This is a genomic window from Kitasatospora sp. NRRL B-11411 (genome assembly GCF_000721345.1).
Classification (GTDB): domain Bacteria; phylum Actinomycetota; class Actinomycetes; order Streptomycetales; family Streptomycetaceae; genus Kitasatospora; species Kitasatospora cineracea.
This window is the reverse complement of the sequence record NZ_JOGH01000056.1, coordinates 1-56,065: the sequence shown is the minus strand read 5'-3', so window position 1 is coordinate 56,065 and position 56,065 is coordinate 1. Positions and strand designations below refer to the sequence as shown.

Annotated in this window: 51 protein-coding genes and 3 pseudogenes (1 of these 54 cut by a window edge); 15 read left to right on the top strand and 39 right to left on the bottom strand. The window is 74.0% G+C overall.

The window, feature by feature from the left end; all coding sequences use genetic code 11:
* The 3 genes from IH44_RS0123595 to IH44_RS0123585 all read right to left on the bottom strand — a co-directional run.
* Window positions 1-194, bottom strand: the 5' portion of a protein-coding gene (locus tag IH44_RS0123595) for a hypothetical protein (protein WP_030461696.1). The gene continues 703 nt to the left of window position 1, outside the view; only the first 194 of its 897 coding nucleotides appear in the window; the start codon lies at window positions 192-194; the stop codon falls past the left edge of the window.
* An 11-nt stretch (window positions 195-205) separates the two neighbouring features.
* The gene (locus IH44_RS0123590; RefSeq protein ID WP_030461695.1) at window positions 206-2,032 is read right to left on the bottom strand and encodes a hypothetical protein; all 1,827 of its coding nucleotides are present in this window, start codon (window positions 2,030-2,032) and stop codon (window positions 206-208) included.
* Window positions 2,033-2,392: 360 nt separating this feature from the next.
* A complete protein-coding gene (locus IH44_RS0123585) occupies window positions 2,393-3,304 on the bottom strand; it encodes a metallophosphoesterase (RefSeq protein WP_051817237.1) in 912 nt (303 codons plus the stop codon).
* Window positions 3,305-3,582: 278 nt separating this feature from the next.
* Here IH44_RS0123585 and IH44_RS0123580 point away from each other — a divergent pair, with 278 nt between their 5' ends.
* A complete protein-coding gene (locus IH44_RS0123580) occupies window positions 3,583-4,434 on the top strand; it encodes a lysozyme (protein ID WP_030461693.1) in 852 nt (283 codons plus the stop codon).
* Between the two features lie 103 nt (window positions 4,435-4,537).
* Here the strand turns inward: IH44_RS0123580 and IH44_RS0123575 are convergent, their stop codons facing one another.
* From IH44_RS0123575 to IH44_RS43015, 8 genes are all read right to left on the bottom strand, one after another.
* On the bottom strand, window positions 4,538-5,212 hold the full coding sequence (locus IH44_RS0123575) for a class I SAM-dependent methyltransferase (RefSeq protein WP_035956178.1): 675 nt from the start codon (window positions 5,210-5,212) through the stop codon (window positions 4,538-4,540).
* A 135-nt stretch (window positions 5,213-5,347) separates the two neighbouring features.
* Complete coding sequence (locus IH44_RS0123570) at window positions 5,348-6,568, bottom strand: hypothetical protein (protein WP_051817235.1); 1,221 nt, start codon at window positions 6,566-6,568, stop codon at window positions 5,348-5,350.
* Entirely contained in the window at window positions 6,565-6,810 is a 246-nt protein-coding gene (locus IH44_RS0123565) for a hypothetical protein (protein ID WP_030461690.1), read from the bottom strand. The genes IH44_RS0123570 and IH44_RS0123565 overlap by 4 nt, the downstream gene beginning before the upstream one ends.
* Window positions 6,811-6,838: 28 nt before the next feature.
* Window positions 6,839-7,315, bottom strand: a complete 477-nt coding sequence (locus IH44_RS0123560) for a holo-ACP synthase (RefSeq protein ID WP_157852443.1) — start codon at window positions 7,313-7,315, stop codon at window positions 6,839-6,841.
* 20 nt (window positions 7,316-7,335) lie between these two features.
* Window positions 7,336-8,385: a nitronate monooxygenase family protein gene (locus tag IH44_RS0123555; RefSeq protein ID WP_051817233.1), complete on the bottom strand. Its 1,050-nt coding sequence runs from the start codon at window positions 8,383-8,385 to the stop codon at window positions 7,336-7,338.
* Window positions 8,372-9,223 carry a hypothetical protein gene (locus IH44_RS0123550; RefSeq protein WP_030461687.1) on the bottom strand — a complete coding sequence of 284 codons (852 nt, stop codon included), beginning with the start codon at window positions 9,221-9,223 and terminating at the stop codon, window positions 8,372-8,374. The genes IH44_RS0123555 and IH44_RS0123550 overlap by 14 nt, the downstream gene beginning before the upstream one ends.
* A 63-nt stretch (window positions 9,224-9,286) precedes the next feature.
* Entirely contained in the window at window positions 9,287-10,177 is an 891-nt protein-coding gene (locus IH44_RS0123545) for a diiron oxygenase (protein ID WP_035956175.1), read from the bottom strand.
* An 81-nt stretch (window positions 10,178-10,258) separates the two neighbouring features.
* The gene (locus tag IH44_RS43015; RefSeq protein WP_051817232.1) at window positions 10,259-11,602 is read right to left on the bottom strand and encodes a condensation domain-containing protein; all 1,344 of its coding nucleotides are present in this window, start codon (window positions 11,600-11,602) and stop codon (window positions 10,259-10,261) included.
* A gap of 587 nt (window positions 11,603-12,189) precedes the next feature.
* On the opposite strand from IH44_RS43015, the gene IH44_RS0123535 reads away from it, so the two are divergent.
* A complete protein-coding gene (locus IH44_RS0123535) occupies window positions 12,190-14,283 on the top strand; it encodes an ATP-binding cassette domain-containing protein (RefSeq protein WP_063759670.1) in 2,094 nt (697 codons plus the stop codon).
* Entirely contained in the window at window positions 14,280-16,064 is a 1,785-nt protein-coding gene (locus IH44_RS0123530; protein WP_030461683.1) for an ATP-binding cassette domain-containing protein, read from the top strand. Before IH44_RS0123535 ends, IH44_RS0123530 begins: the two co-directional genes overlap by 4 nt.
* 24 nt (window positions 16,065-16,088) lie before the next feature.
* Here the strand turns inward: IH44_RS0123530 and IH44_RS0123525 are convergent, their stop codons facing one another.
* Complete coding sequence (locus IH44_RS0123525) at window positions 16,089-17,036, bottom strand: GNAT family N-acetyltransferase (RefSeq protein WP_030461682.1); 948 nt, start codon at window positions 17,034-17,036, stop codon at window positions 16,089-16,091.
* Window positions 17,037-17,293: 257 nt separating this feature from the next.
* Here IH44_RS0123525 and IH44_RS0123520 point away from each other — a divergent pair, with 257 nt between their 5' ends.
* A complete protein-coding gene (locus IH44_RS0123520) occupies window positions 17,294-17,809 on the top strand; it encodes a DinB family protein (protein ID WP_030461681.1) in 516 nt (171 codons plus the stop codon).
* A gap of 197 nt (window positions 17,810-18,006) precedes the next feature.
* On the opposite strand, the gene IH44_RS0123510 is transcribed toward IH44_RS0123520, so the two are convergent.
* The 4 genes from IH44_RS0123510 to IH44_RS49165 are packed head-to-tail and all read right to left on the bottom strand — an operon-like array spanning window position 18,007 to window position 19,083.
* Window positions 18,007-18,195: a hypothetical protein gene (locus tag IH44_RS0123510; protein ID WP_157852442.1), complete on the bottom strand. Its 189-nt coding sequence runs from the start codon at window positions 18,193-18,195 to the stop codon at window positions 18,007-18,009.
* Between the two features lie 58 nt (window positions 18,196-18,253).
* A complete protein-coding gene (locus IH44_RS0123505; RefSeq protein WP_157852441.1) occupies window positions 18,254-18,442 on the bottom strand; it encodes a hypothetical protein in 189 nt (62 codons plus the stop codon).
* 13 nt (window positions 18,443-18,455) lie between these two features.
* Window positions 18,456-18,932 carry a S26 family signal peptidase gene (locus IH44_RS0123500; protein WP_157852439.1) on the bottom strand — a complete coding sequence of 159 codons (477 nt, stop codon included), beginning with the start codon at window positions 18,930-18,932 and terminating at the stop codon, window positions 18,456-18,458.
* A 25-nt stretch (window positions 18,933-18,957) separates the two neighbouring features.
* Complete coding sequence (locus IH44_RS49165; protein WP_255358110.1) at window positions 18,958-19,083, bottom strand: hypothetical protein; 126 nt, start codon at window positions 19,081-19,083, stop codon at window positions 18,958-18,960.
* A 283-nt stretch (window positions 19,084-19,366) separates the two neighbouring features.
* On the opposite strand from IH44_RS49165, the gene IH44_RS0123490 reads away from it, so the two are divergent.
* Genes IH44_RS0123490 through IH44_RS0123480 form a run of 3 tightly spaced genes read left to right on the top strand, consistent with a single transcriptional unit; the run spans window position 19,367 to window position 22,265 of the window.
* Window positions 19,367-19,915, top strand: coding sequence for a hypothetical protein (locus IH44_RS0123490; protein ID WP_030461677.1), 549 nt, complete (start codon window positions 19,367-19,369; stop codon window positions 19,913-19,915).
* Entirely contained in the window at window positions 19,912-21,744 is a 1,833-nt protein-coding gene (locus tag IH44_RS0123485; RefSeq protein WP_051817230.1) for an ABC transporter ATP-binding protein, read from the top strand. The genes IH44_RS0123490 and IH44_RS0123485 overlap by 4 nt, the downstream gene beginning before the upstream one ends.
* Window positions 21,741-22,265 carry a MauE/DoxX family redox-associated membrane protein gene (locus IH44_RS0123480; protein WP_051817229.1) on the top strand — a complete coding sequence of 175 codons (525 nt, stop codon included), beginning with the start codon at window positions 21,741-21,743 and terminating at the stop codon, window positions 22,263-22,265. The genes IH44_RS0123485 and IH44_RS0123480 overlap by 4 nt, the downstream gene beginning before the upstream one ends.
* Here IH44_RS0123480 and IH44_RS0123475 read toward each other — a convergent pair.
* Both IH44_RS0123475 and IH44_RS0123470 read right to left on the bottom strand, forming a co-directional pair.
* Window positions 22,246-24,993 (bottom strand): BTAD domain-containing putative transcriptional regulator, encoded by a 2,748-nt coding sequence (locus IH44_RS0123475; RefSeq protein WP_081967066.1) that lies wholly within the window; start codon window positions 24,991-24,993, stop codon window positions 22,246-22,248. The two genes, IH44_RS0123480 and IH44_RS0123475, sit on opposite strands and share 20 nt — an antisense overlap.
* 189 nt (window positions 24,994-25,182) lie before the next feature.
* Window positions 25,183-26,346: a damage-control phosphatase ARMT1 family protein gene (locus IH44_RS0123470; protein WP_030461673.1), complete on the bottom strand. Its 1,164-nt coding sequence runs from the start codon at window positions 26,344-26,346 to the stop codon at window positions 25,183-25,185.
* A gap of 182 nt (window positions 26,347-26,528) precedes the next feature.
* Here IH44_RS0123470 and IH44_RS0123465 point away from each other — a divergent pair, with 182 nt between their 5' ends.
* Complete coding sequence (locus IH44_RS0123465) at window positions 26,529-27,617, top strand: hypothetical protein (protein WP_030461672.1); 1,089 nt, start codon at window positions 26,529-26,531, stop codon at window positions 27,615-27,617.
* 127 nt (window positions 27,618-27,744) lie between these two features.
* Window positions 27,745-28,680, top strand: coding sequence for a hypothetical protein (locus IH44_RS0123460; RefSeq protein ID WP_051817248.1), 936 nt, complete (start codon window positions 27,745-27,747; stop codon window positions 28,678-28,680).
* Between the two features lie 40 nt (window positions 28,681-28,720).
* Here the strand turns inward: IH44_RS0123460 and IH44_RS0123455 are convergent, their stop codons facing one another.
* The 3 genes from IH44_RS0123455 to IH44_RS0123445 form a co-directional block, all read right to left on the bottom strand.
* Entirely contained in the window at window positions 28,721-29,611 is an 891-nt protein-coding gene (locus IH44_RS0123455) for a Gfo/Idh/MocA family protein (protein WP_030461670.1), read from the bottom strand.
* Between the two features lie 5 nt (window positions 29,612-29,616).
* Window positions 29,617-30,309, bottom strand: a complete 693-nt coding sequence (locus tag IH44_RS0123450; RefSeq protein WP_030461669.1) for an O-methyltransferase — start codon at window positions 30,307-30,309, stop codon at window positions 29,617-29,619.
* Between the two features lie 166 nt (window positions 30,310-30,475).
* On the bottom strand, window positions 30,476-31,150 hold the full coding sequence (locus IH44_RS0123445) for a DedA family protein (protein WP_035956173.1): 675 nt from the start codon (window positions 31,148-31,150) through the stop codon (window positions 30,476-30,478).
* Between the two features lie 397 nt (window positions 31,151-31,547).
* Between IH44_RS0123445 and IH44_RS0123440 the strand changes: the two genes are divergently transcribed.
* On the top strand, window positions 31,548-32,453 hold the full coding sequence (locus IH44_RS0123440; RefSeq protein ID WP_030461667.1) for an aldo/keto reductase: 906 nt from the start codon (window positions 31,548-31,550) through the stop codon (window positions 32,451-32,453).
* A 67-nt stretch (window positions 32,454-32,520) separates the two neighbouring features.
* On the opposite strand, the gene IH44_RS0123435 is transcribed toward IH44_RS0123440, so the two are convergent.
* From IH44_RS0123435 to IH44_RS43010, 6 genes are all read right to left on the bottom strand, one after another.
* Complete coding sequence (locus IH44_RS0123435) at window positions 32,521-33,459, bottom strand: ADP-ribosylglycohydrolase family protein (RefSeq protein WP_030461666.1); 939 nt, start codon at window positions 33,457-33,459, stop codon at window positions 32,521-32,523.
* A 129-nt stretch (window positions 33,460-33,588) separates the two neighbouring features.
* Complete coding sequence (locus IH44_RS0123430) at window positions 33,589-34,416, bottom strand: alpha/beta fold hydrolase (RefSeq protein WP_030461665.1); 828 nt, start codon at window positions 34,414-34,416, stop codon at window positions 33,589-33,591.
* 214 nt (window positions 34,417-34,630) lie between these two features.
* On the bottom strand, window positions 34,631-37,042 hold the full coding sequence (locus IH44_RS0123425; RefSeq protein ID WP_030461664.1) for a glycoside hydrolase family 2 protein: 2,412 nt from the start codon (window positions 37,040-37,042) through the stop codon (window positions 34,631-34,633).
* Between the two features lie 247 nt (window positions 37,043-37,289).
* Window positions 37,290-38,603, bottom strand: coding sequence for an ABC transporter substrate-binding protein (locus tag IH44_RS0123420; RefSeq protein WP_030461663.1), 1,314 nt, complete (start codon window positions 38,601-38,603; stop codon window positions 37,290-37,292).
* A 69-nt stretch (window positions 38,604-38,672) separates the two neighbouring features.
* Window positions 38,673-39,557, bottom strand: coding sequence for a carbohydrate-binding domain-containing protein (locus IH44_RS47370; RefSeq protein WP_030461662.1), 885 nt, complete (start codon window positions 39,555-39,557; stop codon window positions 38,673-38,675).
* Between the two features lie 100 nt (window positions 39,558-39,657).
* Window positions 39,658-41,340, bottom strand: coding sequence for a cellulose binding domain-containing protein (locus tag IH44_RS43010; protein WP_051817227.1), 1,683 nt, complete (start codon window positions 41,338-41,340; stop codon window positions 39,658-39,660).
* Window positions 41,341-41,758: 418 nt separating this feature from the next.
* Here IH44_RS43010 and IH44_RS44435 point away from each other — a divergent pair.
* Window positions 41,759-42,763 (top strand): annotated as a pseudogene (locus IH44_RS44435) (LacI family DNA-binding transcriptional regulator); the annotation flags it as partial.
* 135 nt (window positions 42,764-42,898) lie between these two features.
* Here IH44_RS44435 and IH44_RS0123400 read toward each other — a convergent pair.
* The 3 genes and pseudogenes from IH44_RS0123400 to IH44_RS41330 all read right to left on the bottom strand — a co-directional run bounded on the left by IH44_RS0123400 (window position 42,899) and on the right by IH44_RS41330 (window position 45,156).
* Window positions 42,899-43,333, bottom strand: a complete 435-nt coding sequence (locus IH44_RS0123400; RefSeq protein ID WP_157852435.1) for a hypothetical protein — start codon at window positions 43,331-43,333, stop codon at window positions 42,899-42,901.
* A gap of 69 nt (window positions 43,334-43,402) precedes the next feature.
* The gene (locus IH44_RS0123395; protein ID WP_030461658.1) at window positions 43,403-43,792 is read right to left on the bottom strand and encodes a hypothetical protein; all 390 of its coding nucleotides are present in this window, start codon (window positions 43,790-43,792) and stop codon (window positions 43,403-43,405) included.
* A gap of 150 nt (window positions 43,793-43,942) precedes the next feature.
* Window positions 43,943-45,156, bottom strand: a pseudogene (locus IH44_RS41330) (amidohydrolase family protein).
* Window positions 45,157-45,268: 112 nt separating this feature from the next.
* Between IH44_RS41330 and IH44_RS0123385 the strand changes: the two are divergent.
* Entirely contained in the window at window positions 45,269-45,745 is a 477-nt protein-coding gene (locus IH44_RS0123385) for a MarR family winged helix-turn-helix transcriptional regulator (protein ID WP_030461657.1), read from the top strand.
* A gap of 19 nt (window positions 45,746-45,764) precedes the next feature.
* Here IH44_RS0123385 and IH44_RS46650 read toward each other — a convergent pair whose 3' ends face one another.
* Window positions 45,765-46,394, bottom strand: a complete 630-nt coding sequence (locus IH44_RS46650) for a hypothetical protein (protein ID WP_157852433.1) — start codon at window positions 46,392-46,394, stop codon at window positions 45,765-45,767.
* An 89-nt stretch (window positions 46,395-46,483) separates the two neighbouring features.
* Between IH44_RS46650 and IH44_RS0123375 the strand changes: the two genes are divergently transcribed.
* A complete protein-coding gene (locus IH44_RS0123375; protein ID WP_030461655.1) occupies window positions 46,484-46,906 on the top strand; it encodes a hypothetical protein in 423 nt (140 codons plus the stop codon).
* A 9-nt stretch (window positions 46,907-46,915) separates the two neighbouring features.
* Here the strand turns inward: IH44_RS0123375 and IH44_RS0123370 are convergent, their stop codons facing one another.
* A complete protein-coding gene (locus IH44_RS0123370; RefSeq protein ID WP_030461654.1) occupies window positions 46,916-47,938 on the bottom strand; it encodes a LacI family DNA-binding transcriptional regulator in 1,023 nt (340 codons plus the stop codon).
* Window positions 47,939-48,112: 174 nt separating this feature from the next.
* Between IH44_RS0123370 and IH44_RS0123365 the strand changes: the two genes are divergently transcribed.
* Both IH44_RS0123365 and IH44_RS0123360 read left to right on the top strand, forming a co-directional pair.
* The gene (locus tag IH44_RS0123365) at window positions 48,113-48,772 is read left to right on the top strand and encodes a hypothetical protein (RefSeq protein ID WP_051817225.1); all 660 of its coding nucleotides are present in this window, start codon (window positions 48,113-48,115) and stop codon (window positions 48,770-48,772) included.
* A 108-nt stretch (window positions 48,773-48,880) separates the two neighbouring features.
* On the top strand, window positions 48,881-49,399 hold the full coding sequence (locus tag IH44_RS0123360; RefSeq protein ID WP_030461652.1) for a hypothetical protein: 519 nt from the start codon (window positions 48,881-48,883) through the stop codon (window positions 49,397-49,399).
* 77 nt (window positions 49,400-49,476) lie between these two features.
* Here IH44_RS0123360 and IH44_RS0123355 read toward each other — a convergent pair whose 3' ends face one another.
* The 7 genes and pseudogenes from IH44_RS0123355 to IH44_RS0123325 all read right to left on the bottom strand — a co-directional run.
* Window positions 49,477-50,505: a LacI family DNA-binding transcriptional regulator gene (locus IH44_RS0123355; protein WP_030461651.1), complete on the bottom strand. Its 1,029-nt coding sequence runs from the start codon at window positions 50,503-50,505 to the stop codon at window positions 49,477-49,479.
* 75 nt (window positions 50,506-50,580) lie between these two features.
* Window positions 50,581-51,243 (bottom strand): SGNH/GDSL hydrolase family protein, encoded by a 663-nt coding sequence (locus IH44_RS0123350; protein ID WP_063759669.1) that lies wholly within the window; start codon window positions 51,241-51,243, stop codon window positions 50,581-50,583.
* 127 nt (window positions 51,244-51,370) lie between these two features.
* Window positions 51,371-52,576, bottom strand: a complete 1,206-nt coding sequence (gene manA, locus IH44_RS0123345) for a mannose-6-phosphate isomerase, class I (RefSeq protein WP_030461649.1) — start codon at window positions 52,574-52,576, stop codon at window positions 51,371-51,373.
* Window positions 52,577-52,722: 146 nt separating this feature from the next.
* Entirely contained in the window at window positions 52,723-53,754 is a 1,032-nt protein-coding gene (locus IH44_RS0123340) for a LacI family DNA-binding transcriptional regulator (protein WP_030461648.1), read from the bottom strand.
* 88 nt (window positions 53,755-53,842) lie between these two features.
* Window positions 53,843-54,694 (bottom strand): carbohydrate ABC transporter permease, encoded by an 852-nt coding sequence (locus IH44_RS0123335; protein WP_051817246.1) that lies wholly within the window; start codon window positions 54,692-54,694, stop codon window positions 53,843-53,845.
* Between the two features lie 8 nt (window positions 54,695-54,702).
* On the bottom strand, window positions 54,703-55,680 hold the full coding sequence (locus IH44_RS0123330) for a carbohydrate ABC transporter permease (RefSeq protein ID WP_081967063.1): 978 nt from the start codon (window positions 55,678-55,680) through the stop codon (window positions 54,703-54,705).
* 126 nt (window positions 55,681-55,806) lie between these two features.
* Window positions 55,807-56,065, bottom strand: a pseudogene (locus tag IH44_RS0123325) (carbohydrate ABC transporter substrate-binding protein); the annotation flags it as partial.

The window sequence follows — 56,065 nt, the reverse complement described above, 5'->3', positions numbered from 1 at the left end:
CCCGGCTGGAAGGCGGTGAGCGGCTGGATGCCGGAGCACAGGTACCAGCAGACCGCCGGCGGCACCGGCCGGGTGCCGTTGTCGACCGGGTAGGAGCCGGCCGGCAGGACCGGCGGCGGGTAGCTGTGGACGAACAGGTACGGCCGGTCGTCGGTGGTGCCTTCCGGGTCGCGGCCGTCGTTGCGCGCGGGCATGACCGCCCTCCTCACGTCTCGCCGTAGCCGAGGACCCGCACGTCCACCGGGTCGTCGTCGATCGAGCCGCCGGCCGCCCAGCAGTCGTAGCGGCGGAACCGGTCGGCGTCCAGGTCCGGGTTGGCCTCGCCGGACGCGCCCCGGGCGATCCCGGTCCACAGGGCGGTCACCGCGGCGGTGGACTCCCGCAGCAGCCAGCCGGGGTCGGTGCCGACCGGCAGCCCGCCGCCGCCGTCGGACGGCTCCTCCAGCGGGGTCAGCGGGTAGCGGTAGAACACCGCGACCGGATCGGCCTCGGGGCGGCGCGGCGTGATGTTGTCGCCGCTGGACGGGACCTTGAGGAACTGCCGGTACAGCGGGTGGTGCAGCCGCCCGTCCGGCGCCGCCACCCCGCACCCGGCCAGGTAGCCGCCGGCCTTCCGCAGGGCCTCCCAGAGCCGGGCCTGGAAGTCGAACAACAGGCCCACCAGCTCGGTGAGTTGGGGCAGGTCGGCGCCCCGGGCGAACTCCGCCGAGGTGAGCGGCTGGTTCTGCGCGGCGAGGGCGGCCTGCTCCTCGGGGGTGAGGCTGGTCTCGAACGCGTGCTTGAAGTTGTCCGACACGTACTTGTCCCAGAAGGGGCACGAGTGGCCGCTCCCCCACGGCACCCAGCACGGACCGCCCAGCATCCCGGCCCAGGCGAGGAACCCCAGCACGCCCAGCCAGAAGCTGCCGCACTGGTTGTCGCTGCCCCGGGTGCTGTCCGTCGCGGTCGGCGGGCGCTGGTACGGGGGCACCGCGGGTCCCGAGTACGAGGCCGGCCCGAGCCCGGAGTCGGCGACGGCGGGCGGGGTGGCCGTCTCGGTGGTGATCACCGAGGCCGGCGGGTGCGCCGGGTCGGCCCACAGCTTCCGGACGAACCCGGGGGCGGGCAGCGTCGGCCGGGGCGGCTGCCGGAAGGTGCCGAGCAGCTCCAACTGCCGCACCAGGCGCCGGTACCCGAGCTGGAGGTCCGGCAGCGGCGCCGTCACGCCGAGGTCGTAGGTCTTCCCCAGCACCTCGGCCAGGAACGCCGCCGCGTCGTCCGGGAGCCGGGCCTCGGGGGCCGCGTCGTACCGGAGCGCGGCCGCGAGCCGGCCGAAGTCCCCTGCCTCAGGCCGCAGTTGGGCCAGGTAGCAGCCGACGGTGTTGCGGGCGATCCGGTCCCGGAACCGGTGGCTGCGCCGGGGTCCGCCGACCACCTTGCCCAGGTAGGCCGAGCCGGCCGCGTTCGCCGCGTGGCCGGACAGGATGCCGAAGGCCGTCGCCCGGGTGGCGGGGGTGTCCGCCGCCGCGAAGGCCGTGCGGACGAAGGCGTCGGTGCGCCGGGCCAGGAAGACGTCGCCCCAGCCCCAGGCGTCCAGCGGGGCGCCGGCCTGCCGCGGGTGCTCCGGGACGTGCCGCATCTCGCCGAGCCGGCGGCCCAGGTCCTGGATCTCCAGGTGCTTGCCGTCCACCCCCTCGCCCAGCTTCCGCAGGCGCACCGTGGCCGCGCAGTACTTCGCCGCCGCGTCCGGCTGCGCCGGGTCGGCGAGGGCGGTCTCGATGTCGGCGCGCACCGAGCCGATCGCCGTGTAGAGGTCGAATCCCTCGGTCCACATCGCGGCGGCCTCGGCGAGCAGGTCGAGTTCCAGGCCGTCCGACTGGGCGTGCTGGAGCAGGTGGTCCAGCAGGCTGCCGAGGGCGGCGTCCGCGGGGTGGTCGGCTACCTCGGCGAGCAGGCCGTCCAGGGCGGGGCGCAGCGCGGGGTCGACCGGCGCGGCGGCCAGGCCCTCCCGGTGCTCGGCCAGTGCGGCGGCATGGGTTCTGGCATCGATCATGGGGGAGTCACCCACATCCCACTGTCGGGCGTCCTGCAGCTGACCGGCGGCGCGGCGCGGAACGCGGACCCGCGGCCGGACGGACGGACGCACTCGCGTCTTCGGGCCGCCTCCAGCCTCACGCCGCCCACCGGCCCCGGCAACTCCCCACGGCCGCGGGCCGGGCGGACCCGGCCGCCGGGGGCGGGCGCGCGGCGGAGCGCGCCCTGCCGGGCGGGCGGTTTCAACAGCGTTCCCCGGACCGGGCGCGGCCGTCCGGCCGGCTCCGCGGACCGCGCGCACGCCTCCGGGCCGGCTCCCGGAGCGCGCGGGCCCGGGGCCCGGAGTCCGGAGCCCGGGCCCGCCACCGTCGACGGGCCGTCAGGTCACGGGCGGTTCGGTGGGGAGAGGCTGCTCGGCGGGGATGGGCTGCTCGGCGGGGATGGGCTGCTCGGGCAGGCCTGGGTAGGGGAGGATCTGGCGGAGCAGGCCGCGCGGGTGGCCGCGGCGGCGCCACTCGCGGGGGTAGCCGAGCGAGACCTCTTCGAAGCGGACGCCGTCGTACCAGGTGGTGCGGGGGATGTGCAGGTGGCCGTAGACCACGGCGGCGACGTTGAAGCGGCGGTGCCAGTCGGCGGTGAGGTCGGTGCCGCACCACTGGGCGAAGTCGGGGTGGCGCAGGATGTCGGTGGGGCGGCGGTCGAGCGGCCAGTGGCCGGCCAGGACGAGCGGGAGGGCGGGGTCGTGCGCGGCGAGCGCCTGCTCGGTGGCCGCGACCCGTTCGCGGCACCAGTCCTCGAGGCCGGGGTAGGGGGCGGGGTCGATCCGGTATTCGTCGGTGCAGACCACGCCGTTGTCGCGGGCGCGGGCCAGCGACTGCTGCTTGTCGGTGACGCCGGGGACCCGCCAGCTGTAGTCGTAGAGGGTGAAGACGGGGGCGACGGCGCAGGGGCCGTCGGGGCCCTGCCAGGTCGGGTACGGGTCCTCGGGGGTGGTGACGCCGAGGGCGCGGCAGCGTTCGACCAGGAGCCGGTAGCGGGCGGGGGCGGGGAGGTCGACCTGGTCCTGGGTGGTGGTCCACAGTTCGTGGTTGCCGGGGGTCCAGAGGACCTTGGCGAAGCGGCCGGCGAGGAAGCCCAGGGTGGCCTCGACGTCGCGGACCCGTTCGGCGACGTCGCCCGCGACGATCAGCCAGTCGTCGGGGCCGGTGGGTCGAAGCGCTTCGAGGGTGCCGCGGTTCTCGGCGACGCCGACGTGCAGGTCGCTGACCGCGAGCAGGCGTCCGTCCGGCACCGCTCCCCCGTTCCCGTCCCGTTCCGGCGTCCCGGCAGCGGGACGCGCGTTGACACGCTACCGCCGGGGTGGCCGGGCGCGCCAGCAGGCGCTTTGTCCGACGGGTCGTCAACATCGAGCGGAACGACTGGTGTTCAGTTGTCACACCTATGGCTGTTCGCTCTACATACATTCATTCGATATGTGGTTTCAACACTCTGTTGACTGACGGGGCCATGACTATATCTTCTCCGCATGCAGCCGACCCGGCCGCACGCCCACCGGATTGAGGAGTCGTCATGCCCGCTTCCGGCACCACCCGGATGCTCCGCCGCGCCGCCACCGCGGCCGCCTCCGCCGCCCTGCTCGTCGGCGTCGTCGCCGCCGTCCCCGCCCAGGCCGCCAAGCCGGGCGAGCCCGCGAACTTCCACCCCGAGCGGGACTTCGCCGGCTCGACCGTCGCCGCCCACGAGGGCCGCGGCGACACAGCCCGCACCGCGAGCACCCTCGCAGCACTGGCCGTCACCCAGACCAAGGGCATGGACGTGTCCAGCTACCAGGGCAACGTCGCCTGGAGCACCGCGTACGCCAACGGCGGCCGGTTCGCCTACGTCAAGGCCACCGAGGGCACCAGCTACACCAACGCGTACTTCGCCCAGCAGTACAACGGCTCCTACAACGCCGGGATGATCCGCGGCGCCTACCACTTCGCGCTGCCGAACGTCTCCAGCGGCGCCACCCAGGCCGCCTACTTCGTCGCGCACGGCGGCGGCTGGTCCAAGGACGGCAAGACCCTGCCGCCCGCCCTGGACATCGAGTACAACCCGTACGGCGCCACCTGCTACGGCCTGAGCCAGGCCGGGATGGTCAGCTGGATCCGCGACTTCTCCAACACCGTGCACACCAAGACCGGCCGCTACCCGACGATCTACACCACCACCGACTGGTGGACCACCTGCACCGGCAACAACTCCTCCTTCGGCGCCACCAACCCGCTCTGGATAGCCCGCTACTCCTCCAGCGTCGGCACCCTCCCGGCCGGCTGGTCCTACCAGACCATCTGGCAGTACGCCGACGCCGGCACCCTGCCGGGCGACCAGAACTACTTCAACGGCGCGCTCGACCGGGTCCAGGCCCTCGCCAACGGCTGACCCCCTCCCCTGCCCGCCCCGCCTCCGCCCGCGGCCGGATCCGCCCCGCACCGGCCGCGGGCGGACGGGTCGCGGGCGGGGCGGGTCGCGGGCGGACGGGTCGTCAACTCCGGTGCAGCACCAGCAGGTCCATCCAGCTGACGGCCGGCTCGGTCGGCCGTTCGGCGGCGGCCCGGTGGAGGCGGGCCAGGCCGGCCTGCCAGGCGTCGTCGGGGAGAGCGCGCAGTTTGCTGTCGGCGTCGCGGCGCAGGCCGGCGGCGAAGGCGGCCAGGGTGGGGGCTGAGCGCTGCGGCAGGGAGCGCAGGGCGGTGCGGGTGAAGCCGGCCGCGGCGAAGGCGGTGGTGACCCGCTCCACGCTCGGGTAGTCGGCGATCCCGGCGGCGGTCTCCGGGAAGTACCGCACCCGCAGGTCGCGGTCGCAGCGCCCGGGGAAGGCGTTGCGGATCAGCACCGGCGCGCCGGGGCGCAGCGCGCGGTGCAGTTCCCGGGCGGCGGTGGCGAGGTCGCCGATGTGGTGGACCACCGAGCCCAGCCAGGCGGCGTCGGCGGCGGCGTCCGGCACGGGCAGCCGTTCGGCCCGGCCGTCCAGCACCGTGATGCCCTCGCCCGCGGGGATCAACTCCCGCATGGCGGGGGCGGGTTCGACGGCGATGACGTGGGCGCCGTACCAGTCGCGGAACGCGGTGGCGAAGGCGCCGGTGCCCGCGCCGACGTCGAGGACGGTGGCGCCGGGACGCAGCGGGGCGTGCTCGGCGATCGCCTCCCGCCAGGCGGTCAGGCCCTCGCGGGGAATCTCCCGGGCCGCCCGGTAGTCGGCGGTTCCAGGACAGGGGTGAGCGGGGCGGGGTCGGCGTCCCCGAGGACGGCGAGGAACAGCCAGCCGCGCGGGGCGGCGAGCGTACCGGCGGTCTCCTCAGGTGAGTCGTTCCAGGACAGGGGTGAGCGGGGCGGGGTCGGCGTCCCCGAGGACGGCGAGGAACAGCCAGCCGCGCGGGGCGGCGAGCGTACCGGCGGCCAGCGGGAGCAGGCCGGGGCGGCCGGCGGTGGCCAGCAGCCGGGCCCGGTCGAGGGCGTCGACCAGCCGGTCGAACCAGTCGTCGCCGTCGACCGGGACGAGCCGCAACTCGAGCCGGGCGTCCAGTCGTTGGGCGATCGTGCCGGGCGAGAGCCGGGCATTGACCTCCAGCACCGGGACGAGCGTGCCGTCGGCGGTGGTCATCGAGTCCACCGCCAGCGGGCCCCGGTAGCCGGCCGCGGCGGCCGCGGCGGCCACCGATTCGGCAGTCTCCCGGTAGCCCGCGCGTTCCAGCCGGGCCAGCAGGTCGGCACTCGGGCGGTCCGAACCCCGGTACGCGTGGCCGTCGTTGAGCACCTGCCGGATGCCGCGCCAGTGGACCCGGCCGTCCGGGCCGACGGTGAGGTGGGCGGCGAAGTCCTCGGCGGGGCGGTGCAGTTGCTGGACGATCAGTTCGATCCGGGTGCCGCGCCGCTCGACCTCGCGGGTCAGGTGCCGTTCCAGGAAGGCGAGCCGTTCGGGCGACTCCAGCACCAGGTTGCCCTGCCCGGAGACCCCGTACGGGTCCTTGACCACGCACGGGCCGGTCTCCTCGACGGCGGCCCGCAGGTCGGCGAGGCCGGTGACGACCCGGCCGGAGCCGGGGTGTCCGAGCCGGGTCGTCCAGGTCTTGGAGTTGACCAGCCGGACCGCCTCCAGCGGCGGGGCCGTCCCGGCCAGCCCCTGCCGGACCAGTGCCTCGGCCGTCCCGTCCAGCACCGCGTACGGCGCGGCCGCCATCCCGGCCAGGCCGGGGACGGGGTGCGCGGCGAGCCGCCGCTCGACCGGCTCCGCCGGGTCGCCGGGGACGGCGAGGTGGCGGGCGCCGAAACCGGCGCTACGCATCAACTCGGTTAAGGCGGACGGTGGTTGACGGTTCGTCAGCAGGGTGTCGCCGGGGGCGCAGAGCACTGCCTGGAGCTGGTCCATCTCTCGGGTCAGCCGCTCGCTGTGCGGGTTGCGCAGCGCGGGCAGGGTGGCCAGGTCGGCGGGCCGCCAGCGGGCCTCGGCGTCGCAGCTGCCGAACCGGACGGTGCCGGTGACCGCGGCGGTGCCGGTGACCGCGGCGGTACCGCTCACGCGGCGCCGCCGGGTGCGGCCGGGGCGAGAAAGCGCTCCTCGATCCGCTCCAGCGTCCGGAAGTCGTCGACGGTGACCTCGGCGAGGTCGATCGGGCGGCCGGAGACGCTCTCCAGCAGGTAGATGAACTCCAGGAAGTCCAGCGAGTCGATCAGCCGCCCCTCGATGAGGTCCTCGGCGGGCGCGACCTCCCGTCCGAGCGCGGGGTTCTTGCCCTGGATCCAGTCGGCGATCTGCTGCATGGGGGTGGCTCCTTGGAGAGGGGGGTGTTCAGGGGGTGGGGGAGGTCAGGGCCGCAGTGACGGCGACGGCCCAGTCGCCCTCGTGGGTGATGCTGAGGGTCCAGTGGGTGAGGTGCTGGGCGCGCAGCCGGTGCAGGGCGGCGGCGCGCGGGTGGACGGTGGGGGCGCCGCCGGGGGCGCGGAGCACTTCGATGTCCCGCAGCGGGATCAACTCCCGTTCGGGGGTGAGGAGTTTGAGGAACGCCTCCTTGGCGGCGAGGCGTCCGGCGAGGGTGGCCGCAGGGGTGCCGGTGGCGGCGGCGAGCTGTTCACGCTCGCGGGGGGTGAACTGGTCGGCGAGCCAGCGTTCGCCGTGCCGCCGGGCCAGGTCGGCGGCCCGGGGGACGTGCACCAGGTCGACGCCGACCCGCACCCGGGGGTCGGCCCCGGCGGGGGCGTCGCCGAGCATCCGGTGCAGGGCCGCCCGCAGGGTGTCCGCGCCGCCCTCCGGCCCGCGCCCGCTCACCGGCCCGCCCTCCGGCCCGGTCACCGGGCTCCGGCCGGCGTCCGGACGTCCTCCGGCAGCCGGGCGTCGGCCAGCGCCCGGGCGTACTGCTCGCGCAGCCGGGCGAGGACCGCGGCCACCGGTTCGACGCCGGTGATCGCGCCGACGCCGAGCCCGGCGTAGCGGGCCATCTCGCCGACCCGGCCCTCGGCCTCCACGGTGGGGGCGGCGGCGGAGCCGCGCGGGACGGGGCGCCGGGTGCCCATCACGGTGGTCCAGGCGATCAGTGCGGAGGGCAGCGGCGCGGGCGCGTCGGTGACGGCGCTGCGCAGCACCCGGTGGGTGCGGCCGGGCCAGCCGATCGAGAAGCGGTCGGTGACGACGGTGTCGGCGGGGTCGGCGGCGACCAGGTCGCGCCGGTAGTCGGGGTGGGCGGCGGATTCGGCGGTGGCGACGAACAGCGTGCCGCACATCGCCCCGTGCGCCCCGGCGGCCAGCACCCGCAGCAGGTCGGCGCCGGTGCCGACGGCCCCGGCGGCGAACACCGGCAGGTCGAAGTCGGGGTCGGCGCGCAGTTCGGCGAGCAGTTCGGCGAGCGGCTGCCCGCCGAGGTGGTGGCCGCCGGCCTCGGTGCCCTGGACGGTGACGGCGTGCGCGCCGAGCGCGGCGGCGGTGCGGGCGTCGCGGTGGCTGCCGGTCTGGATCAGCAGCCGGTGCCCGGCGGCCCGGACCCGTGCGGCGAAGGGCTGCGGCGGCAGGCCGTAGCTGTTGACGGTGAGCTGCCGGTCGGCCCGGTCGAGGACGGCGTCGAGCTGCTGGTCGAGCAGCCGGTCGGCGACCTCGGGGATGACGTTGACGCCGAAGGTGCGGGTGGTGCGGGCGGCGGTCTGCTCGACCAGGGCGGCGGCCAGGGCCCGGTCGCTCTTGTAGAGGGCGACGGTGCCGAGCGCCCCGGCGTCGCTGACGGCGGCGGCCAGGGCGGGCCCGGCGATGCCGCCCATCCCGGCCTGGACCAGCGGGAGTTCGACGCCGAGCGCGGCCGCGCCCACCACGGCGGCCGCAGCACCCGCAGCGGCGTCAGCGGCGCGCATCGCGCACCTCGCGGACCCGGTCGAGCGCGGCCCCGGCGCTGCCGTGGGTGAGGATCGCGGCGTGCACCCAGCGTTCGGCGCCGAACGCGGTGCAGCCGCTGTGCGCGGCCTGGCCGTCGGAGGTGATGCCGAGGCGGTCGCCGAAGAAGTTGCGGTGCCGGTTGACGGAGGCGATGGCGGTGCCGTCGGCGGCCAGGAACTCGTACTTGACCGGGTCGAGGGCCATCAGCTTGGCGCGCGAGCCGGTGCGGTCGTAGAACGGGTCGTTGGCGGGCTGGTAGTCGAGGGCGATGCCGAGGGCGGCGGCCAGGTCGAGGACGAACTCCTTGGAGCGGGCGAGGTGGTCGCGCACGCCGTCGGGGGTGCCGAGGTAGAGGACCTCGCGCATGTGGAAGCCCCACAGGCGGCGCAGCCCGTCGTAGTGGTCCTCGTTGCGGAAGCAGCGGCCGATGGCGGTGACCCGCTGCCCGTCGCCGACCTCGGCGCCGGCCAGCGAGAGCAGCAGGCCGTAGCAGGTGGCGGAGGGCAGCAGGTAGCCGGTGGGGTGGACGTCCTGCTCGGCGGGGTCCTGGCCGGCGGCGAGGGCGTCCAGGGTGTCGCCCCGGTACCGGGCGGCGGCGACGCCCAGGTGCGGGAAGTTGCGGAAGTAGTCGAGCTTGGCGAGTCCTTCGGCGGGCAGCAGCGGCGGGCCGATCACGGCGGGGGCGTGCAGCTGCTCGGCGAGGCCGGTGAACAGGGTGTCGAGTTCGGTCAGCAGCGCGGCGCGGGTCGGGTCGAGGACGACCAGGCCGGGGCCGGGTTCGCGCAGCGGGGGCAGGTCGGCGGTCCGGGTGCTCATGCGGTTCCCCTCAATGGGTCAATGGGCTTGCTGGACTTACCGGGCAATGGAGTTGACGTGCCGTCAGGCGGCGTCGAGCACGCCGATGCGGCGGTAGAACGCGGTGGTGCGGGCGGTGATGGCGGCGTGCGCGGCCTGCCGGGCGGGGTCGGCGATGACGCGGGCGCGGAAGGCCAGCGGGTCGGGGATGCCGGCGTCGCGGTAGGCGTCGACGCTGTAGAGCTGCTGGATGGACGACTGGAGGTACTTCTCGACGTACTGGCGGCCGTGCGCGGTCTCCCGCTCGTCGCCGGCCTCGACCAGGCGCTGCCACAGGGCGCGCACCAGTTGGGCGCCGAACGCGATGTGCCGGGACTCGTCCTGGTGGTGGACCCGGTTGATGGCGCGGATGGTGTCGGGCAGCGCGGGGTCGGCGGCCATCTTGCTGTTGAAGTGGTCGACGATCTGCTCGAAGATCAGGATCCGGCTGAACACCACGAAGTTGTCGAGCCGCGCGGAGTGCTTCTCGCCGGGGAAGGCCATCGACCGGTCGGGGAACAGCCGGCCGCCGTAGCGCAGGCAGAACTCGGCGAAGAACCACATGTGTTCGTTCTCCTCGCCGAGGAAGTGGTGGAAGAACGGGGTGGGGATCTCGTAGCCGGGGGCGTGGATGCGCCGGACGACCTCCTGCATCAGTTCGCGGATGCCGTGCACGTTGAGGCTGTAGAAGTTGATGCTCTCCCACTTGGACAGCGCCAGGTACTGCTCGCGGCTCAACTCGGCCGCGGCGGCGGTGCCGTGGACGGTGAGCAGGTCCTCGCTCATCCACAGCGCGCCCTCGGGGATGCGCTCGGGCCACTCGAAGGTCTGGTACGGGTTGTAGTACTCGTTCTCGGCGGCGGCGGTCAGCCGGGTGACGGCGGCGGCGACCTCCTCGTCCCAGACGGGCGCGTCGGCGGCGGTGGCGGTGCTCATGCGGGGTCCTCCTCGTGCGGGGGGAAGCGGTTCAGCGGTTCGTGCAGGGGGACGGTTCAGCGGTTGGTGCAGGAGGTCGGCTCAGCGGTCGAAGGTGACGGCGGCGAGCTCGACGGGCTCGGCGGCGCCGGCCACCAGCAGGGTCTCGAAGGCGCGCAGCACCCGTTCGACGTCCTGGCGGGGGACGAGTTCGGTGTCGGCCATCAGGTACAGCAGGGCGGTGTCGGGCGCGTAGGTGGTGTGGACGAAGAACAGCGCGTCCTGCCGTTCCCAGGAGCCGACGTGGAAGATCCGGGTCTTCTCGGTGAGCGGCGCCAGGCCCTCGGGGGTGGCGGGGACGTCCGGCAGGTTCTCCCAACGGTCGTGCATCCGCTTGTCGTTGAAGAAGTGGCCGAGTTGCAGCACGCCGCCGTTGCGCTCCTTGGCGGCGTCCAGCACCTCGTCGACGGCGATCGGGTCGTAGTGGGCGTGCCGGTAGGCGTTCATGCCGGCCAGGAAGGCGCGCTTGACGGCCTGGTCGAAGGTGCCGGTGCCGACGTCGAGCGAGAACAGGGCGTTCTCGGCCATCGCGGCGACCAGCCGGCGGGTCCGCTCGTCGTGCCGGTTGACGGCGATCAGCTGCAGCGGGACGACGGGGTGGCCGGTCCAGGCGCCGAGCACCGCGGCGGTGGCGGCGAGCAGCACGGTGCCGGTGGAGACCTGGCAGCGTTCGGCGATCGCGGTGGCGGCGACGGCGGCGGCCGGGGAGTCCATGCCGAGGCGGACGAAGCGCTCGGGGCGGCCCCGGTCGTCGACCGGCGGGAACAGCGCGGGCGGGGTCTTCTCCAGGGTGCGCCGCCAGTGCTCGACGGCGGCGGCGCCGCGCCGGGCGCCCTCCCCCTCGCTCTCGTACCCGGCCTGGTCGAGCGGCTGCCAGTCGGGGGCGGGTCCCGGCTCTCCGGCAAGCAACTCCCGTAGGTCCTGCTCCAGTTGGCGCACCGCCCAGAAGTCCACGCCGAGGTGGGAGAAGACCAGCACCAGGTGGGCGGGCCGGCCGCCGTCGCGCACCAGGGCGCAGCGGAACGGGATCTCCTCGGTGTGCCGGAAGGTGCGGGCGACCAGTTCGTCGCCGATCCGGGCGGCGGTGTCGGCGGCGGTGCCGGGCGGGGCGTCGACCACGGCGTAGCGCAGGGTGCCGGTGTCGGTGACGTGCTGGCGCCAGCCGTCGGCGCCCTCGTGGAAGGTGGTGCGCAGCGCCTCGTGCCGTTCCAGCAGCGCGGCGAGCGCCGCGTCCACCTGCAACTCGTCGGTGCCGTCCGGTAGTTGGGCGTTCCGGCGGATGTTGAAGTAGTGGGCGCCGTCGTCCAGCCAGCGGATGGACTTCCAGATCGCGCGCTGGCCCCAGGTCATGGGCGCGGTGCCGGTCCGGGCACCGCGGTAGGTCACCGTACGGGTGTCAACGCTCTCCACAGCAGCGGGTTCCTCTCCGGTACGCGCCGGTGGGACGGCGCGCGGACGAGGGCCGTCGGCGGGGAAGGAGGCGACGGCCGGGCGGAAACGGGGCGTGCGACCGGGGGAACGCGTCCCGGCCCGCCGGCCTGATGGGCACGGCGGCGCAACGGAACAGCTCTCCCCGGCAGCGGGCCTGCCGCAGCCCGGGAACGTGCGCCAACCCCCGTCGAGCGCACTGCGAACGAGCAACCGGCGGTGTCCGGCCGGACTCGATCCGGACAGGACGCTAGCCGGGAAGTCGATCAAATGTCTAGACCAAGTGGAAGAGTTCCGAACGCTTCCACCCCGCACCGCAACCAACGGTGAATGGCCGTCAGGTGAATTCTTGACGGATTTGACGGCCCTGCAGCAGACTCTGGGGCTCGTGCCTCCCGGCGACATCGACGTCCCGGCTGCCGGGCACCCTCCCACATTCCCGCCCCTCCCGCGTTCCCGACGCCGCGCCGCCCGTCCGCCCCGCGGCGCGCCGGGCGCACCACGTCCGTTCGACGAGACCCACCGAAACCCGGAGGCACCCGCCCGTGCCCTCTTCCGCTCCCCCACCCACGCCCGCCGCCACGCCGCCCGGCCTGCCGGAACGGCTGCGCCGGCGCGTCCGGCACCGGCTGGCCGCCGCCCGGCTGCTGCACCTGCTGCACCCGGCCCTGCTGGCCGGGGCGAGCGCGCTGCACCTGGCCGTCGGCCTGCTGCCGATCGGCTTCATCGCCGCCACCAGCCACCTGATCGCCGCGCTGCCCGCCGCCCGCACCGGCGGCGGCGGGCCGACCGCCGCGCTGCTGATCGCCGCCGCCGCGTTCGTCCTCCAGCAGGCGCTCGCCCCGTTCCAGGCGCTGGCCGGCGAGCTGGTGGCCCGCCGGGTCGACGGCGCCCGGATCGCCGACCTGATGGCCTGCGCGCTGGACGGCCTGGACAGCGCCGACCTGGAGGAGCAGGACGTCCTCGACCTGCTCGCCGAGGCCCGCGGCGGCTTCGACCGCCTCTCGCCCACCCCCGGCGAGGCCGCCGCCGGCACCCTGGCCCTGCTCGCCCGCTACGCCCAACTACTGGGCGCGGCAACCGTGGTGGGCATCGCCCTGGGCTGGCTCCCGGCCCTGCTGGTGACCGCCGCCGCGCTGGTCATCCGGGCCGGGCAGCGCGGCGCGCTGAGCCGCTTCGGCGCGGCCCGCGCCACCATGACCGGCCGCCGCCGACGCCTGGCCTACCTGCGCAAGGCCGCCACCGGCACCGGCATCGCCAAGGAGGCCCGGATGCTCGGCCTGGTCCCCTGGCTGCGCGAACGGCACACCGCCGAGGCCCGCCGCTACCTCGAACCGCTCTGGGCCACCCGCCGCCGCCTGCTGTTCCGCCCCTTCCTCGGCCTGGCCGCGGTCGGCCTGCTCGGCGGCGGCGCCGCCCTCACCCTGCTCGCCCGCGGCGGCGCCGCCCACACCCTGACGCTGCTCCAGCTCTCCGCCGCCCTGCAGGCCGTGCTGGTGCCGATGCGGTTCGGCGTGTTCTTCCCCGAGAGCGACATGCAGACCCTGTACGGGCTCACCGCCGAGGACGCCCTGCGCACCCTCGAACAGCGGCCCGCCGCTGAGGCCCTTCCGGCGGACGCGGCACCCGCCGACGCGGCGCCCGCGGAAGCGGCGCCCGCCGGTGGAGCACCCGTCGACGCGGCGCCCGCCGAAACGGTGCCCGCCGACGCAGCGCCCGCCGATGGAGCACCCGCCGACGCGGCACCCGCCGCCGGGACGATCCGGCTGGAGGACGTCTCCTTCCGCTACCGCCCCGACGGCCCCGACGTGCTGCACCACCTCGACCTCGAACTGCCGCCCGGCCGCTCCACCGCCGTGGTCGGCCTGAACGGCGCGGGCAAGACCACCGTGGTGCGGCTGCTCGCCCGGCTGCGCGAACCCACCGCCGGACGGATCACCGTCGGCGGCACCGACCTGGCCCGCCGGCCGGTCGCCGACTGGCACCGGCGGATCGCGGTGATCTTCCAGGACTTCGCCCGCTACGAGCTCACCGCCGCCGAGAACATCGCCCTCGGCCGCCCCGCCCTGCTCACCGACCGGCCCGCGCTGCGGTCCGCCGCCGACCGGGCCGGCGTCCTCGACGTGCTCGACGCGCTGCCGAACGGCCTGGACACCGTGCTCAGTTCGCACTACCGGGGCGGCAGCGACCTGTCCGGCGGGCAGTGGCAGCGGGTTGCCCTGGCCCGCGCCATGCTGGCCCTCGCCGACGGCGCCTCGCTGCTCGTCCTGGACGAGCCCACCGCCCAGCTCGACGTCCGCGCCGAGGCCGCGTTCTTCGACCGCTTCCTCGAAATCACCCGCGGCGTCACCAGCGTCATCATCGCGCACCGCTTCTCCAGCGTCCGGCGCGCCGACCACATCGTCGTCCTCGCCGACGGCCGGGTCGCCGAGTCCGGCACCCACGACGAACTGCTGGCCCTGGACGGCGAGTACGCCCGCCTGTTCCGCGCCCAGGCCGAACGCTTCACCGCCGACGCCACGCCCCACCACGCCACGCCCGACGCCTCGACCAACCACACCGCGCCTGACGCCACGCCCGACCACGCCGCCGACCCCGCTGCCCTGGACGCCCCGCCCGCCGAGGAGGCCCTGCGGTGACCGACCTGATCCCGGCCCTGCGCCACCTGCTGACCCTCGCCTGGCGGTGCGACCCGCGCCGGCTGCTGCGGGCCGCCGCCATGGTCGCGGCCGGCTGCCTGGCCACCCCGCTGATCGCCCTGTGCCTGAAGGGCCTGACCACCGAGACGCTGGCCGGGCACGGTGGCGGCGCGGTGCTGCTCGGCCTGGCCGCCGCCGCCCTGCTGGTGCTCGAACTGATGATGGGCCACTTCGCGCACCTGGCCTACTTCGAGCTCGGCGACCTCGGCGAGGTCGAACTGCAGAACCGGCTGGTCGCCCTCGCCCACGGTCGGCCCGGCCTGGAGGACCTGGACACCCCCCGGTTCGCCGACACCCTCGCGCTGGTCCGCGACGACCTGCCGCGGACCCGGGCCTCCCTCGAAGCGGCTCTGCAACTCGGCGGCCTGGCCGTCCAGTTGGGGCTGACGGCGGTCCTGCTCGGCCTGCTCGACCCGTGGCTGCTGCTGCTCCCGCTGCTGGGCGCGGTCCCGGTGCTGGCCGGCAACCGGGCCCAGCGGCTGCTGGACACCGCCAAGGAGTCCGCCGCCCCGCACCAGCGCCTGGGCCGCCACCTGCTGGACGTCGCCACCGGCCACGCCACCGCCAAGGAGGCCCGGCTGGCCGGCGCCGCACCCTTCCTGCTGGCCCGCCACCGCCGCGAGTGGCAGGCCGGCACCCGCCTGCTCGGCCGCGCCCACACCCGCGCCGCCGCCCTGCGCGCGGGCGGGCAGCTCTGCTTCGCGCTCGGCTACGCCGCCGCGATCTGGCTGGTGGTCCGGCAGGCCCAGCACGGCGTCTCCCCGCTCGGCGACGTCATCCTGGTGATCACCCTGGCCGCCCAGCTCTCGCTCCAGGTCGGCACCGCGATCCAGCTGCTCACCGTCCTCCAGGACGCCGGCCGCACCGCCCACCGCCTGGACGCCCTGAAACCCCCAACCACTCTCCACTCCAACAATTCTGACGCTGCGTCAACTCTGCTCCTCCTGACCCGCGGCATCCGGCTCGAACACGTCAGCTTCCAGTACCCGGGCAGCACCCGCCGCGTCCTGGACGACGTCACGCTCGACATCCCGGCCGGCACCGCGCTCGCCGTGGTCGGCGAGAACGGCGCCGGCAAGAGCACCCTGGTCAAACTGCTCTGCGGCCTCTACCGGCCGACCGGCGGGCGGATCCTGGTCGACGGCGTCGACCTGGCCGCCGCCGATCCGGCCGACTGGCAGCGCCGGACCGCCACCCTGTTCCAGGACTTCGCCCGCCTCGAACTGCGCCTGCGCGACAACACCGGCATCGGCGACCTCGACCGGATCGACGACGACGCGGCCCTGTCCGCCGCCCTGGACGCCGCCGAGGCCGCCCCGGTGGCCGCCGCCGTCCCCGGCGGGCTGGACGGCCTGATCGGGCGCAGCTACGGCGACGGCGTCGACCTGTCCGGCGGGCAGTGGCAGAAGCTCGGCCTGGCCCGGGCGCTGCTGCGCCGCGACCCGCTGCTGCTGGTCCTGGACGAGCCGGCCTCGGCGCTGGACGCGGCGGCCGAGCAGACCCTGTTCGAGCGGTTCGCCCGGCTGGTCGCCGACTCCCGGGCCCGGACCGGCGCGGTCAGCGTGCTGGTCTCGCACCGCTTCTCCACCGTCCGGATGGCCGATCTGATCCTGGTCCTGGAGCACGGCCGCCTGGTCCAGGCCGGCGGCCACCGGGAACTGCTCGACGCCGGCGGCCTGTACGCGGAGCTGTACCGCCTCCAGGCCCGGGTGTACGCCTGACCCCCTCCCCCGGGGCCGGGCGGGTCAGGCGGTGGGCAGCACCAGCGCCCAGGTGTCGACGGAGAAGTCGACCTCCATGCCGTGCTTGCGGTACAGCTCCGGGGCGCCGGTCGCGTTCTCGGTGTCGACGCCCAGGCCGACGGCCGCCCGGCCGTCGGCGGCGTGCACCGCGAAGAAGTGCCGCAGCAGGTAGCCGCCGAGGCCGCGGCCGCGTGCCTCGGGCAGCACGCCGATGTTGAACGCCCAGGCCAGGGTGGGCAGTCGGACGCCGGTGCGCAGCACGGCGACGTCGCCGTGGCCGTCGAGTTCGGCGACCCACACCCTGGTCCAGTCGACCGTGTCGGCGTTGATGTCGGCCAGCCACTGCTCGTAGCTGCGGGGCTTGAAGTCGTAGTGCTCGGCGAAGGTCTGCTGGTGCAGCCGGTGGGCGGTCCGGCGGTCCGCCTCCTGCGTGCAGTCGCGCAGCCGCACCCCGGCGGGGGGCTCGGGCAGCGGGTCGGTCTCCGGGGAGACGTCGCGCCGCAGGGCGTGGTGGCGGCGGGCCAGCCGCCAGCCGCGGTCCCGCATCGCCCCGGTGTCGGTGGTGGGCTCGGCGTTGAGCAGCAGGTGCAGCACGGCGCGGTCGGCGCCGTTGCGGCGGGCGAGCTCGACGGCCCGGGCCTCCATCAGGTCGAACAGGTGCAGTCCGCCCGCGAGTTGGTCCGGCAGCAGGTACTGGTCGAGGTCGATCCGCTCCCCGCCGGAGCGGTCCCGGACCAGACCGTAGCCGACCAGTCTCCCGTCCGCGTCGTGCAGCAGCCAGGAGTCCTGCGCCAAGTCGACGCCCTCGCCGCGCAGTTCGGACTCCACCTCGTCGAGTTCGGTCTCCGCCCGCCCGATCTCGATCTCGTCCACCTGGTTCAGCAGCGCACAGACCGCCGCCGCGTCCTCGGCCACCGCGGGCCGCACCGCCATACCGTCCGGGAGTGCCATCGCCGCTCCCCCTCCTCCGTCGTCGATTCCTCCGGCAAACCCACCCTTTCTACCCGGCCGACCGGCCCTCCTTCACCGCTTTTTCGTTTCCTTTCCATGATCGGCCATCCTCCTTCCCGTCAATCCACCAGCCCGGCGTGGCCGTTGCCGATGTTTTCCAGGGTCCACCGGTCGCGGGCGGCCCGGCCCGCCCGATCGCCGCCCGACCGGGGAAAATCCGTCGACGCCCCGTCAGGAGTCAGGGCACAATGCCCGCGATGACTGAGCGAACCGACACGCCTCCCTCCTGGGACGAGCGCACCCAGCTGACCACCTTCCTCGACTACGCCCGGGCCACCGCGCGGGCCAAGTGCGAGGGCCTCTCCCCCGAGGACGCCCGCCGTTCCCCCCTGCCCGGCTCCCCCCTGATGACCGCCTGCGGGCTGATCAGCCACCTGCGCTGGGTCGAGCACTTCTGGCTCCAGGTGGTCTTCCTCGGCGCCGAGGAAGACGGCCCCCTGGTCCACGCCACCGACGAGGACCCCGACCCGGAGATGCGCACCGCGGTCGACTTCCCGCTCCCCCAGCTCCTCGACGAGTACGAACAGCAGAACGCCGTCCACCGCCGGCTCGTCGCCGACCACCCCCTGGACACCCCCGCCAAGCAGTCCATCCGCGACGGCCGCCACCCCGACCTCCGCTGGATCCTCCTCCACCTCATCGAGGAGACCTCCCGCCACAACGGCCACCTCGACATCCTCCGCGAACTCCTCGACGGCCGCACCGGCTCCTGACCCCGTCCGGAAACGCACGGGCGAGCCACGACGACCGCCCCCGTGGAGGGCCGCATCCGGGGCGCTCCCGGACGGTCGTTCCGCCGCCTGCCCGGGTACCGAGGAGATCCCGCCCGGTCACGCGGATCGGACGGGATCTCCTCAAACGTTCCCGAACCGCCTCAAGAGCGTTCGGGCCACCGGCCGGCGGGAGGGCCTCAGCAGGGGCCGACGAGCTTCAGCGAACCCCAGGTGATGCTGCAGTTCGCGTTGAGCGTCCAGACCTGGCAGTAGTACGCGGGGCCGTAGTCGCCCGCGAGGCAGCCACAGCTGGTGCCCATGTCGGGGGCGCACCCCGCTGCCGCCGGCTCCTGCTTCAGCAGGAACCCGAGAAGCCGGTCGGACATCGAGCGCTTCATCGTCGGTGTCTCACTTTCCTCTGGTCGTCGTCCGTTCGCGGAAGGGTCAGCTGTAGCAGCGCGTGGTGCAGGCCTGCGTGAAGCAGCACATGCGCTGGTAGTACTGGCCACCGCTGCCGGCGTCGCCCGCCGCAGGCTCGAGCCAGCAGTCGGGGGTGCAGCCGGCAGCGGCGGTCCGCTGCCGGAGCAGGGAGTCCAGGAGGCGGGTGCCGAAGGCGCGGGACATTGCGCGCATCAATTTTCTCCTTTCACTGGTCCGGGATTTCCGGACCGTCATGACCTGGGCGGGGATTCGCCCGGTCGAGCTTTCGGGGGCGGATGACCCGGCCCTGGATATCGGCGGCGGGGACGAACCCCCACTGCTTCGAGTCCTCGCTGGCGACATGCCTGCCGAGGACGAGAAAATTCCCCTCGGGAATGGTTTCCCCTGCGGACATGCCGGTGGCCGGGGTGAACAGGTCGGCAACCGGGTCCCCGGGTCCGGCGGCGACGTTCTTGAGGAACAGCCGCTCGCGGCGGGCGTCAGCAGAGGTGCACGCCGGACGGCGGACGATGACGACGTCGCCCGTCCTGGGGCTCCGCCGACCTGTGCGGACGGCGAGAACCCGATCGCCGGGGAAGTACTGCGGCTCCATGCTGTGCCCTTGGACGGTGACCAGGAACAGAGCACGTCGGACGGTCAGCAGCACGCCGGCGGCGATGGCCGACAGGACGGAGAGAAGCATCACGCGAGGGCCGCCCTACCGCCGGTCAGCCGATCGGGCAGGTGGGGCAGTTCTTCATCGCCACTGTGGTTTCGGCCGCCGGAGCGGTGCCGGCCACGGCGATCGCCGCGAGCGCGGCGGCGGCGGCGAGGATGAGCCCGAGCTTCTTCACGGTTCGTCCTTTCGGAATTTCAGGGTTTCGGGGTCCCGGGATTCCGGGAGGTTGTTCACTCCCGGCCCCGGAAATCGGATTTCCGATTTCCCGGCGGGTTGACCGCCCTGCCGGTGGTGGTCCGAACCGTACAGCCAATGGCGTCGCGGATGGCAAGGAATTCCGAGTGTGATGCACGCCACTCCCGCCCGGATTACGCGAGTAGGGCATGGGTAGTGAATGAGTAGTCGAGAGCATTAGGGTCCCCATGAATTCCGCTTCCGAGCACTTCCTAGGGGATTTGATGACTGTCGCCCTGTGCATTCTCGCGGCCGCGTTGGGGATCGCCACCGCGCTGAACCTCTCGTTGACCTTCGCCGTCATCCGCCGGCTCCGTGAGATCGAGTCGCGGCCGATCGGCCCGGGCATGGACCGGCTGCCCGCCGTCGGCACCGCGATCGGCGGGTTCGACGCCGGCACCACCGCCGGTGGCCGCCTCGGCCGCGCCGACCTCGCGGCCGGCGAATTCCTGGCCGGGTTCGTCATGACCGGCTGCGGCCCGTGCGCCGACCTGGTCGCGGAATTGGACCGGACCGCTGCGGTCGATACCGAGAAGACGCTGTTCTTCGTCACGGGCGACCCCGAGGCGGAGGAGACCGCCGCGCTGGCTGCCAAGCTCGGCCGCTTCGGCCGGGTCGTGCTTGTCGGGCACAACAGCTCCGTGACCGCGGCGTTCGGAGGGGTCATGGCCTATCCCACGCTCCTGCGGATCCGCGACGGCGTCATCACGCACGCGGGCACCACCCTGGACGTCGTGGCGCGCCCGCTGGCAGGCACCCGGGCCGCCTCGTGAGCGCGGAGCCGACGGGGCGCCTCCACGGGGCGGCGCGCGCCCTGCGCCTCGGGTGGGAGGCCTCCCCGAGGGGTCTGCTCCTGCAGTTCGGCCTCGCGGTGCTGAGCGGAGCGGCTCCCGTTGCCGCCGCTTTCCTCACCAAGATCCTGGTCGACCGGCTGATAGCAACCGGCCGTTCCGGCCCGGTCGACCTCGCGCACCTGTCCCTCCTGGCGGCGGCCGTGGCCGCCGCGGGCGCCGCCACCACCGTCCTCGCCCAGGCGACGGCGTTCTCCGGCGTCGCCCTCGGCCGCGCCGTCAACCTCCTCGTCCACGACCGGCTCTACCGCCGCATCAACGACTTCCGCGGGCTTCGCCCCTTCGAGGACCCGACTGTCCAGGACACCGTCCGCCTCGCGGAACAGTCCGCCCAACACGCCCCGCGGCAGGTCCTCGACCTTCTGCTCACGGCCGCTCGCAGCACGGTCACCATCGCCAGCTTCCTCGGGCTGGTGCTGGCCACATGGCCGCCCATGGGCGTCCTGCTCCTCCTGACCGTCGCGCTGGCGGCCGCGGGCCAGCTCCGGGCGGCCCGGCACGCCGCCGACACCACCCGGACCATGATGGCCAACGCCCGTCGCCAGCTCTCCTACCGGATGCTGCTGACCGACCGCCGGGCGGCGATGGAGATCCGGCTGTTCGGTACGGGCCGGCTGTTCCACCACAAGGCCATGGATGCGCAGCGCCGCGCCGCCGACGCCGACGTCCTGATCGCCCGCCGCAACGCCCTCGTCCAGTCCGCGCTCGGCATCGCAGCCGCCGCGGCATCAGGCCTCGCCGCCGTCGTCGTCGTCCGCCAGGTCGCCGACGGTCGTGTCACGGTGGGCGAACTGACGCTCTTCACCGGCGCCGTCGCCGCCGTGCAAGGCGCCCTCGCCTCGCTGGTGGCGCAGTTCGGCCGCACCGAGGAGGCCCTGCGGCTGTTTGGACACTACTTCGACCTGCTGCGGCTGCCGTCGGACCTCCCCGACGGCGGCCTCCACCCCGGGCCGCTCCGCCGGGGCATCACCTTCGAGAACGTGTGGTTCCGCTACGGCCCCGATGCCCCCTGGGCCCTGCGCGGCGTCGACCTCCACCTCCCGCACGGCCGCGCCGTCGGTCTGGTGGGCGCCAACGGCGCCGGCAAAAGCACCCTGGTCAAACTGCTGTGCCGTTTCTACGACCCCGAACGGGGCCGCATCCTGTGGGACGGCACCGACATCCGCACCCTGTCGGTCGAGGAACTCCGCCGACGCATCGGGGCGACCTTCCAGGACTACACCATGTACGACCTCAGTGCCCGGGACAACATCGGAGTCGGCGCCCCCGAACGAATCGAGGACCTCGACGGGATCAGGACCGCCGCCGCACGCGCCGACATCGACGGCACCCTGATCGCACTCCCGAAGGGCTACGACACCCTGCTGAGCCGAATCTTCCTGGACGACGACCAGGAGGGTGGCGTCCTCCTCTCCGGCGGCCAGTGGCAGCGCGTCGCCCTTGCCCGTTCCCTCCTGCGCGCCGACGCGGACCTGCTCGTCCTCGACGAGCCGAGCTCCGGTCTCGATCCCCTCGCCGAGCGACGCGTCCACGAGACGCTCGCCCACCACCGCGCCGGGCGCACCACCTTGTTGATCTCCCACCGGCTCTCCGCCCTGCGGGGTGCGGACCTGATCGTCGTCATCGACGGCGGACGCGTCGCCGAAGAGGGCAGCCACCGCGAACTCCTCGCCCGCAACGGCCGCTACGCCGAGCTGTTCACCGCCCAGGCGGAGGGGTACCAGCACCGTCCCCAGGAGGAGCACGCATGACGACCCTCCACCTCACCGCCCGGCTGCTGCTCGCCGTCGTGTTCGCGGCAGCCGCCGCCACCAAAGGGCGCAACCGGCGGAAGTTGGCCGAATTCGCGGCAGGGCTGCGCTCGTTCCCCTGGATCGCCCCACGCCTGCGGACGGCCACCGCCGTGTCCGTGGTGGCCGTCGAGGCGGCCACCACCGTCCTGCTCCTGGCCGACCAGGAGGCCGGTCCGGTCCTCGTCATCGGCATGCTCGCCGTCTTCACGGCCACCACCGTGGCGGCCGGCCGTGCGGCCGACTGCCAGTGCTTCGGCGCGCCCACCGCACCCGCTGCCGGATCGACCGCACTCTTCCTCACCCGCAACACCGCTCTCGGCTGCACCGCGGTCGTTGCCGCGCTGCCCTGCGGCGGCATGCCGCCCCTGCCACTGGCGGTGGCGGCGGCGGCCACCGCGGCGGTTCTCGGAGTGTTGGTGATCGGCCTGGACGACATCGTCCACCTGCTGCGGACAACACTCAGCAGCAGTGCTCGATGAGCCTTGCCCGCACCGTCTCCGCCTCCACGCTGCCGATCTCGGTGAACGTCTCCATGGCCTGCTCCCAGTAGGCGCGCGCCTGCGGGACACGGCCCTGGGCGGCGCGGGCCATGCCCATCTGGTCCAGCATCCGGCCGGCCAGCAACCTGTCGTCGAAGCGACGGGCGACGGCGAGCGACCGATCGCTCAGCTCGAACGCCTCCTGGAAGACGCCGAGCCGCTGCAGGACCCAGGCGAGCTGGCCGTGCGCGACGGCCGCCGCATGGTCGCTCCCGCCCGCTTCGTGGATCGCCACCGCTTCGGTGAGCAGGTCCCGGGCAGTGGCGTGCCGGCCCTGGTCGGTCCGCACGAGGGCGAGGTTGGCCAGAGCGACGGCGAGCAGGTCCTTCTTGCCGCTCGCCCGGCCCGCCTCGACCGCCTGCTCCTGATAGCCGGCCGCCTCGGCCAGCTCGCGGAACTCGTAGTGCAGGTTGCCGATGTTGAGCCGTGCACGGACGACGCCGGTCACGTCACCGACGCGCCCGTACAAGGCGATGGCGCGGTCGAAGTGCTCCTTGGCCTGCCGGTCGCGGCGGATCGCGTAAGCGATCCCCTGGTTGTTCGCAAGCGTCGCCGCAGCGGAGTCGTGGCCGAGCGCCGCAGCCGAGCTCTCGCCGATCCGCTGGAGTTCGGCCAGCAGTCCGAGCCGGTGGCTGCGCAGCAGGTACGGGAGGTGGAGGACCGCCAGCTGCCACACGGCGCGGTGCTCGCCCACGGCTGCTCCCAGCCGGGTCAGCGCCGCGAGGTTCTCGGACTCCCGGGCGTACCAGTCCTGTGCCTCCGCCTCTCCTTCGAACGGTGGCGGGCCCGACCAGCTGTGGTCGAGCTCCGTGGGAGGGCGGAACCTGCGCGGGTCCAGCAGCGCGTGCGCCGCGTCCGCGTGCGCGATGTACCAGTCGAAGAGCCGGCCGAGTGCGGCTGTCCCCTCGGCCTTGGAGGACGCCGCGATCTGACGGCCGTACAGGCGCACCAGGTCGTGCATGCGGTGGCGTCCCTGGTCGTCGGCCACCCGCTCGACCAGGTGGACGGATTCCAGGGAGCGCAGGAGCGCACGGGCCTCGGGGGGCAGCGCGGCGCTGAGAGGGGTCTCCGGAGCGCCCCACAGCGCGCCGGCGGCCGCGGCCGGGATCGCCGCGCCGGGGTGCAGGGCGAGCAGCCGGAAGAACCGTGCCTGGTCGGTGGGGAGGCGGCGGTAGCTGTGTTCCAACGCCCCGGAAACCGTCAACTCGTCGCCCGGCAGGGAAAGTCCGGCCAGCCGGTCGCTCTCCGGGGCCAGCTCGACCGTCAGGCCGCTGAGAGGTGCTTCGGGTTCGTCCAGGAGCCGGACGGCGGAGATGCGCAGCGCCAGGGGCAGTCCGCCACACAGCTGCGCCAGTTCGGCGGCTGCCTCCGGTGCGGCCCGCACCCGCTCCCGGCCGGCCAGGCGGGCCAGCACCTCGATCGCCTCTGCGGCCGGAAGCACGCCCAGCGGCACCGGTGCGGCGCCCGTCCTCGCGACGAGGCCACCGAGCCTGACCCGGCTGGTGACCACGGTGAAGCCCTGCGCGGAGCCGGGCAGCAGCGGCCGTACCTGTTCGTAGTCCCGCGCGTTGTCCAGGACCACCAGGAGCTTGCGACCGGCGACGGTGGAACGGTAGAGGTCCTCCCGCAGCACCGGGTCCTCGGGAATCCGGTGACCCGGGACGCCCAGGGCCAGCAGGAACCGTTCGAGCACCCGGGCGGCGGGCTCGCACTCGCCCTCGTCGTAGCCGTGCAGGTCGACGAACAGTTGCCCGTCGGTGAAGTCGTCGGCGACGGACTGGGCCCAGTGCACGGCGACGGAGGTCTTGCCGACGCCGGCGGGACCGGTCACCAGAGCGATCCGCGCATCGCCGCTCCCACCGCGCGCCAGCGCTGTCAGCCTGCCGAACTCCGCCGTCCGCCCGACGAATCCGTGCGGTGTCTGCGGAAGCTGGGCCGGCCGGACCTTTCCGGGACCGGCTTCCCTCCGGACGGCCTTGGCGGACGGCTCCTCCGACGGCGCCTCGAAGCGCCCTGACAGCAGCGCCGTCTCCAAGGCGACGAGCCCATCGCCCGGGTCGAGCCCGAACTCCCTGAGCAGGAACGCGCGGGTCTCCCGGACCACGGCCAGCGCGTCGGCCTGCCGGTCGCACCTGTGGAGGGCGGTGGCCAGGCGCACGGCGATGTCCTCCCGCGCCGGGTACGCGCGCAGCAGCGCGGTCAGCTCAGGAACGAGCGCGCGGTGCCGACCGGCAGCGAGGTCGAGATCGGCCAACAGGCCGTGCGCGGCGAACCGCTCCTCTTCCAGCCGCAACCGGGCGGGTTCCGCGAACGGCGCCTCGATGCCGCTCAGCGCCTCGCCGCGCCACAGGGCGAGAGCCCGGCGAAGGTGATCCGCCGCTGCCACTTGGTCCCCGCGCTCCGCGAGGCTCTTCGCGCCGGTCAGCAACGCCGAGAACGCCGCCGCGTCCACGTCGCCGTCGGGCACCGCGAACCGGTAGCCGGCCGTGTCGAAGGACAGCAGGCCCGCCGACTCCGACGGCAGCGCCTTGCGCAGCGTCGAGATCACGGTGTGCACCTGAGCGCGGGCCGTCCTCGGAGCCGTCTCGCCCCACAACGCATCCACCATCCGGTGAATGCTCACCGGCCGACCCGCGTTCAGCAGGAGGAACGCGAGGGCCGCCCGCATCCGCGGCCGGGGCACCTCGACCAGGACCCCCTCCTGACGGACTTCCAACGGCCCCAGAACGCCGAACCGCACCACGCCACCACCCGACCCCACCCGCGTACGAACACACCATCCTACCGGCAGGTCACAGGACGGCCGGCGCCTCGCGGCACCCCGGTCTGCCGCGGGCGCGGGGAGGAGGACCGGACCCTAGGCGCGGAACTGGATCAGGGCGTGCCGCCCGTCGGTCCGCCAGCGGGTGCCGGTGGCGTCGAGGCGGGCGAGGGTGGCGGGGGCGAGGCCGACGGCGACGTCGGACTTGAGGGTGCGGAGGGTGGCGACGGGGGTGGGGAAGTAGGCGGTGAGGGGGGCGAAGGGGGTGGTGTGGGGCCAGTGGCGGTCGCCGACCAGGCGGCGGTGGTTGAGGTCGCCCTTGAGGATGGTGAGGGTGGCGCCGGCCAGGTCGTCCCGCAGGTCGGCGGGCATCGCGTCGAAGGGGAGCGGGGCGCAGAAGAACGGGTGGGTGCGGATGGTCAGGGTGCCGTCGGCCACGGCCCGCCGGAGGCGTTCGCCGGTCGCCGCGGCGGCCCGGCCGGGGGCGGTGCGCAGCCGGGCGAGGGTGGCGAGGGTGTCGGCGGTGGTGGCGTCGGAGACGAAGTAGGGGTGGGGTTTGACGTAGAGGGCGGCGTGTCCGGCGAGGCCGGAGGTCAGGAGGTGGTCGATCAGGACCAGGTCGGGGAGCAGTTCCCGGCCGGCGTTGTCGGCGATCAGGCCGACCCGGCCGCCGCGGCCCCGTTCGAGGGCGGTCCACAGGGCGGCGCTGTCGTCGGCGACCAGGTCGGGGGCGGCGGCGCCGTCCTCGGCGGTGAGGCGGAAGCCGAGGTCGGCCCGGTTGCCCCAGAGCGCGGCGGAGAGCAGGGCCCGGGGCCGGGTCGCCCCGGGGTGGTCGAGGGCGGCGAGTTCGCCGTCGACGGCCGGGCCGGCCAGTTCGGCGGCCTTGAACGGCGCGAACGGGTCGACGCCCTGCCAGGGGCCGGGCCGGAAGTAGCCGGTGGCGTCCAGCAGTTGCCGGTAGAAGTAGCTCTCCGCCCACAGGAACGGCGCCTCGTCCCAGCTCCGCCCCCACAGTCCGGCGCCCCACTCCTGCCAGCGCGCCGCGTCCGGGTCGTCCCCGGCGGGCGGGTGCAGCGGGCCGCCGCCGGTGCTCCGGGCGAGCAGTTCCGCCAGGTCCGCGCGCTGCTGCGGGCCGTAGGGCAGCGCGTCGAGCACCTGTCGGAGCAGGACGGGGTGGCGTTCGTGGAAGACGCTCCGGGCGAAGGAGCCGGGGGTGTCGATCCGGATCACCGGCGCGGACGGCACGGGGCTGTCCGGCACGGGGCTGTCCGACGCAGGGCTGTCCGGCACGGGGCTGTTCGGCACGGGCGGGCTCGGCTCTCTCCGGGGAAGGGGCGGACGGGCGGTGCTGCGGCCGATGCTTTCACGGCCCGGGCGGCCCGGGCGGCGGACACGGCAGGCCCGTGGCCGGGCGGCGGCCGGGCTGCCGTCACAATGACCGCATGAGAGTGATCTTCACGGTGGCCGGGGCGGCGCTGCTGCTGGTGACGGCGGCGAGCATCCTGCGCACCCTGGTGGTGCCGCGCGGGCTGTACTCGGCGCTGGTGATCCGGCTCTGGTCGGTGCTGCGCCGGGTGCTGCGGACGGTGGCGGCGCCGTTCGGCGGCTACCGCGCGATCGACCGGGCGCAGACCTGGCTGGCGCCGCTGATCCTGCTGGGGATGCTGGGCTGCTGGCTGCTGTCGACGCTGCTCGCGTACACCCTGCTGCTGCAGGGGACGTCCGACCTGGCGTGGCGGGTGGCGTTCCGGGAGGCCGGGTCGAGCCTGTTCACGCTGGGTTTCGCCAGCGGCGACCGGCTGCACCTGTCGGTGATCGACTTCCTGGCGGCGGCCAACGGCCCGCTGATCATCGCGCTGCTGATCGCCTACCTGCCGACCCTGTACGGGGCGTACAACCGGCGGGAGTTGGAGGTGACGCTGCTGCAGTCGCGGGCGGGCGAGCCGGCCTGGGGGCCGGAACTGCTGGCCCGGCAGGCGCTGGTGCGCACCGAGAGCGAACTGCCGGAGCTGTACCGGGACTGGGAGCGGCTGGCGGCCGACCTCGGCGAGGGCCACTCCAACTACCCGGTGCTGATCTCGTTCCGCTCCCCGCAGCCGTACCGCAGCTGGGTGGTCGGCCTGATCGCGGTGATGGACGCCGCCGCGATGCAGCTGGCCCTCAACCCGCGCTCCGCCCCGCCGGAGGCCCGCCTGCTGCTGCGCGCCGGGTTCACCGCGCTGCGCGACATCGCCACCGCCGTGCGCATCCCGTTCGAGCCGGACCCGGACCCGGACGAGCCGATCCGGCTGACGTACGCCGAGTTCGACGCGGCCGCCGCCCTGGTCACGGCCGCGGGCCTGACCCTGGAGCGGACGGTCGCCGAGGCCTGGCCGCACTTCCGCGGCTGGCGGGTCAACTACGAGTCCGTCGCCTACGAACTGGCCCGCCGCGCGGACGCCGTCCCCGCCCTGTGGACCGGCCCCCGCGACTTCCCCGCCACCCCGATCCCGCCCCGCCGCCCGGCCGACCGCCGCCCGGCCACCCCGTGACCGGGCCAACTCCCGGGTCCCGGTGGATGTTTGGAAAAGATCAGGTGTGCTCCTGATGCGGTAGGTTCCTGCCGTGACCGCGAACATAACGCCCGAGAACCCCGAACTGCGCTTCTCCGCCGTGCTGATGTACGCCGCGAACCTCCCCGGGGTGCGCATCGACCGGGAGGCGTACCTGCGCAAGACGCTGGCGCGCAGCTGCTCCGCGGAGCAGGTCGAACGGGCGGTCCGGGAGAGCCCGGCGGCGGCGGGCATCCCGGCCGAGGTGCTGGAGAAGGCGGCCAACGACTCCATCCGCTACGAGGCGGGCAAGGTCAGCGCGCTCTCCGCCGCGGCCGGGATCCCCGGCGTGCTCTTCCTCCCGGCCACCGTGCCCGCCGACCTGGCCCAGTACTTCGGCCACATGCTGCGGATCGCGCAGAAGCTCGCCTACCTCTACAGCTGGCCCGACCTGTTCTCCGGCGAGGACGACCTCGACGACGCGACCAAGGGCGTGCTCACGCTCTTCCTCGGCGTCATGTACGGCACCCACTCCGCGAACGTCGCGGTCGGGAAGCTGGCGAAGGCGATATCCGAGCAGCTGGTCAAGCAGTTGCCCCGGAAGGCGCTCACCAAGGGCGTCGTCTACCCGGTGGTGAAGAAGGTCGCGGCCTACCTGGGCGTCCAGATGACGAAGCAGACCTTCGCCAAGGGCGTCTCCAAGGCCATCCCGGTGGTCGGTGCCGTCCTCTCCGGCGGGCTCACCCTGGCGACCTACCTCCCGATGGCCAAGCGGCTGAAGAACCACCTCTCCGGCCTGGAGCTGGCCACGGGCGCGCGGGCGGACACCGGTGACGTGATCGACGTCGAGGACGTCGAGGGCTTCGAGGGCCTGGACGACCTCGCGGACCTCGAGGACTTCGAGGACGCCACGGACGCCGAGGAGACCGGCAAGGACGCCGCCACCACCACCGGGAGCAGCCTGGTGGCGCGGATCCCCCGCCCCTGGAAGCGGTCCCAGTCGAACGCCGAACCGAACGCCGAACCGGACCCCGAACCGGAGGAGCCCGCCGGGTCGCGGTGACCCCGACCGGCTCCCTGACCGGTTCCCCGGCCGGCTCCGACTACCGCCCGCCGCGCAGCAGTTGCTCCTCGGCGGCGGCCAGCACCTCCACCACCTGGCGGCCGAACCGGATGTCGCAGGGGTGCGGTTCGCCGCTCTTCGCGGAGGCGAGCAGGCCGTCCAGCGCGCGGGCGAACGCGGCCGTGGGGTGCTCGTCGCGGCCGGGGAGGGTGGTGACGCCGGCGGTGCCGCGCAGTTCGACGGCGGCGCCGTCGGCGGAGGCGGCGGGCGGGGCGGTGAGGCTGAGGGTGACGGTGCTGGAGGCGCCGCCGCGGTGGCGCAGCACCAGGTGGGTGGTGTCGCCGGGGCCGGGTGCGGCGGTCAGCCGGTCGACCTCGCCGAGGACGGGCAGCAGGACGGAGAGCGCGTGCGGGCCGACGTCCCACAGGGCGCCCTTCTGCTGCCGCCAGGGGGACGCGGCGTAGGGGCTGTCGGTGGTGAAGACCGAGCCGATCCAGTGGCAGTGGGCGGTGAACCAGCCGTCCTGGGCGGCCTGTTCGGCGATCCAGGCGTCCTGGGCGGGACCGAAGCGGGTGGTGAAGAAGACCACCGTGGCGACGCCGGAGGCGGCCACCGCGTCCTCGACGGCGCGGGCGGCGTCGACGGTGGCGGCGACCGGCTTGTCCAGCAGCAGGTGCTTGCCGGCCTGCGCGGCCCGGGTCGCGTACTCGGCCTGCACGTCCGGCGGGAGGGCGATGGCGACCGCGTCGACGTCGGCGAGCAGGGCGTCCACCGTCGGGTAGGCGGGGACGCCGTGGACGGCGGCGAGTTCGGCGGCGGCCTCGGGGCGGCGGCCCCAGAGTCCGGCGAAGGTGACGTCGGGGTGGGCGGCCAGGGCGGGGGCGTGCACGAAGCCCGCCCAGGGGCCGGTGCCGAGGAGTCCGATGCGCATGGTGGTCAGTCTTCCACTCCGTCGCCGCCGACCCGGATCAGGGTGAACCCGTCGTGGCCGCGGCTGCCGACGGTCTGCACGGTGGTGGCCTCCAACCGGGGCTCGGCCGCGATCAGTTCGTGCATCCGCCGGACGCCCCGCACCGCCGGGTCGGTGCTGTCGGCGTCGGCGAGCTTCCCGCCGCGCACCACGTTGTCGACGACGATCACCGAGCCGGGCCGGGACAGCTCCAGCGCGGCCGCGACGTAGTGCGGGATGTTGGCCTTGTCGGCGTCGACGAAGAAGAAGTCGTAGGGCTGCGCGCCCCGGTCGACCAGGTCGGCCAGGCTGTCCCGGGCCGGGCCGAGGCGGACCTCGACCCGGTCGGCGAGGCCGGCCCGGTCCAGGTTGGCGGTGGCGACGGCGGCGTGCGCGGGGTCGATCTCCAGGGTGGTCAGGGTGCCGTCGGCGGGCAGGGCGCGGGCCAGCCAGATGGTGCTGTAGCCGGCCAGCGTGCCGATCTCCAGGATCCGCCGGGCGCCCTGCATCCGGGCCAGCAGGTGCAGCAGCCGGCCCTGGTTGGCGGCCACCGCGATCTTCGGCAGCCCGGCCTCGTCGGCCGCCGCGAGCGCCGCGTCCAGCACCGCGTCCGGTGCGAACAGCAGGTCCTCGGCGTACTCGTCCACCGCGGTCCACACCTGCGGGTCCTTCTCCTGCATTGCCTCTCCCCACTCCGTGATCGCGCCGTGACCGGCGTGCGGGTGCGACCCTACTCCGGCCCGGCCCCGGACACGCCGGAACGCGGCCCGGCCCGGACGGCCCCGGACACGTCGAGGCCGCCGTGCCCGGCAGGGGGTCGCGGCGGCCTCGGTGGAGCGGACGGGGTCAGTCGGCGGTCTCCGCGAAGGTCTCGGCGAGCGGTTCGCCGCTCTTGCCGCCGGACTGCTCCGGGTGCTCGGCGCGGGACTTCTTCGCCTTCCGCTTGAGCAGCAGCGCCGACCCGGCGCCGAACAGCACGGCCGCGCCGAGCCCGATGTACGAGGCGCCCTGCAGGTACTTCTCGGCGACCTTGCCGACCTGGTACACCAGCAGCGTGGTGCCGCCGGCCCAGACCACGCCGCCCAGCACGTTGGCGATCAGGAACTTCCAGTACGGCATCCGCAGGGTGCCGGCCAGCGGGCCCGCGAAGATCCGCAGCAGGGCGACGAAGCGGCCGAAGAACACCGCCCACATGCCCCAGCGCTGGAACTGCCGCTCGGCGGTGGCCAGGTGGTCCGGCCCGAAGTGCTTGGGGAACTTCCGGCCGAGTTTCTCGAACAGCGGCCGGCCGCCCTTGTGCCCGATCGCGTAGCCGATCGAGTCGCCGATGATCGCGCCGGCGATCGCGCAGAGCGCCACGCCCCACGGGCTGACGGTGCCCTTGGCGGCCAGCAGTGCGGCGGTGACCAGGGCGATCTCGCCGGGCAGCGGGATGCCCAGACTCTCCAGTCCGATGATCAGACCGATGATGACGTACACCAGGGTCGGTGGGACGTCATTGATCCATTGATCGACGTGCAAGGCGGAGTACCTCCGTCTGGGCAGGACGAGGGCCGTCGGCCCGGCGCACAGCACGATCGCAATCGCAATCGCGCAGCACGGCCGTACGGCACACAGGAAAATTTCAGTAAAGAACCGGCCGGGCCAGCCTAGCCGCTCCCGCCCACCGCGCCGAGTGCCCCCCGAGGCCCGGGCCGGACGCCTCCCCCGCAGGTGCCGTACACCCGATCCAACGCGGCACGCCGGGCCGTTCGTTCCCGCTCCGGGTGTGAGATCACTCAAGGTCCGGGGCCCTGTCGCGACCGTCCGGCGCGGGCCCATACTCCGACACCTGACGCACCGGCAGCACCCGGCACCGACACCGGCACCGGCACCGGCACCGGCGCAGCACCGACACGGCACCAACAGGGGGACGGACATGACCGCACACGCCTCGGCGGCGGGGACCTGGCAGCTCGGCGACCTGGCGGTGAACCGCCTCGGCTACGGCGCGATGCGGCTGACCGGCAACGGGATGCACGGCAACTCCGACGGCCCGCCGATCGACCGGGCGGCCGCCGTCCGGCTGCTGCACACCGCGTTCGAGCACGGCGTGGACCACGTCGACACCGCCTCGTTCTACTTCTCGCCGCTGCGCTCCGCCAACGCCCTGATCGGCCGGGCCCTGGCCGGCTGGCCCGGCGCCGACCGGATCACCGTGGCCACCAAGGTCGGCCCCGGCCGCACCCCGGACGGCGAGTGGTACACCATGGCCCGGCCCGACCAGCTGCGCGCCCAGGTCGAGGAGAACCTGCGCCAGCTCGGCACCGACCACCTCGACCTGGTCAACCTGCGCCGCAACGGGCCGGACGTGGAGTCCGTCGCCGAGCACTTCGGCGTGCTCGCCGACCTGCGGCGGGCCGGGCTGATCCGGCACCTGGGCCTGTCCAACGCCCGCCCCGAGCACGTCCACCAGGCCCGCGCGATCGCCCCCGTGGTGTGCGTGCAGAACTCCTACGGCCTGGACCGCCGCCTCGCCGACGAGAACGGGACGCTCGACCTCTGCCGCGAACTCGGCATCGCCTTCGTCCCGTTCTTCGCCATCTCCGGCCCGGCCCGGGAGGCCGCCCCCGCCGCCGAGCGGGACGCCCGGGTCACCGCCGTCGCCGCCGAGCTGGGCGCCACCCCCGCCCAGGTCCGGCTCGCCTGGACGCTGCACCGCGGCCCGCACGTGCTCGCCATCCCCGGCACCTCGAACCCCGCCCACCTGGCCGAGAACCTCGACGCCGGGGCACTGCGCCTGACCCCCGGGCAGCTCGCCCGGCTGGACGCCCCGGCCGGCTGAGACCCGCCACGCCGCGGCCCGCTGAGCCCCGCCCCGGCCCGCCGCCCACTCCCCCGTTACTCCCCCGCTACTCCCCCTCCGCCACCCACTCCGGCAGCGTCTCCCGGCGCTCCAGCCAGGCCGCCGGGACGCCGGACAGGCCGGTGCGGGCGGCGACCACGCCGCCGGTGATCGCGCAGGTGGTGTCGACGTCGCCGAGGCCCTCGGCGGTGGTCCACAGCGCGCCCGCCAGGTCGTCGAGGTGGTGCGCGGCGGACCAGAGCGCGAACGGGACGGTGTCGGAGGCCCGGATCCGCTGCCCGTTGCCGAGCAGGTCGGCGGCCCGCCACGGCGCCGTCCCGGCGGGCAGGTCGGCGGCCGCGGTGACGCCCGCCCGGATCGCCCCGGCGGGGGTGCGGGCGGCCACCTCGTGCAGCAGGGCGGCCCCGGCCGGTCCGCCGTCGGCCGTCCGGCCGCGGGCCGCCAGCGCGGCGGCCACCGCGACGGCCACCGCCCCGGCGACGCCCTCCGGGTGGGTGTGGGTGACCTCGGCGGAGTAGGCGGCCTGCTCGGCGGCCTCGTCCAGGTCGTCGGCGAACCAGGCACCCAGCGGGGCGACCCGCATCGCGGCGCCGTTGCCGAGGCTGCCCTGCCCCTCGAACAGCTCGCGGGCCTCGCTGCTCCACCGCTCGGGCCGCTCGGCGAGCACCGGCAGCAGCCGGGTCATCCCGTAGCCGTAGCCGCGGGCCGGGTCGGCCAGGAAGGTCGCGCCGAACATCGCGGCCAGCCGGGTGCGGTTCACCCCGTCCTGGTCGAGCAGCGCCCGGTACACGCACAGGGCCATCGCGGTGTCGTCCGTCCAGTGCCAGGGCGACTCCTCGGGCGTGCGGCGGGCCCGGATCTGCTCGACCGCCTCGGCGGGCGCCCGGAACAGCTCGAACCAGCGCTCGCCGAAGGCGTCCCCGAGGGCCAGGCCCTCCAGCGCGTCGCGGGCGGCCTGCCGGGCGGTGGTGGTGGTCGTGGTCATGCGCCCGATCCTCTCAGCCCGCCCCCGCCCGGCCCACCGGTTTCCGCCCCGGACGGACCGGATGCCGCACCCGGACGGACCGGATCCCGCACCCGGCGGGCCGGTGTCCAGCACCCCGTTGACGGCCCGTCAGGACTTGAGGAACTCGATCAGGTCCTGGTTGAACCTCTCCTTGTCGTCGGGCACCAGCGCGATGCCGTGCGAGCCGCCCTCGTAGACCTTGAGCACCGCGCCGGGCACCAGGGCGGCGGTCCTGCGGCCGGTGGCGTCGATCGGGACGATCCGGTCGTCGTCGCCGTGGACGACCAGCAGCGGGACGTCGAACTTCTTCAGGTCCGCGTGGAAGTCGGTGTGCGCGAAGGCGTCGACGCAGGCCACGCCGCCCTCGATGGTCTCGGCCATCGCCATGTACCAGAAGGCGTCCTTGTTGCCCTCGGTGACCTTGCTTCCGGGGCGGTCCGCGGAGAAGAACCCGACCGAGGACTCCTTCCAGAACTGCGAGCGCTCCTTGAGGATGCCCGCCTTGATGCCGTCGAAGACCTCCTGCGGGACGCCGTCCGGGTTGTCCGGGCCCTGCAGCATCAGCGGCGGGATGGCGGAGAGCAGCACCGCGGAGCGGATCCGCTCGGTGCCGTGCCGGCCGATGTAGCGGGCCAGCTCGCCGCCGCCCATCGAGTGCGCCACCAGCGTGACGTCGCGCAGGTCGAGGCTGGTGAGCAGGTCGTTCAGGTCGTCGGCGAAGGTGTCGAAGTCGTAGCCGTCGTACACGGGGGTGGAGCGGCCGTGGCCGCGCCGGTCGTGGGCGATGCCGCGGAAGCCCGCGTCGGCGACGGCCTTCAGCTGGTCCTGCCAGGCGTCGCCGTTCAGCGGCCAGCCGTGGATGAAGACGACCGGGCGGCCGCTCCCCCAGTCCTTGTAGAAGATCTCGACGCCGTCGCGGGTGGTGCAGTGGGGCATGGGTGGCTCCGATCCGGGGGCCGGGCGGCCGCGCTGGGGCCGGCCCGGCGGGAGGGAAGGGCTGGCGTGCTCGTGCGGCCCGGAGCGGGCGGGACGGCGGCGCCTCGACCATTCATGACACAGTCCGGGCCCGGGCGCACCGCGGGCCGGTCCCGTCCGCAGACCGGACCGGCCCGTGGTGCCGGATCTCAACTCACCCGACGCACAAGGCGGTTCAGGACGGCTCGACGCAGAACACGGCCTCCCGGACCTGTCCGGCGGTGGGCACGGCGGTGGCGCCGTGCACCCGGATGGTGGTGCGCTCGCCGGGCAGCAGGGTGGTCAGGCCGCGGTCGGCGGCGGCGGCCGGGTCGATCCGGTCGGCCTGCAGCAGCAGGTCGCGGACCAGGGTGCGGGCGGTGACGACCACGTCGAAGGCGCCGTCGGCGGCCTCCTCGACGGCCAGTTCGTACTCCGGCCGCGGGTAGCCGAACGCCTTGTCGGGGACGGGGAAGTGCACGGCGCGCAGGCCGTCGGCGTCGGCGACCAGGTACTCCTTGCCGGAGCCGTCGGCGGGCAGCAGTTCGGCGGGCACCGGCAGCCGGTGGACGGCCCGGGCGTCGGCGGTGAGCTCGGCGGCGGTCTCGGCGAGCACGTTGCCGTCGGCGTCCAGGCGGCGCAGGCGCAGCGTCGTGGTCCAGGGCTCGGCGGACTGGTTGACCAGGGCGATCCGGGGGGCGCCGTCGCGGTCGGCGGGCTGCAGGGTGAGCAGCCGGTCGGCGTACAGGCGGCGCAGTTCGTGGTGCAGCGGCTTGAGCCGGCCGTCGCCGTCGACGGCGGCCCAGGAGGAGACCGGCCAGCAGTCGTTGATCTGCCAGACGACGGTGCCGGCGCAGTGCGGCCAGTGCGAGCGCCAGTGCTCGATGCCGGTGGCGATGGCGCGGGCCTGGATCAGCTGGGTGAGGTAGTGCCAGCGGTCGAAGTCGCCGGGGCCGGTGGGCAGTTCGAAGTGCCGCTCGACGCCGCGGTTCAGCTTGCCGTTGCCGTCCTCGGCCTTCTGGTGGTGCAGCATGCCGGGCGAGTCGGCGGCGAGTTCCTCGTCCGGCAGGGCGCGGCGCAGGGTGGCGTACGCGGGCGGGGCCTGCCAGCCGAACTCGGAGACGAAGCGCGGGACGCTGGCGCGGTACTCGGCGAAGTCCTGCCGGTTCCACACCTCCCAGGAGTGGTGGGTGCCGTGGTCGGTGTCGTTGGGGTGGTGGTCCCAGCTGCCGGACCAGGGGCTGCCGGCCGAGTAGGGGCGGGTGGGGTCGAGTTCGGCGACGATCCGGGGCAGCAGGCCGAGGTAGTAGCCCTCGCCCCAGGAGTCGCCCTTCAGTTCGTCCTCCCAGCCCCAGTCGCGGAAGCCCCAGAGGTTCTCGTTGTTGCCGTTCCACAGCACCAGCGAGGGGTGCGGCATCAGGCGCACCACGTTGTCGCGGGCCTCGGCCTCGATCTCGCCGCGCAGCGGCTGCTCCTCGGGGTAGGCGGAGCAGGCGAACAGGAAGTCCTGCCAGACCAGCAGGCCGAGTTCGTCGCACGCCTCGTAGAACGCCTCCTGCTCGTAGATGCCGCCGCCCCAGACCCGGATCAGGTCGATGTTGGCGTCGGCGGCCTGCTGGAGGCGGTGGCGGTAGCGGGCGGGGGTGACCCGGGTGATCAGGGTGTCGTCGGGGATCCAGTTGGCGCCGCGGACGAACAGCGCCTCGCCGTTGACGGCGAGGGTGAAGGGGGTGCCGGCGGCGTCGGGGGCGGTGCGCAGTTCGACGGTGCGGAAGCCGATCCGGCGCTGCCAGGTGTCGAGCGGGTCGTCGCCGTCGGCGAGGGTGAGGACGAGGTCGTAGCGGGGCTGTTCGCCGTAGCCGCGGGGCCACCAGAGGGCGACGTCGGCGGCCTCCAGGGTGAGCACGCCGGTGTCGCCGTCGAGGACGGCCTCGGCCTCGGCGCCGGCCACCGCGGCGCGGACGGTGAGCGGGCGGCCGGCGCCGCTCGCGGTGCGCTCGACGGTGACGTGCAGTTCGACCCGGCCGGTGCCGCCGTCGACGGTGACCAGCGGGCGGACCTCGGCGAGCCGGGCGGTGGACCAGTGCTCCAGCCGGGCGGGCTTCCAGATGCCCGCGCCGGGCAGGGTCGGGCCCCAGTCCCAGCCGAAGCTGCTGGCCATCTTGCGGATGTACTGGAACGGCTCGGGGTAGACGTTGGGCCGGTCGCCGACCAGGGCGCGGACCCGCTCGGCCTCGGTGTAGGCGCTGGTGAACTCGACCTTCAGCTCGCCGGCCAGGCCGGTGGCGTCGAACCGGTAGCGGCGGTGCATGTTGCGGGTGGAGCCGAGCTCGGTGCCGCCGAGGGTGATGGTGGCGGCGGTGTCGAGGCCGTCGAAGACCAGGTCGGTGCGCTCGTGCCGGCTGCCGTGGGCGGGCAGGTCGAGGGTGTAGGTCCAGTCCCGGCGGCCGACCCAGGCCACCTCCGACTCGTTGGTGCCCAGGAACGGGTCGGGGATCAGCCCGGCGGCCAGCAGGTCGGTGTGGACGCAGCCCGGGACGGCGGCGGGCAGCCGGTCCCCGTCGTGGTGCAGGCTCCAGCCCTGGTCGAGCGGGGTGGTGTCCTTCATCTGTGCGGCTCCTCAGTGGTTCGGCCGGACCGGTGGTCGGGTTTGCGGCGCGAGCAGAACCGTAACCCGCCGGAGCAGCCCTGTCTATAAACCGGTTATGTAAATGCCTTGATGGGTTTCAGTGATCGTCAACTCGCTCACCAGCAGGCTGGAAAGCCGGAACGCCGCTGCCGCCCCGCCAGCCCTGGACGGGCCCGACAGGGCAGCAGCTTTACCGGTTCATCAGGGGGTTCGAGGCGGGCGTGCTTCAGCCCACGGCCTTCTGCGCCTTCCCCCAGCGCCGGTTCAGGTCCGCGAAGTAGCCCTCCAGGTCGCCGGAGACGGCCCCCGACGCCAGGTCCACCAGCTTGCGCCGGTAGTCCGGCGCGTCCAGGCCGATGCCCGCGGCCCGGTCGATCGCGTCCACCTTCGCCAGCTGCTCCCGGGTCTGCGGGATCATCCGCACCGCCCGGTCGTCCAGCGGCTGGAGCGAGGCGGGCAGCTTCGCCCCGCGCACCGAGGAGATCGACTCGTCGGCGGCCGCGCTGCCGGAGCGGGTGACGTACCACTCCAGCCAGGCCCGGGCGGCCTCCTGGTGCGCGGAGTGCACGTTGACCGCGTACTTGTAGTCCGGCTGCACCACGGTGCAGAAGTGCCCGTCGCGCTGCACCGGCAGCGGCATGAACCCGATGTCCGCCGGGTCGCCCCCGGCCGCCCGGGCGGCCTCCTGCATCTGGGCGACCGCCCAGGAGCCCAGCTCCATGGTCGCCACCCGGCCGGTGCCCAGCAGGGTCTTGGAGGTCTCCCAGTCGGTGGTCTGCGGCTCGGACTCGGTGAGCTTCTCGTGCACCGCCCGGTACAGCAGGCTGTCGATCTCGTACAGGTCCTTGCCGGGCGTCCACGGCGCCGCGGTCTGCGCCAGCTTGTCGCGCGCGGTGTTGTCGCAGGTCGGCACCCCGATCGCGTCCGACCACTGCCGCAGCGGCCAGCCGTCGTGGTAGTTCGTGTAGTACGGGACGGCCTGGGTCCGCTCCCGGATCGCCTTCAGGTCCTCGATGAACCGGTCCGGCGTGGTGGGCCACTCGGTGATCCCGGCCTTCGCCCACACCGCCTTGTTGTAGACCAGCCCGGAGGCGATCCCGATGTTGGCGATGCCGTACACGTGCTCGTCGACGGTGCCGTAGTCGATGTAGTCGAAGGTGTCCGACAGCTCGCGGGAGTTCCCCAACGAGCTGAAGTAGACGGGGTACTGGCCGGCCGGCAGGCTGTCCGGAATCAGCAGCACGTCCCCGTAGTCGCCCTTGGCCAGCCGGTCGGCGGCCTCGCCCTCGTAGTCGACCAGACCCTCGAACTCCACCTTCACCTTCGGGTAGAGCTTGTTGAACTCGGCCGCGTACTTCTTCATCAGCCCGCTGTCGACCTGGTCGACCCGGTTGGTCAGCACCGTGATCGTCCCCGACACCTTCGACCGGTCGGCGGTGGACACCACCCCCGCGAGGGGGGCGGGCCCACCGCCGGTGCAGCCGCTCAGGGCCAGGGCCAGTGCGGTCGCCGAACCCGCGGCGGCCCATCCTCTGCGCATCGCTTCCTCTTGCCCTTGCTCGTGCTCGTGCTCGTGCTCCCCGCGGTTGCCGCGGTTGCCGCGCGGGTCTCAGATGGCCGGCACCTGCACCCAGAACCGGGTGTCGTTGCCGAGGTTGGCGGAGTCGGCGTCCAACTGGGCCTTGATCCAGTACACGGCGGCCCGGTAGTTCGCGATGTCCGCGGTGTTCGGGTTCGCCAGCCCGGAGGAGCCGTTGCGGTGGCCCGCGAACCAGGTGTTCAGGCCGTAGTGGTTCTGGCTCTGGTGCAGGCAGTTGACGTCCTGCGCGAGGTTGGAGTTGAGCGCCGCACCGTTGTTGTACTGGCTCTCCGACTGCCCGGCGAACTGCGCGCAGCCGGCCCGCAGCATCATCCAGTTCTGCTTGAAGATGCCGAAGTTGGCCGCGTCACCGCTCTTGTTGTCGCCGTACGGGTACGCGGTGTCCATGTGGTCGGTCTCCAGCATCGCCACCGCCAGGTCCAGGCTGGTGGCCCCGGCCGCCCGCACCTGCCCCTTGCGGCCGCCCAGCCCGGCGACGCTGTACGACCCGCAGCTCATCCCGGACGGGCACGCGGTGCTGCTGCTGCCACCGCCGCCACCGCTGCTGCCGGCCCCGGGGTCGGCCTTCGAGCCGCGCACCACGCAGGACTTGCCGTTCTCCCAGCCCCAGCCGTCCCCGTCCGGATCGGTGGCAGAGCCGTTCACGCAGTACGGGTAGCCGTTGGACGCGGTGCCGGAGGTACTCGCCGCCGGGTCGGCCTTGGAACCGCGCACCACGCAGGAGGCGCTGTTCTCCCAACCCCAGCCGTCCCCGTCGGGGTCGGACGCGGAGCCGTTGGCGCAGTACGGGTAGCCGTTGGGGGCGGTGTCGGCGTGGGCGGCCGGGGCGAGGCCGAACAGGGCGCCGGCCAGCAGACCGGCCGCGGTCGCGGCGGCGGACAGGGTGCGCTTCATCGTGGGGGTTCCTCTCTCGCGGTGCACGGGTGGGGACCGGCCCGCGGCCCGCCGGGTGGGGCGGGCGGCCGCGGGCCGGCAATCGATGACTGACGGACCGTCAGTAGCTGCTACAGCTCTGGCCGTTGAGCGTGAAGGCGGCCGGGACGCCGTTGGTGCCGGTGGTGGAGGTGCCGCTGAAGCCGAAGTTGACGGTGCCCCCGGCCGGGATCGTGGTGTTGTAGCCGGAGGGGTTGCTCGCCACCACCTGCTTGCCGGTCTGCACCGGCACCGCGTTCCACATGTTGGTGACCTGCTGGTCACCGGGGAACGCGAACGCCACCTTCCAGCCGTCGACCGGCGTGCTGCCGGTGTTCTTGACCGTCACGTCGCCGTTGAAGGTGCTGCCCCAGTCCGACAGCCCGTAGTGCACCGCGCAACTCCCGCCCGGCGCCGGGGTGCTGGCCGAAGCGGACGGCGAGGGCGACGCGGACGCCGACGCCGAGGGTGACGCGGACGCGGACGCGGAGGGTGACGCCGAAGCCGAAGCACTCGGCGTCGGGCTGGAAGTCCCGCTGTTCAGGCCGGACTTGGCCCGCATCCGGTCCGAGTGGGCCCGGAACACCGACAGTTCGGGCGCGCCGGCCATGACGCCGAACTTGCCGTCCACGTTGTGGTCCTCGTACCACCAGAACGCGCTGCCGTCGCCGCCCGCCGCCTCGAAGTCGGGGTAGATCTGGCTCCACCAGGCCGAGCGGTCGACGTTGTGGACGTTGAACTCGCCCATGAAGAACGGCTTTCCGACCTTGTCGTGCGAGTCGGCGATCCAGGAGCGGATCAGCGCCTTGGTCTGGTCGATGTTCAGGTTCGCCCAGGACTCGGTCGGGTACGGGTGCGCGGAGGTGTAGTCGATGTACGGCGACTGCTGCACGTGGACGAAGGGGTTGCCCTCGTCCCCGCCGAAACCGTAGTTCGTGCCGTGGCCCTCCAGGCCGACGCCCAACAGGTGCTTGGAGTCGATGCCCTTCACGAACGCGCCCATCTCGTCCACCCAGGCCCGCAGCGTCGTCCCGTCGACGTTCTCGGCGGCGCTCTGGCCCTCGTACCGGGGCTCGTTCATCAGGTCCCAGGCGAAGATGGTCGGGTCGTCCTTGTACTTGACGCCGCTGTAGTGGTTGACCCGGTTCAGCGCGTACGAGACGTAGTTCTTGTACGAGGTGAAGCAGCCGGGGCAGCGGGTCTTGTCGAAGAACGCGGCCCGGCCGGGCTGGCCGCCGGAGAGGCCCTCCCACTGGAGGCGGGTGTCGATGCCGCCGTACGCCTCCCAGTAGTTCTCGAACACCGGGACGAGGCGGATGCCGTGGGCCTTGGCGGACTGGATGATGTAGTCGAACTGGGCGAACTCCTGCTCGTCGTAGACGCCCTTGGACTTCTCGAAGCCGTGCCAGTTCTCGTGGTTGAACATCCACAGCCGCACCACGTCGACCTTGTCGGCCTGCAGGTTGGCGAACTGGGCGTCGATCCGCGCCTTGTCCATGAACTGCGTCTCGGTGTCCCCGGAGGCCGAGCCGTAGGTGAACAGGTCGTAGGTGTTGGTGCCCGCGAAGTAGTACTCCTTGCCGTCCAGGCAGAAGTGCGTACCGCAGCGGGTGGCGAACGAGTCCGCGCCGGCCGCCTGCGCGGTGTCGGCCCGGCCGAGGGTGAGGCCGGCCGCGGCGACGGACGCGGCCAACAGGAACGCCATCGGCGCGTAGCGCTTGGCGGAGGCGGTGCGGGGGCGGTGGTGCTGGATTCTGCGGTTCACGCGGATCCCTTTCGTCCCAGGCATGTGGGGGGTGGGAGGGGATGGGGGAGGTGCCCCGGCCGCCGGGGGTGTCCCGACCGCGGCGACGCGGGGCCTGCGGTGCGGACGGCGGCGTTCGTTGGGGCGTGCCGTCCGCACCGGGTCTTGCGGGGGAGTGCTCCTGTTGCGCGGGGCAGGCGTCCAGCGGCCTGCCCGATCGGTCGGTTAACCGATTAAGGCGTGAAGACCGTATTGGCGGCTCGACATCGTTGTCAACGGCTGGTTAACCGCTTGTTGCAAACCGCCCCTCAGCGGGGGCGCCGGGCTACAGCGGAGCGGGGTCCGCGTAGTAGCTTGAGAGGGCACAACAGGTCCCCGCCCGGTACGAGCACGGTCGGCGGACGGTCGACGAGCAGTCCGGAAAGGTCCCGTGGAGCAGGTGTCCCAGCAGCAGAGCCCGCCGGCGAAGCGGCCGACCATCGCCGACATCGCCAAGATCGTGGGCGTGTCCAAGGTCTCCGTCTCCAACGCCTTGAACGGTCAACCCGGCGTCTCGGACGCCACCCGCGCCAGGATCGCCGCCGTCGCCGAGGAGCTCGGCTTCGTCCGCAACAGCGCCGCCCGCGCCCTCAGCGGCGCCAAGGCCGCCGCCGTCGGCCTCGCGCTCTGCCGGCCCGCCCGGATGCTCGGCACCGAACCGTTCTTCATGGAACTCATCGGCGGCATCGAGAAGGTGCTCTCCGACGCCTCCTACTCGCTCGCCCTCCAGGTCGTCTCCGACCACGAGCGCGGCCTGGAGGCGTACCGCCGCTGGTGGGGCGAGCGGCACATCGACGGCGCGATCCTGGTCGACCTGCGCCGCGACGACGCCCGGGTGCCCGCCCTGGAGGAGATGGGCCTGCCCACCGTCGTCATCGGCCACCCCTCCGGCTCCGGGAGGCTCACCCCCGTCTGGTCCGACGACGCCGCCGCCGTCCGCGAGACCGTGGAGTACCTCGCCGCCCTCGGCCACCGCCGGGTCGGCCGGGTCGCCGGCCTCACCGGCCTGGTCCACACCGCCATCCGCGACGAGGCGTTCACCGCCGCCTGCACCGACCTCGGCCTCGACGCGCTGCCCACCGTCCACACCGACTACACCGGCGAGGAGGGCGCTCGCGCCACCCGCCGCCTGCTGCTCTCCCCCGCCCGCCCCACCGCGATCCTCTACGACAACGACATCACCGCCGTCGCCGGCCTCTCCGTCGCCCAGGAACTCGGCCTCTCCGTCCCCCGGGACCTCTCCCTGGTCGCCTGGGACGACTCCCCCCTCGCCCAGGTCGTCCGCCCCCCGCTCACCGCCCTCACCCGCGACATCCACGCCTACGGCGCCCACGCCGCCCGCACCCTCCTCGACCTGATCGCCGGCCGCCCCGCCGACGGCTACGAGGACCAGGCCCCCCAACTCACGGCGTGCCGGCCGGAAGCCTTCGTACTGGGTGTACTTGGGTTTTCGGCCGGTGCGGCGAGAGGGCGTGCCGGGCGCCGCGACGGGCGAAGGTTGCCTGACGCGGCACTAGGCCCTGTCCGGCTGCCGGAGGGCTCAGGAGAACCAGCAGTAGAGGTTGCCCCCGGCAGGGCCGGTTCTCGTGGCGAGCCCGGCGACCGCCCGCAGGAGGGCGAGGAGGTCGTCGTCGGTCATGTCCTCGCCGTCCTCCTGGCGGAGCCTCTCGCCCCAGCGGTCGGCGAGGTCCTCCAGTTCCTCGGCGCCGGCGCCGGCCAGCGCCCGGGTCAGCCGGGGCGGAAGGGCGAACGTACCGCTGCCGTCGTGGGTCACGGGCACGATCCAGTCGGTCCGCTGCCAGAAGAGCTGCTCCGAGGCCGGCCCCACGAAGAAGGCGTCCCACTCGTCGACCGCGTCCTCCGCATCGAAGTGACGCCCCGTCACCGCGGCGAACCGACCCTGCGGGCCGCCCCGGTGCGCGCCGGCGGCGGTGCGGTCGTCAGGAGCGAGGAAGAAGGCCACGTCGGTGCTCACCGCGCCATGATGGCAGCCCCGGAGGGCGGGGCGCGGCAGGGGCGGCCCGCAGGGCCGGGAGCGCCACGGTCAGGCGCCGGGGTCGACTTCGGGGTGCGTGAACCGCACGGGCCTGCCCAGCGTCCGGGCGTAGGCGATCTCGGCCCGGGTGCTGTCCCCGATATAGTCGCCGACCACGAGCACCTCGTCGGCGAGCCGGATCTTCGCCCGGTGCAGTTCGTCGAGCCGGCCCTTCAGCGCCTCGGCCTCGGCGGGGTCGGCCCACAGTCCGTGCGGCGACTTCAGGTCGCAACCGGGCTTGACGACGATCCTCCCGGCTGCGGTCTCCCTCAGGTCGGCCTCGGCCATCTCGGCCATGAAGCGGGTGGAGCCGCAGATCACGACGATGCGTGGGAGGCCCAGCAGCCTCTTCGCGTCGGCGAACTTCTCTTCCGGGGTCGGCAGTTGCGGGGACGGCACTGGTTCCTCCAGGTGGTGCGGCCCAGGGGCAGGGGTCTCCTGCGGGGACGAGGACACGGGCGCCCGGGGCCGTTGTGCGACGAACGGCGCGGGCGCCCCCGCGACAGACCCTGACCGGCCTGCCGCCGACCGGACCCGCCGGGGTTGCGGTCAGGCCGCCAGGCGGGTGCCGCGGCGCCAGACGGCGCGGGTGTTGAGGGTGTCGCCGATGGCGGTGGTCGGGTCGCCGTCGACCAGCAGGAGGTCGGCGCGCAGGCCCTCGGCGATGCGGCCGCGGTCGCTGAGCCGGAAGCGGCGGGCGGTGGTCGCCGTGGCCGCGCGCAGGGCCCGTTCGGGGGTGAGGCCGGCCGCCACCAGGTACTGGAGTTCGTGGTGGAGGCTGGCGCCGTGGGCGAGTCCGCCGAAGAACGTCTCGGGCATGGAGACGTCGGTGCCGGCCAGCACGTCCACCCCGGCGGCGTCCAGGGCGCGCACGGTGGCGTACAGGTCGTCGAGCCGGCCCTGCGGGTAGCGGTTGTAGCTGGAGCGCAGGGTGCGGTCCCAGGTGTCGTCGAGGCGGGAGGCGACCCGGGGTCGTCGGCGAGTTCGCTGCCGGTGCGTCCGGTCATCGAGGCGCCGAGGGTGAGGCAGGGGATGACGAACATGCCCGCGTCCTTGATCAGGGCGATGATCTCGTCCGTGTGCGGCCGGTCCATGAACACGTGGGTGACGCCGTCGACGCCGGCCTCGGCCGCCGTCCTGGTGGCGTCCAGGGTCAGCGCGTGGGCCACGGTGAGGGCGCCGTACTTCTTGGCCTCGGCCACGCCGGCGGCCACCGTGGCCCGGTCGAGCACGGGCAGTCCGGGGTGCCCCTCCACGCTGCCGTCGTCGATCATGAACTTGATGAAGTCGGAGCCGCGGGCCAGGAGTTGGGGCACGTAGGCGGCCGCCTCCTCGGGGGTGGTGGAGAACGGCATCAGCGGCATCACCGGCGGGAGGTCCCACTTCGGCCGGAAGCCCTCGGGCATCAGCTCGCTGGGGTGGCCGCCGGGCGGCGTGATGGCGAAGCCGGAGGAGCGCACGTCGGCGAGGGTGTCGTCGTCGGTGACGGCCGCCCGGTTCTCCCGGGTGTTCATGCCCTGCATCTCCAGTTCGGTGGTCACCCCGAACCGCAGGGCGAGCGCCAGCGAGCCCGGGGCGGAGTGGACGTGGGCGTCGATGAGCCCGGGCAGCAGGGTGGCGCCGCTGCCGTCGACGACCTCGCTGCCCGCGGGGACGTCGCCGCCGACCCGGGCGATCCGCCCGCCGTCGACGACCACGGTCCGCACGCCCAGCGCCTTCTCCCCGTCGAAGACCTGCGCGCCGGTGATCGCGGTGAGTGCCATGGCAGTCCGCCTCGTTTCCTTGTTCGTCCCGCTCGTCCGTGATTTACATACCGGATGCTATGTACATACCCAATGTGATGCAAATTCCCGGGGCGGCCCTAGAATCGGCCCCATGAGCAGCGCGCCCTCCCCCGAGCAGCCCGCCGACGATCCGGCCCTGGACCAGATCGGCCCGGCCCTGTCCCGGCTGCGACGGCGCGCCCCGGCCTCGCGCAAGGACCTCTCCCGCAACCTCGTCCTCAACGTGGTCGCCGACGCGCCGGGCGAGATGACCGTCGGCGGCCTGGCCGCCGAGATGGGCGTCGCCCAGCCGGTGGCCAGCCGCACGGTCGCCGCCTGCCTGGCCGAAGGACTGCTGCGCCGGGCCGCCTCCCAGGCCGACGGGCGCCGCACCGTGCTCGAACTCACCGACCACGGCGAGGCCGAACGCCACCGCTTCGCCGCCGAGCAGCGCCGGGCCTTCCAGCAGATCACCGCCGCCTGGACGCCGGAGGAACGGGTCCAGTTCGCCCGCCTCCTGGTCCGCTACGGGGCCGACGCCACCGCCTGGTCCCGGCAGCAGGACCGGCCCGCCGAACAGCCGGACTGAACACCTCCCGCCCGCGGGCTCAGAGCCCGGCGCGCTCCGCCAGCCGGACCCAGGCGTCCGCGGCGTCCGCGTCCCCGGGCCAGTACGCCTCGCAGACGGCCGCCGCACGGGCCGCGTCCCCGGGGGTGCCGGCCAGCCCCTCCCGGAGGATCGACCCGAGGCCCCGGCGGGCCAGTTCGCGGCACTCGGCGTGGACCGCCCGGCCCGAACCGGACGCCCCCGGCCCGGACGCCGCCGGGCCGGACGCCCCCGGCTCGGACGCCCCCGGCCCGGACGCCCCCGATTCGGACGGCCCCGGCCCGGACACCCCCAACTCGACCGAGAACCGGGCGAGGTCGGCGAGCGCGTCCAGGAAGACCGTGCGCGCCATCCCCGGGACCTCGCCCGCCAGGGCCGCGAGCATCACCCGCACCGCGGGCACCGCGCACGCGGCGGGCCCGTCCCGGTCGACCAGGTGCGGGACCAGCGGAGTCATCCGGAGCCGCCCGGGCTCCTCGACCTCCAGCAGCGCCTCGAACAGCGGCACCAGGTGCCCGGCCGTCCCCCCGCATCGGCAGGCCGTCCCGCTCCAGTCGGTACGCCCCAACTCGGCCCGGACCGCCGCCCCGATCTCCAACGCCCGCCCCGTTCCGCCCGGTTCGTCCACCACCGGCCCCGATGATGCCAGGGCGTGCTGCACCGCGGCCTCACCGGCCCCTAGAATTGAACGCGTTCAGTATTCGCACCCCGGGGGACGTCATGGCACTCGACCACCACCACGCACACCCGACCGAGTCCCGCACCTGGCGCCCCTGCGCCGCCTGGATCGCCCTCACCGCCCTGGCCCCGTGGCTGCCCTCCGCCACCGCACTGATCGGCCTGCCGAGGATCCCGCTCCTCCCCGCCCTCCTCCTCGCCCTGGCCCCGGCCCTCCCCCTCGGCCTCCGCCTCGGCACCACCCGCGCCCGGCTCCCCCTCCTCACCGCCCTGCTCGCCGGACCGCTCGCCCTCGCCCTCGCCCTCCACCACGCCGTGTTCACCCACTGGCCCCGCACCGACACCACCTGGGAGCCCCTCTACCTCGGCTCAGCCGCCACCACCGCCGCCCTGCTCCTCCTCACCGGCACCGCGGTCGGCACCCTCGTCCGGACCCGCACCACCACCCCCGACACCCCCCGGTAGCACCGCCCGTCAGCCGGCCACCGGCCCCGTGCTCCCCCGCGGCACCAGCACCGGCGTCCCCGCCGGGCGCGACCGGGCCCGGCCCTCGTCGATCAACTCCAGGAGGCAGCGGGCGACTTCCTCGCCGACCGCGAACGGGTCGTGGCTGAGGGCGGAGAGTTGCGGACGGGTGATCCGGCACAGGTCGGAGTCGTCCCAGGCGACCAGCGAGACGTCCTGCGGGACGCGCAGGCCCAGCTCCTCGGCGACGGCGAGTGCGGCGACCGCCATCAGGTCGTTGTCGTAGACGATCGCGGTGGGCCGTTCGGCGGCCGTCAGCAGGGTGCGGGTGGCCCGGGCGCCGGCGTGGGCGGAGAGGTCGGTGGGGAGGGTGCGGGCAGTGACGGCCGGGAGTCCGGCGGCGGTGGCGGTGAACGCGTCGCCGCGCAGCAGGGTGCGGCCGAGCGTCTCGGGGCCGGTGACGTGGGCGATCCGGCGGTGGCCGAGCAGGGCGAGGTAGCGGACGGCCTCGGCGATCGCGGCCGCGTCGTCGGTCCACACGGCCGGGAACGGGCCGGACAGCGCGGGCTGGCTGACCGCGACGGCGGGCATGCCGAGCTTGTGGACGGGCTCCAGCCGGGGGTCGGCGGCGACCACTCCGACCAGCACCGAGCCGTTCACCCGTCCCGACTGCCACCACTGCCGGTAGAGCGCGATCTCGGCGTCCCGGTCGGGGACGGTGTGCAGCAACAGGGCGCACGGCCGCTCGGCGAGGACCTGCTCGATCCCGCCGATCAGCGCCATCTGCACCTGGTCGAGTCCGGCGGCGGCCGCGCCCCGGGTGAGCGCCATGCCGATGGTGTGCACGCGGTCGCTCTGGGCCAGTGAGCGGGCGGCGAGGTTCGGCGACCAGCCGAGTTCGCGGGCCGCTTCGACGATCCGCTGCCGGGTCGCGTCGGAGACGCCCGGCCGGTCGTTGAGGGCCAGCGAGACCGCGCCCGCGGACACCCCGGCCCGCGCCGCCACGTCCCGGATCGTCACCCGCCGCTGCATCCTGCCGCTCACCCCGTCCACTCCGCGCCGTCCGCCCCGGACCGTCCGCCCCGGGCCCGCCACCTGCGGGCCACCATCCTGTCAGGTCCCCGCCGCGGTGCGGCACATCGGCTGCTGGTAGCGTCGCAATCTTCGCCGGGCGCCCCGGCGGAGTACCCCTCGGCAGGGACCGGCATGACGACCGCGCAGCAGCGCCTGCACCACGCCCTGGACGCCCTCGACCGCACCGCCCGCCCCGGCCCGGCCGTCGGCGGTTGCGAACACTGCTACACCGCCGGGCAGTTGGCGGCCCTGGCCGGTCCGCCGGCCCTGGTCCCGAACGGCCTGCTGCACTCGGTGGCCGCGAAGAGCCCGGACCACTGGGAGGACTTCCCCACCCTCTACCGGCGGCTCGCCCCGCGCATCCTGCGCCAGTTGACCACCGGCACCCTCGCCGTCGACGGCCCCCTGGTCGCCGCCCGCCTGGTGGCCGCCGCCTGGCCGGAGTGGCACCGCGCCGAACTCGTCCGGGACGTCCTGGACGCCTGGTGGCCCGCCACGCTGGCCGACCCCGCCGCGAACGCCGCCAAGGTCCTGGCCACCCTCGCCGTCGCCACCGGCACCCTCACCCCCTGGCTGCGCACCTGGACCGCCACCCCCACCCCCACCGCCGACCGCCACCTCGCCGACACCCTCGACACCTGGCTGCACCACGGCCGGCTCCCCGACCTGCGCCTCGGCTTCCACGCCGAACTCCCGGCCGGCCCCGAGGTCACCGCCTGGATCACCACCCTGCCACCCCACCGCATCGCCCCGGACCAGCGCTGCCGGCTCGCCCTCGTCCTGGACGGCTGAGGCCCACCCGCCCGCGCGGCGCCGGGCCCCGGCAGGCAGAATGCGGCGTCCAGGGCCCTGCCGCTCCGCGCGGCGGTCCGCCCGCAGCACACCGGACGGGAGCGGGAGTTGGAGAACGCCAGGGTCGACCTCACGGGGCCGCGCGAGGAGTTGTACGAGCCGCTGATGCGGGCGGTCTGCCCGTCCTCGCAGGGGGAGGCGGCGTTCCGGCTGGTGTACCAGGTCGAGCCGCTGTGGGAGTGGCTGCTCGCGCGGGGGCTGGTGGCGGTCGAGTCCCGGGAGCGGTACGACCTGCTCGACGTCGACCTGCCGGGGGCGCTCACCCGGCTGCAGGAGGAGGGCGGCGTCGCCGGGCCCGAGGGCCGCGACGATCCGGTCGCCCGGTCCGCCGGGGCGGTGCTGGCGGTGGCCGCGAACCTGGCGGGCAGTCTCCACTGCAGCCTGCGCAACGTCCTGTACGAGCTGACGGGGGACCACATGCGGCTGGTGGCCGAGGCGATGATGTACGCCGCCGGGTACCTGGACGGGTCCGCGGACCCGTGGGGGAACGAGGGCCCGGCGTCCGGGCACGAGGAGGAGTGGGGGCCGAACAGCGTGGCGCGGGAGGAACGGCTGGCGGAACTCTGAGCCCGGCACCTCCCCGAGCCCTCCCCGGCACCTCCCCGAGCCCTCCCCGGGCCCTCCGAGGGTCCTCCGCGGGTCCGTCAGGGCGCCGGCGGGGTCTCGCCCGACCCGCGCGGGACGAGCAGGGTGGGGAGTTCCAGCCGGGCGGGGGGCGTGGTGTCGCCGGTGAGGCGGTCGAAGAGGCGGCGGGCGGCGAGGGCGCCGAGGGCGGCGGGGTCCTGGGCGACGACGGTGAGGCCGGGGGTGAGCAGGTCGGCGAGTTCGAGGTCGTCGAAGCCGACCAGGGCGGGGCGGCGGTCGGCGGGGAGGTGATGGAGGGCGGCGAGGGTGACCCGGTTGTTGGCGGTGAACAGGGCGGTCACCGCGTCGGGTCCGGTGGTGAGGCGGCGGACGGCGGCGGCGACCCGGGTCCGGTCGGTGGGGCCGCAGTCGACCCAGCGCTCGTCGACGGGCAGTCCGGCCGCGGCCATCGCCGCCCGGTAGCCGCGGGCCCGCTCGGCGGCGGTGTGGATGGACGGGAGGTCGCCGATGAAGCCGATCCGGCGGTGCCCGTGGGCGATCAGGTGGGCGGTACCGGCCTGCGCGCCGCCCGCGTTGTCGCTGAGCACGGCGTCGGCGTCGATGCCGGAGCCGGGGCGGTCCAGGAAGACCACGGGCGTGCCGGACTCGATCTCGGGCAGCAGGTAGCGGTGGTCGTCACCGGCCGGGACGACGATCAGCCCGTCCACCCGCCGCGCGCAGAATGCCAGCGCCAACTCCCGTTCGCGCTCGGGCACTTCGGCGCTGGATCCGGTGAACAGCAGGCAGCCCTCGGCGGCCGCGACCTGTTCGACGGCCCGGGAGAGCGCGGAGGAGAACGGGTCGCTGATGTCCTCCAGCAGCAGCGCGACGCTCGCCGTCCGGCCGGTGCGCAGCAGCCGGGCGCTGTCGTTGCGCCGGAAGCCGAGCGCCTCGATCGCGGCCTGCACCCGGGCCGCCATCTCGGGCGTCACCCCGCTCTCGCCGTTCACCACCCGGGAGACGGTCTTCAGCCCGACCCCGGCGGTGGCCGCGACGTCCTTCATGGTGGGGCGGGCGCCACGGGTGCTGCTGGCAGGGCTGCTGGTCATGTCAGGGAGGATAGTGCGCGTACGGCTCCCCCCGGCACGCCCGCCCCTCCTGCGTCCGGTTCCGGCCGCCCGCCGCTACGCCGCCCCGCCGTCGTTGCCACTGCCGCTGCCACTGCCACTGCCGGTGCCGGTGACCAGGTGCAGCCAGGCGTCGGCGAGCAGGCGGTGGCCGAGGTCGGTGGGGTGGACGCCGTCGATGGTGACCAGGGCGGGGTCGCCGGCGGTGCGGGCGGCCTGGTTGAGGAGTCCGTCGGCGGCGAGCAGCAGGGCGTCGTGCTCGGCGGCGAGGCGGCGGACGGCGTGGATGCGCGGGTCGAGGTCCTCGCGCCAGGCCCACTGTTCGGGGGTGGCGGGGACGAGGAAGGGTTCGATCAGCACCAGCCGGGGCGCGCAGTGCGCGTGCACGCGGCGCAGCAGTTCCCGGTACTCGTCCTCCCAGGTGTCGACGGGGCTGGACAGGCCGCTGTCGTAGCGGCGCCAGGTGTCGTTGACGCCGATCAGCAGCGAGACGAGGTCCGGCCGGTGGGCGAGCGTGTCGGCGTCCCAGCGGGCGCGCAGGTCGGTGAGGCGGTCGCCGCCGATGCCGCGGTTGAGGACGGTCGGGGTGCCGGGCAGCGCGGCGGCGACCAGGGCCGCGTAGCCGTGGCCGAGGTCGTCGGGGCGGGCGCGGTCGCGTCCGGCGTCGGTGATGCTGTCGCCCTGGAACAGGACGGTGACGGGGGCTGCGATGGTCGGCACGGGGACTCCTCGGGGACGTGGGGTGCCCGCTGTCCGGGGCGACGGTCACCGGACGGCGGGGGCGGGCTTCGAACGAACGGACGGAGGAACGGACGGGCAGGGACCGTCCCTTCAACGTACCGGCGGGTCAGCGCCCTCGCGGCACCCTGGCCCGGAACAGCGTCGCGTCCCCCGCCAGCCGCAGCGGCCCGCTCGCGGCGGGGACGTACGCGCACTCGCCCGGCCCGAGCGTGGGCCCGTCGTACAGCCGGGCGGTGCCGCGCACGCAGAGCAGCAGTTGCGGGCCGTCGTCGTCGATCCGGACGTCGAACCGGGCGGGGTCGCCGAGTTCGATCCGGGAGAGGGTGAACTCCTCGGCGGGGGTGAGGAATTCGAGTTCGCCGGACCCGGCGGGGACGGCGGGGGTGTGGTGCGGGGCGGTGGGGCGGAAGTCGACGACCTCGGCGAGGGCGGCGGTGTCGACATGCTTGGGGGTGAGGCCGCAGCGCAGCACGTTGTCGGAGTTGGCCATGATCTCGACGCCGAGTCCGCGCAGGTAGGCGTGCGGGACGCCGGCGTCCAGGTAGAGGGCCTGCCCGGCGCCGAGGTGGACGTGGTTGAGCAGCATGGCGGCCAGCAGGCCGGGGTCGCCGGGGTAGTCGCGGGCGGCGGCCAGGTAGGCGGCCCAGCTCGCCGCGTCCGGGTCCCCGCCGGTCGCCAACTTCCCCATCGCGGCGGGCAGTTCGGCGGCGGCCTGCTCGCCGCGGGCGCGGTCCTCGGCGAGTGCGCCGGTCAGCACGGTGCGCAGGGCGGTGCCGGCGGGGGCGGTGCGCAGGGTGTCGATCCAGGGGGCGAGCACCGGCAGGTCGAGGCGCTGCCACAGCTCGGCGGTGGCGCGCGGGTCGCGGAAGCCGCACAGGGCGTCGAACTCGCCGAGGGCGCAGATCAGTTCGGGCTTGTGGTTGCGGTCGCGGTAGATCCGGTGCGGGGCGTCGAGCGGGGTGCCGGCGGCGTCCTCGGCGGCGTACCCGGCGGCGGCCTGGGCGAGGGTCGGGTGGACCTGCACGGAGAGGGCGTGTTCGGCGGCCAGCACCTTGAGCAGGAACGGGAGTTGCGGCCCGAACCGGTCGGCGACCCGGGGGCCGAGTTCGGTGGCGGGGTCGCGGGCGATGACCGCGTCGAGCGGTTCGGCGCCGGCGCCGCGGTCGATCCGGGAGGGGGCGCCGGGGTGGGCGCCCATCCAGAGTTCGGCCTCGGGTGCGCCGGTGGGCGGGCGGCCGGTCAGTTCGGCGAGCGCGGTGGTCGAGCCCCAGGCGTAGGGGCGGACGGTGGTGGCGAGCAGGTCGGCGGTCATCGGGTGCGCTCCGGGAGGGTGGTGCCCCGGCCCGTCCCCGAACTTCCTTACCCTCAGAAGGAATCGGGGACGGACCGGGAGTCTGCGAGAGTGGCGGTCTGCGGGCGGAGGTGGTCGGACGGCTGTCGGAGGTGGTCGGACGGCGGTCAGCGGGCGGCCGGCGGGGCGCTGCTGCCGCGCGGGACCAGGACGGGGGTGGGGGCCGGTCCGGCGGGCGTGCCGCGGTGCTCGACGACGTCGAACAGGGTGCGGGCGACCAGCGCGCCGTACCCGTGCACGTCGTGGCTCATCGCGGACAGCGCGGGGTGGGTGAGCCGGCACAGCTGGGAGTCGTCCCAGGCGATCAGCGACAGGTCGGCGGGGACGTGCAGGCCGAACTCGGCGGCGACCGAGATGCCCGCGACGGCCATGATGTCGTTGTCGTAGATGATCGCGGTGGGGCGCTGGGCGGAGGCCAGCAGCATCCGGGTGGCCCGGGCGCCGGCCTGGCCGGAGAAGTCGGTGGGGACGCTGCGCGGCGGCTCCAGTCCGAGCTGTTCGGCGGTGGCGGCCAGCGCCCTGGTGCGGATGGCGGTGTGCCCGAGGTGCGGGTCGCCGCCGACCCGGGCGATCCGGCGGTGGCCGAGCAGGGCGAGGTAGCGGACGGCTTCGGCGATCGCGGCCGCGTCGTCGGTCCAGACGGCCGCCGACTCCCCTCCGGCCAGGCCGGGGTGGCCGGCCGCGACGGTCGGCATGCCGAGTGCGGCGAGCGCCGGGATGCGCGGGTCGGCCTCGGTCAGGTCGGTCAGCACGGCGCCGCTGACCCGCCGGGTGCGCCACCAGGTGCGGTGCACGGCGATCTCCTGCTCGCGGTCCCGGACCAGTCGCAGCAGCAGGGTCGCCGAGCGTTCCTCCAGCACGCTCTGGATGCCGGAGATGAACTCCATGTAGAAGGGTTCCAGGCCGAGTTGGCGGGCCGGGCGGGTGACCACCAGCCCGACGGTGTCGCTGCCCGGCGTCAGCCGGGCCAGGCTGCGGGCGGCCTGGCTGGGCACCCAGCCGAGTTCCTCGGCCGCGGCCCGGATCCGTTCCCGGGTCGGCCCGGACACCCCGGGTCGGTCGTTCAGGGCCAGCGAGACGGCCCCGGCGGAGACCCCGGCGAGGGCCGCGACGTCCCGGATGGTGACGCGTCCGCTCACCGTGCCGCCCCCCGTCCCGTCGGCTCCCCGCGCGGCGGTACCGCGGCGCAGGTGCGGTACCGCCGCCCGTTCCCCCCGGTGCGGCGGCTCACTTGCTGGAGCCGGCCGCGAAGCCGGCGTAGATGAGGCGCTGCAGGGCGAGGAAGACCACCAGGGTGGGGAGGATCACCAGGATCGCGCCGGCCGAGATGATCTCCCAGTTGACGCCGAACGGGCCCTGGAAGCGGAACAGCGAGGTGGAGATGGTGCCCAGGTCGGTCGAGGGCATGTAGAGGAACGGGATGAAGAAGTCGTTGTACACCGTGACGCCCTTGACGATCACCACGGTGGCGATGGCCGGCTTGAGCATCGGCAGGATGATCCGCCAGTAGATGGTGAACGAGTTCGCCCCGTCGAGGCGCGCCGCCTCGTCCAGCGAGACCGGGATGGAGCGGATGAACTGCAGGAAGATGTAGATCGAGATGATGTCGGTGCCGAGGTACAGCAGGATCGGCGCCCAGCGGGTGTTGAACGCGCCGAGGTCGTTGACGATCTGGAAGGTGGCGACCTGGGTGGTCACCGACGGCACCAGGCTGGCCAGCAGGAACGCGCCCATCACGACGGCCTTGAACCGGAACTCGAAGCGGTCGATGGCGTAGGCGGTCATCGAGCCGATCACCACGGTGCCGGTGACGGACACCAGCAGGATGATCCCGGTGTTCAGGAACGCCGGCATCATGTGGCCCTGGGTGAAGGCGATCTTGAAGTTCTCGAAGTTGAACCAGTCCGAGGGCAGGTCCAGCGGCCCGGTGGCCAGCGCTTCCTTGCGGGTCTTGAGCGAGGTGAACAGGATCACCAGCAGCGGGACCAGCACCACGGCGCTGGCCAGCACCAGGGACAGGTACTTGGCGCCGGACGCGGCAGCGGAACGGGCGTGGAAACGACGGCGGTTGGGGTTCACGGCGGTGGTCACGACAGTTCCACCCTCTCCTCCGGCACCAGGCGGCGCTGGATCCAGGTGACGATCAGGATCAGGACGATCAGCACGACGGCGCTGGCCGAGGCGAGACCGAACTTGTCGAACTTGAACGCCATGTTGATGCTCTGGATGACGAAGGTCTGCGAGCCGTTGGAGCCGCCGGTCATGATGTACGGGATCTCGAAGACGGCGAGCGAACCGGAGACGGCGAGGATCGCGCTGAGGCTGATCACCGGCTTGATGCTGGGCGCGATGATGTGCCGGAACTGCTGCCAGCGGTTGGCGCCGTCCAGGGCGGCGGCCTCGTACAGGTGCGGCGGGATCGACTGGATGGCGCCGAGGAACAGCACCAGGTTGAGCCCGGTGTAGCGCCACACCGACACGCCCGCCAGCGACTTGTTGACCAGGTCCGGGTCACCGAGCCACTGGTGCTTGCCGTGCACGCCGACCATCGACAGCAGCGAGTCCAGGGTGCCGTGCGGCTGGAAGAAGAACAGGAAGACGAACCCGATCGCCACGCCGTTGATCAGGTACGGGAAGAACAGGATGCCCTTGAACAGGTTCCGGAAGCGGGTGTTGAAGCTCAGCACGGTGGCGAAGTACAGCGCCAGCGCGATCTGCAGCACCGCGGCGATCAGGTAGACCCCGGAGACCAGGAACACCTTGAACAGTTCGGGCCGGGTGAACAGGTCCGTGTAGTTCTTCAGGCCGACGTTGTTGCGCTCCGGGCTGATGCCGTCCCAGTCGGTGAAGCTGTAGCCGATCATGTCCCCGATCGGCAGGTAGGTGAACGTCACCAGGAACGCCAGCGGTACCACCAGGTACAGCCACGGCGTGAACCACCAGTGGCGGCGCAGAGCCTTGCGCCGGGGAGCGCGGCGCCGACCGGCCGGGACGGCGTCGCCGGCCTCGGCCTCGGCCTGCGCGGGGGGCTTTCCGGCGCCCCGGTCCCTCTGCAGTGCAGTCATCTTCCGTTCCTTCTCAAGTCCTGACACCTGCTGGGCGGCACGGCCCCGCCCCCGCTCGTCGGGGTGGGTGGCGGTGGCCGTGCCGCTCGGTCGACTCGACCGGTGCGGTCGACTCGGCCGGTGCGGTCAGCCGTTGACGGTCTTCTGGGCCTCGGACCACTTCTTGTTCAGTTCGGCGAAGTAGCCGTCGCGGTCGCCGGGGGCCGCGCCGCGGGCGATGTCGACGAGCTTCTGCCGGTAGTCCGGGGCGTCCAGGTTGATCTCCGCGCCCTTGTCGATCTTCTTGACGACGGCGGACTTGTCCTGCTGCTGCCCGATCAGCTGCACCCCGTTGTCGGTGAACGGCTTGAGCGTGGCGGGCAGTTCGGAGCCCTTGACCGAGGAG

Excerpts from the sequence above, each read along its gene's own strand:
- IH44_RS0123480 (WP_051817229.1), top strand. The coding sequence starts at position 21,741 with ATGACGACCCTCCACCTCACCGCCCGGCTGCTGCTCGCCGTCGTGTTC.
- IH44_RS0123435 (WP_030461666.1), bottom strand. The coding sequence starts at position 33,459 with ATGACCACGACCACCACCACCGCCCGGCAGGCCGCCCGCGACGCGCTG.
- IH44_RS0123430 (WP_030461665.1), bottom strand. The coding sequence starts at position 34,416 with ATGCCCCACTGCACCACCCGCGACGGCGTCGAGATCTTCTACAAGGAC.
- IH44_RS0123465 (WP_030461672.1), top strand. The coding sequence starts at position 26,529 with ATGAGAGTGATCTTCACGGTGGCCGGGGCGGCGCTGCTGCTGGTGACG.
- IH44_RS0123505 (WP_157852441.1), bottom strand. The coding sequence starts at position 18,442 with ATGCGCGCAATGTCCCGCGCCTTCGGCACCCGCCTCCTGGACTCCCTG.
- IH44_RS0123590 (WP_030461695.1), bottom strand. The coding sequence starts at position 2,032 with ATGATCGATGCCAGAACCCATGCCGCCGCACTGGCCGAGCACCGGGAG.
- IH44_RS0123525 (WP_030461682.1), bottom strand. The coding sequence starts at position 17,036 with ATGGCACTCCCGGACGGTATGGCGGTGCGGCCCGCGGTGGCCGAGGAC.
- manA (WP_030461649.1), bottom strand. The coding sequence starts at position 52,576 with ATGACCGCCGACCTGCTCGCCACCACCGTCCGCCCCTACGCCTGGGGC.
- IH44_RS0123375 (WP_030461655.1), top strand. The coding sequence starts at position 46,484 with ATGGCACTCGACCACCACCACGCACACCCGACCGAGTCCCGCACCTGG.
- IH44_RS0123420 (WP_030461663.1), bottom strand. The coding sequence starts at position 38,603 with ATGCGCAGAGGATGGGCCGCCGCGGGTTCGGCGACCGCACTGGCCCTG.
- IH44_RS47370 (WP_030461662.1), bottom strand. The coding sequence starts at position 39,557 with ATGAAGCGCACCCTGTCCGCCGCCGCGACCGCGGCCGGTCTGCTGGCC.
- IH44_RS0123355 (WP_030461651.1), bottom strand. The coding sequence starts at position 50,505 with ATGACCAGCAGCCCTGCCAGCAGCACCCGTGGCGCCCGCCCCACCATG.
- IH44_RS0123440 (WP_030461667.1), top strand. The coding sequence starts at position 31,548 with ATGACCGCACACGCCTCGGCGGCGGGGACCTGGCAGCTCGGCGACCTG.
- IH44_RS0123565 (WP_030461690.1), bottom strand. The coding sequence starts at position 6,810 with ATGCAGCAGATCGCCGACTGGATCCAGGGCAAGAACCCCGCGCTCGGA.
- IH44_RS0123520 (WP_030461681.1), top strand. The coding sequence starts at position 17,294 with ATGACTGAGCGAACCGACACGCCTCCCTCCTGGGACGAGCGCACCCAG.
- IH44_RS0123455 (WP_030461670.1), bottom strand. The coding sequence starts at position 29,611 with ATGCGCATCGGACTCCTCGGCACCGGCCCCTGGGCGGGCTTCGTGCAC.
- IH44_RS0123330 (WP_081967063.1), bottom strand. The coding sequence starts at position 55,680 with ATGACTGCACTGCAGAGGGACCGGGGCGCCGGAAAGCCCCCCGCGCAG.
- IH44_RS0123370 (WP_030461654.1), bottom strand. The coding sequence starts at position 47,938 with ATGCAGCGGCGGGTGACGATCCGGGACGTGGCGGCGCGGGCCGGGGTG.
- IH44_RS0123475 (WP_081967066.1), bottom strand. The coding sequence starts at position 24,993 with ATGCGGGCGGCCCTCGCGTTCCTCCTGCTGAACGCGGGTCGGCCGGTG.
- IH44_RS0123460 (WP_051817248.1), top strand. The coding sequence starts at position 27,745 with ATGTACGCCGCGAACCTCCCCGGGGTGCGCATCGACCGGGAGGCGTAC.
- IH44_RS0123555 (WP_051817233.1), bottom strand. The coding sequence starts at position 8,385 with ATGCGCGCCGCTGACGCCGCTGCGGGTGCTGCGGCCGCCGTGGTGGGC.
- IH44_RS0123500 (WP_157852439.1), bottom strand. The coding sequence starts at position 18,932 with ATGCTTCTCTCCGTCCTGTCGGCCATCGCCGCCGGCGTGCTGCTGACC.
- IH44_RS0123450 (WP_030461669.1), bottom strand. The coding sequence starts at position 30,309 with ATGCAGGAGAAGGACCCGCAGGTGTGGACCGCGGTGGACGAGTACGCC.
- IH44_RS0123550 (WP_030461687.1), bottom strand. The coding sequence starts at position 9,223 with ATGAGCACCCGGACCGCCGACCTGCCCCCGCTGCGCGAACCCGGCCCC.
- IH44_RS0123425 (WP_030461664.1), bottom strand. The coding sequence starts at position 37,042 with ATGAAGGACACCACCCCGCTCGACCAGGGCTGGAGCCTGCACCACGAC.
- IH44_RS0123385 (WP_030461657.1), top strand. The coding sequence starts at position 45,269 with ATGAGCAGCGCGCCCTCCCCCGAGCAGCCCGCCGACGATCCGGCCCTG.
- IH44_RS0123580 (WP_030461693.1), top strand. The coding sequence starts at position 3,583 with ATGCCCGCTTCCGGCACCACCCGGATGCTCCGCCGCGCCGCCACCGCG.
- IH44_RS0123510 (WP_157852442.1), bottom strand. The coding sequence starts at position 18,195 with ATGTCCGACCGGCTTCTCGGGTTCCTGCTGAAGCAGGAGCCGGCGGCA.
- IH44_RS0123490 (WP_030461677.1), top strand. The coding sequence starts at position 19,367 with ATGACTGTCGCCCTGTGCATTCTCGCGGCCGCGTTGGGGATCGCCACC.
- IH44_RS0123365 (WP_051817225.1), top strand. The coding sequence starts at position 48,113 with ATGACGACCGCGCAGCAGCGCCTGCACCACGCCCTGGACGCCCTCGAC.
- IH44_RS0123545 (WP_035956175.1), bottom strand. The coding sequence starts at position 10,177 with ATGAGCACCGCCACCGCCGCCGACGCGCCCGTCTGGGACGAGGAGGTC.